The sequence below is a fragment of the Acidihalobacter yilgarnensis genome (assembly GCF_001753245.1).
Taxonomy (GTDB): domain Bacteria; phylum Pseudomonadota; class Gammaproteobacteria; order DSM-5130; family Acidihalobacteraceae; genus Acidihalobacter; species Acidihalobacter yilgarnensis.
Window position 1 is genome coordinate 3,010,648 of record NZ_CP017415.1, and the last position, 57,058, is coordinate 3,067,705.

At 61.6% G+C, this 57,058-nt stretch carries 62 protein-coding genes, 1 other RNA gene and 2 pseudogenes (1 of these 65 cut by a window edge); 30 read left to right on the forward strand and 35 right to left on the reverse strand.

Annotation, left to right across the window (positions count from 1 at the left end; all coding sequences use genetic code 11):
- From murC to rsmI, 13 genes are all read right to left on the reverse strand, one after another.
- Positions 1-297, reverse strand: partial view of a UDP-N-acetylmuramate--L-alanine ligase gene (gene murC / locus BI364_RS14535; protein ID WP_070079360.1) — the beginning only. It extends 1,146 nt beyond the left edge of the window; the window shows 297 of its 1,443 coding nt (coding positions 1-297); its start codon is at positions 295-297; the stop codon falls past the left edge of the window.
- Positions 294-1,409 carry an undecaprenyldiphospho-muramoylpentapeptide beta-N-acetylglucosaminyltransferase gene (murG, locus tag BI364_RS14540; RefSeq protein ID WP_070079361.1) on the reverse strand — a complete coding sequence of 372 codons (1,116 nt, stop codon included), beginning with the start codon at positions 1,407-1,409 and terminating at the stop codon, positions 294-296. Before murG ends, murC begins: the two co-directional genes overlap by 4 nt.
- Complete coding sequence (gene ftsW, locus BI364_RS14545; protein WP_083251436.1) at positions 1,406-2,623, reverse strand: putative lipid II flippase FtsW; 1,218 nt, start codon at positions 2,621-2,623, stop codon at positions 1,406-1,408. The genes murG and ftsW overlap by 4 nt, the downstream gene beginning before the upstream one ends.
- A complete protein-coding gene (murD, locus tag BI364_RS14550) occupies positions 2,616-3,950 on the reverse strand; it encodes a UDP-N-acetylmuramoyl-L-alanine--D-glutamate ligase (RefSeq protein ID WP_070080105.1) in 1,335 nt (444 codons plus the stop codon). Before murD ends, ftsW begins: the two co-directional genes overlap by 8 nt.
- Positions 3,951-3,981: 31 nt before the next feature.
- Positions 3,982-5,064, reverse strand: a complete 1,083-nt coding sequence (gene mraY / locus BI364_RS14555; protein ID WP_070079362.1) for a phospho-N-acetylmuramoyl-pentapeptide-transferase — start codon at positions 5,062-5,064, stop codon at positions 3,982-3,984.
- A complete protein-coding gene (locus BI364_RS14560; RefSeq protein ID WP_156782782.1) occupies positions 5,054-6,421 on the reverse strand; it encodes a UDP-N-acetylmuramoyl-tripeptide--D-alanyl-D-alanine ligase in 1,368 nt (455 codons plus the stop codon). The genes mraY and BI364_RS14560 overlap by 11 nt, the downstream gene beginning before the upstream one ends.
- Positions 6,418-7,929 carry a UDP-N-acetylmuramoyl-L-alanyl-D-glutamate--2,6-diaminopimelate ligase gene (locus tag BI364_RS14565; RefSeq protein ID WP_070079364.1) on the reverse strand — a complete coding sequence of 504 codons (1,512 nt, stop codon included), beginning with the start codon at positions 7,927-7,929 and terminating at the stop codon, positions 6,418-6,420. Before BI364_RS14565 ends, BI364_RS14560 begins: the two co-directional genes overlap by 4 nt.
- A gap of 40 nt (positions 7,930-7,969) precedes the next feature.
- Complete coding sequence (locus BI364_RS14570; protein WP_070079365.1) at positions 7,970-9,640, reverse strand: peptidoglycan D,D-transpeptidase FtsI family protein; 1,671 nt, start codon at positions 9,638-9,640, stop codon at positions 7,970-7,972.
- Positions 9,637-9,906: a cell division protein FtsL gene (ftsL, locus tag BI364_RS14575; RefSeq protein ID WP_070079366.1), complete on the reverse strand. Its 270-nt coding sequence runs from the start codon at positions 9,904-9,906 to the stop codon at positions 9,637-9,639. Before ftsL ends, BI364_RS14570 begins: the two co-directional genes overlap by 4 nt.
- Positions 9,903-10,844 carry a 16S rRNA (cytosine(1402)-N(4))-methyltransferase RsmH gene (gene rsmH / locus BI364_RS14580; RefSeq protein ID WP_070079367.1) on the reverse strand — a complete coding sequence of 314 codons (942 nt, stop codon included), beginning with the start codon at positions 10,842-10,844 and terminating at the stop codon, positions 9,903-9,905. The genes ftsL and rsmH overlap by 4 nt, the downstream gene beginning before the upstream one ends.
- 1 nt (position 10,845) lies before the next feature.
- The gene (gene mraZ, locus BI364_RS14585; protein ID WP_070079368.1) at positions 10,846-11,298 is read right to left on the reverse strand and encodes a division/cell wall cluster transcriptional repressor MraZ; all 453 of its coding nucleotides are present in this window, start codon (positions 11,296-11,298) and stop codon (positions 10,846-10,848) included.
- A gap of 304 nt (positions 11,299-11,602) precedes the next feature.
- An RNA gene (rnpB, locus tag BI364_RS14590) (RNase P RNA component class A) lies at positions 11,603-11,955 on the reverse strand.
- A 56-nt stretch (positions 11,956-12,011) separates the two neighbouring features.
- Positions 12,012-12,875 carry a 16S rRNA (cytidine(1402)-2'-O)-methyltransferase gene (gene rsmI / locus BI364_RS14595; RefSeq protein WP_233279529.1) on the reverse strand — a complete coding sequence of 288 codons (864 nt, stop codon included), beginning with the start codon at positions 12,873-12,875 and terminating at the stop codon, positions 12,012-12,014.
- Positions 12,876-12,949: 74 nt separating this feature from the next.
- Between rsmI and BI364_RS14600 the strand changes: the two genes are divergently transcribed.
- The 5 genes and pseudogenes from BI364_RS14600 (at position 12,950) to BI364_RS14615 (ending at position 17,227) form a co-directional block, all read left to right on the forward strand.
- Positions 12,950-14,377 (forward strand): penicillin-binding protein activator, encoded by a 1,428-nt coding sequence (locus BI364_RS14600; protein WP_207644992.1) that lies wholly within the window; start codon positions 12,950-12,952, stop codon positions 14,375-14,377.
- Positions 14,284-14,727 (forward strand): annotated as a pseudogene (locus BI364_RS19265) (penicillin-binding protein activator); the annotation flags it as partial. The gene BI364_RS14600 and the pseudogene BI364_RS19265, both read left to right, overlap by 94 nt.
- A gap of 66 nt (positions 14,728-14,793) precedes the next feature.
- Entirely contained in the window at positions 14,794-15,213 is a 420-nt protein-coding gene (locus BI364_RS14605) for a YraN family protein (protein ID WP_407639361.1), read from the forward strand.
- Positions 15,214-15,242: 29 nt separating this feature from the next.
- Positions 15,243-15,827, forward strand: a complete 585-nt coding sequence (locus BI364_RS14610; RefSeq protein WP_083251437.1) for a phosphoheptose isomerase — start codon at positions 15,243-15,245, stop codon at positions 15,825-15,827.
- 5 nt (positions 15,828-15,832) lie between these two features.
- Positions 15,833-17,227 (forward strand): FAD-binding oxidoreductase, encoded by a 1,395-nt coding sequence (locus tag BI364_RS14615; RefSeq protein ID WP_070080109.1) that lies wholly within the window; start codon positions 15,833-15,835, stop codon positions 17,225-17,227.
- On the opposite strand, the gene BI364_RS14620 is transcribed toward BI364_RS14615, so the two are convergent.
- From BI364_RS14620 to BI364_RS14695, 16 genes are all read right to left on the reverse strand, one after another.
- Positions 17,220-17,621: a ClpXP protease specificity-enhancing factor gene (locus BI364_RS14620; RefSeq protein WP_070080111.1), complete on the reverse strand. Its 402-nt coding sequence runs from the start codon at positions 17,619-17,621 to the stop codon at positions 17,220-17,222. The genes BI364_RS14615 and BI364_RS14620 overlap by 8 nt on opposite strands.
- A gap of 28 nt (positions 17,622-17,649) precedes the next feature.
- Positions 17,650-18,279 carry a glutathione S-transferase N-terminal domain-containing protein gene (locus tag BI364_RS14625; protein ID WP_070080110.1) on the reverse strand — a complete coding sequence of 210 codons (630 nt, stop codon included), beginning with the start codon at positions 18,277-18,279 and terminating at the stop codon, positions 17,650-17,652.
- A gap of 108 nt (positions 18,280-18,387) precedes the next feature.
- The gene (locus BI364_RS14630; RefSeq protein WP_070079370.1) at positions 18,388-19,131 is read right to left on the reverse strand and encodes a cytochrome c1; all 744 of its coding nucleotides are present in this window, start codon (positions 19,129-19,131) and stop codon (positions 18,388-18,390) included.
- On the reverse strand, positions 19,131-20,531 hold the full coding sequence (locus BI364_RS14635) for a cytochrome b (RefSeq protein WP_070079371.1): 1,401 nt from the start codon (positions 20,529-20,531) through the stop codon (positions 19,131-19,133). Before BI364_RS14635 ends, BI364_RS14630 begins: the two co-directional genes overlap by 1 nt.
- Positions 20,531-21,127, reverse strand: coding sequence for a ubiquinol-cytochrome c reductase iron-sulfur subunit (petA, locus tag BI364_RS14640; protein WP_070079372.1), 597 nt, complete (start codon positions 21,125-21,127; stop codon positions 20,531-20,533). Before petA ends, BI364_RS14635 begins: the two co-directional genes overlap by 1 nt.
- 244 nt (positions 21,128-21,371) lie before the next feature.
- Positions 21,372-22,121, reverse strand: coding sequence for a Nif3-like dinuclear metal center hexameric protein (locus BI364_RS14645; protein ID WP_070079373.1), 750 nt, complete (start codon positions 22,119-22,121; stop codon positions 21,372-21,374).
- A gap of 44 nt (positions 22,122-22,165) precedes the next feature.
- On the reverse strand, positions 22,166-23,476 hold the full coding sequence (gene hisD, locus BI364_RS14650; protein ID WP_070079374.1) for a histidinol dehydrogenase: 1,311 nt from the start codon (positions 23,474-23,476) through the stop codon (positions 22,166-22,168).
- 66 nt (positions 23,477-23,542) lie between these two features.
- Positions 23,543-24,625 carry a 3-deoxy-7-phosphoheptulonate synthase gene (locus BI364_RS14655; protein WP_070080112.1) on the reverse strand — a complete coding sequence of 361 codons (1,083 nt, stop codon included), beginning with the start codon at positions 24,623-24,625 and terminating at the stop codon, positions 23,543-23,545.
- A 120-nt stretch (positions 24,626-24,745) separates the two neighbouring features.
- Positions 24,746-25,381, reverse strand: a complete 636-nt coding sequence (gene hisG / locus BI364_RS14660; protein WP_070080113.1) for an ATP phosphoribosyltransferase — start codon at positions 25,379-25,381, stop codon at positions 24,746-24,748.
- A gap of 5 nt (positions 25,382-25,386) precedes the next feature.
- Positions 25,387-26,646, reverse strand: coding sequence for a UDP-N-acetylglucosamine 1-carboxyvinyltransferase (gene murA, locus BI364_RS14665; RefSeq protein WP_070079375.1), 1,260 nt, complete (start codon positions 26,644-26,646; stop codon positions 25,387-25,389).
- Between the two features lie 84 nt (positions 26,647-26,730).
- Positions 26,731-27,036 carry an STAS domain-containing protein gene (locus BI364_RS14670; protein WP_070079376.1) on the reverse strand — a complete coding sequence of 102 codons (306 nt, stop codon included), beginning with the start codon at positions 27,034-27,036 and terminating at the stop codon, positions 26,731-26,733.
- Positions 27,033-27,674 carry an MlaC/ttg2D family ABC transporter substrate-binding protein gene (locus tag BI364_RS14675; RefSeq protein WP_070079377.1) on the reverse strand — a complete coding sequence of 214 codons (642 nt, stop codon included), beginning with the start codon at positions 27,672-27,674 and terminating at the stop codon, positions 27,033-27,035. The genes BI364_RS14670 and BI364_RS14675 overlap by 4 nt, the downstream gene beginning before the upstream one ends.
- A 30-nt stretch (positions 27,675-27,704) precedes the next feature.
- Positions 27,705-28,163: an outer membrane lipid asymmetry maintenance protein MlaD gene (gene mlaD, locus BI364_RS14680; protein WP_070079378.1), complete on the reverse strand. Its 459-nt coding sequence runs from the start codon at positions 28,161-28,163 to the stop codon at positions 27,705-27,707.
- A gap of 16 nt (positions 28,164-28,179) precedes the next feature.
- The gene (gene mlaE / locus BI364_RS14685) at positions 28,180-28,941 is read right to left on the reverse strand and encodes a lipid asymmetry maintenance ABC transporter permease subunit MlaE (RefSeq protein ID WP_156782856.1); all 762 of its coding nucleotides are present in this window, start codon (positions 28,939-28,941) and stop codon (positions 28,180-28,182) included.
- Between the two features lie 22 nt (positions 28,942-28,963).
- Complete coding sequence (locus tag BI364_RS14690) at positions 28,964-29,776, reverse strand: ABC transporter ATP-binding protein (protein WP_070080114.1); 813 nt, start codon at positions 29,774-29,776, stop codon at positions 28,964-28,966.
- Between the two features lie 97 nt (positions 29,777-29,873).
- Complete coding sequence (locus BI364_RS14695; RefSeq protein ID WP_156782783.1) at positions 29,874-30,452, reverse strand: hypothetical protein; 579 nt, start codon at positions 30,450-30,452, stop codon at positions 29,874-29,876.
- A gap of 101 nt (positions 30,453-30,553) precedes the next feature.
- Here BI364_RS14695 and BI364_RS14700 point away from each other — a divergent pair, with 101 nt between their 5' ends.
- The 18 genes from BI364_RS14700 to BI364_RS14785 all read left to right on the forward strand — a co-directional run bounded on the left by BI364_RS14700 (position 30,554) and on the right by BI364_RS14785 (position 46,046).
- Positions 30,554-31,633: an LLM class flavin-dependent oxidoreductase gene (locus BI364_RS14700; RefSeq protein ID WP_070080115.1), complete on the forward strand. Its 1,080-nt coding sequence runs from the start codon at positions 30,554-30,556 to the stop codon at positions 31,631-31,633.
- Positions 31,633-32,580 (forward strand): NAD-dependent epimerase/dehydratase family protein, encoded by a 948-nt coding sequence (locus tag BI364_RS14705; protein ID WP_070079381.1) that lies wholly within the window; start codon positions 31,633-31,635, stop codon positions 32,578-32,580. Before BI364_RS14700 ends, BI364_RS14705 begins: the two co-directional genes overlap by 1 nt.
- 132 nt (positions 32,581-32,712) lie before the next feature.
- On the forward strand, positions 32,713-33,672 hold the full coding sequence (locus BI364_RS14710) for a calcium/sodium antiporter (protein ID WP_070079382.1): 960 nt from the start codon (positions 32,713-32,715) through the stop codon (positions 33,670-33,672).
- A gap of 5 nt (positions 33,673-33,677) precedes the next feature.
- Positions 33,678-34,652, forward strand: a complete 975-nt coding sequence (locus tag BI364_RS14715) for a KpsF/GutQ family sugar-phosphate isomerase (RefSeq protein WP_070080116.1) — start codon at positions 33,678-33,680, stop codon at positions 34,650-34,652.
- Positions 34,652-35,209, forward strand: coding sequence for a 3-deoxy-manno-octulosonate-8-phosphatase KdsC (kdsC, locus tag BI364_RS14720; protein ID WP_070079383.1), 558 nt, complete (start codon positions 34,652-34,654; stop codon positions 35,207-35,209). Before BI364_RS14715 ends, kdsC begins: the two co-directional genes overlap by 1 nt.
- Positions 35,206-35,775: an LPS export ABC transporter periplasmic protein LptC gene (gene lptC, locus BI364_RS14725; RefSeq protein ID WP_070079384.1), complete on the forward strand. Its 570-nt coding sequence runs from the start codon at positions 35,206-35,208 to the stop codon at positions 35,773-35,775. Before kdsC ends, lptC begins: the two co-directional genes overlap by 4 nt.
- Positions 35,744-36,316: a lipopolysaccharide transport periplasmic protein LptA gene (gene lptA / locus BI364_RS14730; protein ID WP_083251438.1), complete on the forward strand. Its 573-nt coding sequence runs from the start codon at positions 35,744-35,746 to the stop codon at positions 36,314-36,316. The genes lptC and lptA overlap by 32 nt, the downstream gene beginning before the upstream one ends.
- Positions 36,313-37,038, forward strand: a complete 726-nt coding sequence (gene lptB, locus BI364_RS14735; RefSeq protein ID WP_070079386.1) for an LPS export ABC transporter ATP-binding protein — start codon at positions 36,313-36,315, stop codon at positions 37,036-37,038. The genes lptA and lptB overlap by 4 nt, the downstream gene beginning before the upstream one ends.
- Before the next feature lie 73 nt (positions 37,039-37,111).
- Positions 37,112-38,572 carry an RNA polymerase factor sigma-54 gene (locus BI364_RS14740; RefSeq protein WP_156782784.1) on the forward strand — a complete coding sequence of 487 codons (1,461 nt, stop codon included), beginning with the start codon at positions 37,112-37,114 and terminating at the stop codon, positions 38,570-38,572.
- 236 nt (positions 38,573-38,808) lie between these two features.
- On the forward strand, positions 38,809-39,129 hold the full coding sequence (hpf, locus tag BI364_RS14745; RefSeq protein ID WP_070079387.1) for a ribosome hibernation-promoting factor, HPF/YfiA family: 321 nt from the start codon (positions 38,809-38,811) through the stop codon (positions 39,127-39,129).
- A gap of 23 nt (positions 39,130-39,152) precedes the next feature.
- Positions 39,153-39,617, forward strand: coding sequence for a PTS sugar transporter subunit IIA (locus BI364_RS14750; RefSeq protein ID WP_070079388.1), 465 nt, complete (start codon positions 39,153-39,155; stop codon positions 39,615-39,617).
- Positions 39,618-39,625: 8 nt separating this feature from the next.
- Entirely contained in the window at positions 39,626-40,570 is a 945-nt protein-coding gene (hprK, locus tag BI364_RS14755) for an HPr(Ser) kinase/phosphatase (protein ID WP_070079389.1), read from the forward strand.
- A complete protein-coding gene (rapZ, locus tag BI364_RS14760) occupies positions 40,567-41,427 on the forward strand; it encodes an RNase adapter RapZ (RefSeq protein ID WP_070079390.1) in 861 nt (286 codons plus the stop codon). Before hprK ends, rapZ begins: the two co-directional genes overlap by 4 nt.
- Before the next feature lie 50 nt (positions 41,428-41,477).
- Positions 41,478-41,891, forward strand: coding sequence for a PTS sugar transporter subunit IIA (locus BI364_RS14765; RefSeq protein WP_070079391.1), 414 nt, complete (start codon positions 41,478-41,480; stop codon positions 41,889-41,891).
- Positions 41,878-42,147: an HPr family phosphocarrier protein gene (locus BI364_RS14770; RefSeq protein ID WP_070079392.1), complete on the forward strand. Its 270-nt coding sequence runs from the start codon at positions 41,878-41,880 to the stop codon at positions 42,145-42,147. Before BI364_RS14765 ends, BI364_RS14770 begins: the two co-directional genes overlap by 14 nt.
- Positions 42,148-42,264: 117 nt before the next feature.
- Complete coding sequence (gene ptsP / locus BI364_RS14775) at positions 42,265-44,007, forward strand: phosphoenolpyruvate--protein phosphotransferase (protein ID WP_070079393.1); 1,743 nt, start codon at positions 42,265-42,267, stop codon at positions 44,005-44,007.
- A 72-nt stretch (positions 44,008-44,079) separates the two neighbouring features.
- A complete protein-coding gene (gene mgtE / locus BI364_RS14780) occupies positions 44,080-45,444 on the forward strand; it encodes a magnesium transporter (protein WP_070079394.1) in 1,365 nt (454 codons plus the stop codon).
- An 83-nt stretch (positions 45,445-45,527) separates the two neighbouring features.
- The gene (locus BI364_RS14785) at positions 45,528-46,046 is read left to right on the forward strand and encodes a TlpA disulfide reductase family protein (RefSeq protein WP_233279530.1); all 519 of its coding nucleotides are present in this window, start codon (positions 45,528-45,530) and stop codon (positions 46,044-46,046) included.
- 15 nt (positions 46,047-46,061) lie between these two features.
- On the opposite strand, the gene ptsP (BI364_RS14790) is transcribed toward BI364_RS14785, so the two are convergent.
- Entirely contained in the window at positions 46,062-48,329 is a 2,268-nt protein-coding gene (ptsP, locus tag BI364_RS14790; protein WP_070080119.1) for a phosphoenolpyruvate--protein phosphotransferase, read from the reverse strand.
- Positions 48,330-48,378: 49 nt separating this feature from the next.
- Positions 48,379-48,909 (reverse strand): RNA pyrophosphohydrolase, encoded by a 531-nt coding sequence (locus BI364_RS14795; protein WP_197496062.1) that lies wholly within the window; start codon positions 48,907-48,909, stop codon positions 48,379-48,381.
- Between the two features lie 124 nt (positions 48,910-49,033).
- Here BI364_RS14795 and BI364_RS14800 point away from each other — a divergent pair, with 124 nt between their 5' ends.
- Positions 49,034-49,723, forward strand: a complete 690-nt coding sequence (locus BI364_RS14800; protein WP_070079395.1) for a histidinol-phosphatase — start codon at positions 49,034-49,036, stop codon at positions 49,721-49,723.
- Here BI364_RS14800 and BI364_RS14805 read toward each other — a convergent pair.
- The gene (locus BI364_RS14805; RefSeq protein ID WP_156782785.1) at positions 49,696-50,130 is read right to left on the reverse strand and encodes a hypothetical protein; all 435 of its coding nucleotides are present in this window, start codon (positions 50,128-50,130) and stop codon (positions 49,696-49,698) included. The two genes, BI364_RS14800 and BI364_RS14805, sit on opposite strands and share 28 nt — an antisense overlap.
- Positions 50,131-50,183: 53 nt before the next feature.
- Positions 50,184-50,348 (reverse strand): rubredoxin, encoded by a 165-nt coding sequence (locus tag BI364_RS14810; RefSeq protein ID WP_267887961.1) that lies wholly within the window; start codon positions 50,346-50,348, stop codon positions 50,184-50,186.
- Between the two features lie 95 nt (positions 50,349-50,443).
- Between BI364_RS14810 and thiD the strand changes: the two genes are divergently transcribed.
- The 3 genes and pseudogenes from thiD (at position 50,444) to hemL (ending at position 53,239) form a co-directional block, all read left to right on the forward strand.
- Complete coding sequence (gene thiD / locus BI364_RS14815) at positions 50,444-51,253, forward strand: bifunctional hydroxymethylpyrimidine kinase/phosphomethylpyrimidine kinase (protein WP_070079397.1); 810 nt, start codon at positions 50,444-50,446, stop codon at positions 51,251-51,253.
- Positions 51,231-51,890 (forward strand): thiamine phosphate synthase, encoded by a 660-nt coding sequence (gene thiE, locus BI364_RS14820; RefSeq protein ID WP_070079398.1) that lies wholly within the window; start codon positions 51,231-51,233, stop codon positions 51,888-51,890. The genes thiD and thiE overlap by 23 nt, the downstream gene beginning before the upstream one ends.
- A gap of 66 nt (positions 51,891-51,956) precedes the next feature.
- Positions 51,957-53,239: pseudogene (hemL, locus tag BI364_RS14825) on the forward strand (glutamate-1-semialdehyde 2,1-aminomutase).
- Positions 53,240-53,260: 21 nt separating this feature from the next.
- Here hemL and BI364_RS14830 read toward each other — a convergent pair.
- Entirely contained in the window at positions 53,261-54,106 is an 846-nt protein-coding gene (locus BI364_RS14830) for a formylglycine-generating enzyme family protein (protein ID WP_070080121.1), read from the reverse strand.
- Between the two features lie 199 nt (positions 54,107-54,305).
- On the opposite strand from BI364_RS14830, the gene BI364_RS14835 reads away from it, so the two are divergent.
- The 3 genes from BI364_RS14835 to BI364_RS14845 are packed head-to-tail and all read left to right on the forward strand — an operon-like array spanning position 54,306 to position 55,122.
- Complete coding sequence (locus BI364_RS14835; protein WP_070079399.1) at positions 54,306-54,533, forward strand: hypothetical protein; 228 nt, start codon at positions 54,306-54,308, stop codon at positions 54,531-54,533.
- A gap of 4 nt (positions 54,534-54,537) precedes the next feature.
- On the forward strand, positions 54,538-54,744 hold the full coding sequence (locus BI364_RS14840) for a hypothetical protein (RefSeq protein WP_070079400.1): 207 nt from the start codon (positions 54,538-54,540) through the stop codon (positions 54,742-54,744).
- A 30-nt stretch (positions 54,745-54,774) separates the two neighbouring features.
- On the forward strand, positions 54,775-55,122 hold the full coding sequence (locus BI364_RS14845; protein WP_070079401.1) for a hypothetical protein: 348 nt from the start codon (positions 54,775-54,777) through the stop codon (positions 55,120-55,122).
- 33 nt (positions 55,123-55,155) lie between these two features.
- Here the strand turns inward: BI364_RS14845 and BI364_RS14850 are convergent, their stop codons facing one another.
- Entirely contained in the window at positions 55,156-56,898 is a 1,743-nt protein-coding gene (locus BI364_RS14850) for a SulP family inorganic anion transporter (protein WP_070079402.1), read from the reverse strand.
- Positions 56,899-57,058 lie beyond the last annotated feature (160 nt).

Consider the following 57,058-nt stretch of genomic DNA (forward strand, 5'->3'; position numbering starts at 1 on the left):
CACGGGAATGCGTGCAGCGCGAGCCGCGGCGAGTTCGACGTTGTCGCCCTTCACTGCCGTCGACACGACCACCACATCCACGCCGGAGACGTGTTCCGCGTTGTGGCCGCGATCAACGCGCACGCCCAAGTCGGCAAGGTGACGCGTCATCGCGTTGTCGGTCTGATCGGAGCCACTGACCTCGTAACCCAGATTGGCCAACACCTCGGCGATGCCACCCATGCCTGCACCGCCGACACCCACGAAGTGGATTCTGCGAATGCGCCGCATCGCCATGTGTTCTCGGACCTGACTCATGCCCGATCCTCCCCAGTCGGTCCGTTCACCGCGCCCATTGCAGCGAGACAGGTTTCAGCAACATCTTCGGCGGCGCGCGGACGCGCCAGCGCGCGCGCCGCCACTGCCATGGTGCGCAGGCGAGTGCGATCGGCGATCCCCGCGAACGCACCGAGCAGCTTCGCATCGTCCAATTCGGATTCCGGGATCAGCACAGCGGCGCCCGTATCGGCCAGATAGGCGCCGTTCGCGCGCTGATGGTCATCGACCGCATACGGGAACGGGACCAGAATCGAAGCCACACCTGCCGCCGCGAGCTCGGCAACGGTAAGGGCGCCGGCGCGACAAAGTACAAGGTCAGCCCAGGCGTAGGCCTCGGCCATATCGGCGACGAACGGGACGATCTCTGCATCGACACCTGCCTGCGCGTAGGCCTGGCGCGCATCGTCATAATGCCGTTCCCCAGCCTGGTGACGAATTTGTGGCCGCCGTGCCGGATCGAGCTGCGCCAGTGCGCCGGGCACGCGCCGATTGAGCGCGCGCGCCCCCTGACTGCCACCGAGCACTAGCAACTTCAGGGGACCCGTTCGCGCGTCGTAGCGCACTTCCGGCGTCGGCAGTGCGGCGATCTCGGCACGTACTGGATTGCCGACATAGGCCGTCTTGCCGGCGGCACCCGGCAGCGCCACTGGGAAACCGGTGAAGGCCGTGCGGCTGAAACGCGCCAGCCAGCGGTTGGTCATGCCCGGCACGGCATTTTGTTCGTGTACGAACAGGGGTATTTGCATCAAGACCGCCATCACCCCGCCGGGGCCCGACACAAAGCCGCCGAAACCGATCACGGCTCGCGGCCGCAGGCGCCTAAGTACGCCACCCGCCTGCCATAACGCGCGCACCAGTCGCATTGGTGCCAGTAGCCAAGTACGCCAGCCCTTGCCACGCAATCCACCCACGCCGATCCAGACCATTTCGATACCGGCGGCCGGCACCAACTTGGCCTCCAGACCACGCCGGGTGCCCAGCCACATCACAGATTGTCCCCGTTGTGCGAGTGCCTGTGCGACGGCCAGCCCGGGGAATACGTGTCCCCCGGTACCACCCGCCATGATCAGGATCGGGCGCGAAGCGCTCATGTCGCCCGCCTCCGTCGCTGCCGTGAACGCGGACGAGCCGGCGCTGTATCGCCCTCGACCGTCTCGCGGTGGATGCGTTGCAGAAAGCCCAAAGCCATGCAATTGACCAACATGCTGCTCCCGCCGTAACTCATCAACGGCAAGGTCAGTCCCTTGGTCGGCAATATGCCCATGTTCACGGCCATATTGATGAATGCCTGCATGCCGATCCAGATGGTCAGGCCGTAAGCCAGATTGGCCGCAAAGGGGTTGCCAGCTGAGGCGGCACGCGCACCGATGCGAAATCCCCTGAACACGAGGAAAGAAAACATCCCCACCACCAGTGCAATACCGGCGAGACCCAGTTCCTCCGCGAGTACTGCGAACAGGAAATCGTTGTGCGCCTCCGGCAGGTAGAACAGTTTTTGCACGCTCTCGCCGAGGCCGACGCCCCACCAGGAACCACCACCGATCGCGATCAGCGACTGCGTTAGCTGATAGCCAGAGCTGTAGGGGTGCGCCCACGGATTGAGGAACCCGGTCAGGCGCTCCACACGATAAGGCGAGCTGACCGCGAGCACAGCCACCGCGATCAATGTCAGCACCAGAAACAGCGCGAATTGACTCAATCGCGCGCCCCCCAGGAACAACATACCGAGCCCCATTGCGAGCAGCGTCACTGCACTACCGTAGTCCGGCTCGATCAGCAGCAAGGCCGCCGCGATGACCATCACCAACATCGGCTTGGCAAAACCGCGCAAGGTGTTGCAGACCTCACCCTGCCGGCGCACGAGGAAACCCGCCAGATAAATGGCCATGAACAGCTTGGTAGGCTCCGATACCTGCACATTGAATGGGCCGAAGCCGATCCAGCGAATACTGCCGTTGACCTGATGCCCGATCCCAGGCACCAGTACCACCAGCAATAAAAAGTAGGTAAACATGAGCAGCGCCATGCCCGAGCGCTCCCAGATCGCCAGTCGAGTACTGAACGCAACCAATGCACCGCCGATGCCCAAGACCGCATACAGCGCCTGGCGATCAAAGAAGTAGAAGGCATTGCCCGTATCCCTAGCCGCGACGCTGACCGATGACGAGGCAACCATCACTAGGCCCAAACCCAGAATGGCGAATGTCACGATCAACAGCGGCAAATCAACCGCACCACCGAACAGCGCATTGAAGCGTCCTGTAATGCTGCGCGCGCGTTCGAGATTGGGCGTTGCACTAGTCATGGGATAGCGCCTCGAATGCACGCACGAAGCTATCGCCCCGAGCCGCATAATTCGCGTACATATCCAGGCTCGCGCAGGCAGGCGACAGCAGCACGCGGTCGCCGGCCTGCGCGAAGTCCGCCGCCGCCCGGACTGCTGCCTCCATATCCGCTGCTTCGACCAGAGGGACGGCGTCCGACAAGGCTTCACGCAGCCGTGCCGCATCGATTCCGATCAACACCACGCCGCGAGCCCGTTCGCTCAGCGCCGCGCGCAGTGATGTGAAATCCTGCCCCTTGGCTTGTCCGCCCGCGATCAGTACCAGCGGCCCGTCGAGGCCCTCAATGGCCGCCAGCGTGGCGCCCACGTTCGTACCCTTGGAATCGTTGTACCAGTCGGCACCGCCATATTGCCCAACCCATTGGCATCGGTGCGGCAATCCAGGGAAATCTCGCAACGCCGCCAGCATTGCTGTCAACGGCAAACCCGCCTCGTCGCCCAGCGCCAAGGCGGCCAGTGCGTTGGCCAGATTGTGCCGCCCCGCCATGCGCAGCGTATTCGCCGCAAGCAGCGGGCGCTGTCCGCGCATCAGCCAATGAATCCCATCCACGCAGCTCAGGCCATAGTCACCGGGTAGCAGCGGCTCTCCCAAACCAAATCCCGTGGTAGCGCATTCACCCACCAGCGAAGCCGCCAGCGGGTCGTCGCGGTTGACCACGCAGTGTCCGGCACCCGCGTACACCCGAGCTTTGGCTTGCGCATAGGCGGCAATCGACTCATAACGATCCAGATGATCCGGGCTCACGTTGAGCACGACCGCCGCGCGCGGGCGCAGACTATGGGTGGTTTCAAGCTGGAAGCTCGACAGCTCCAGCACGTAAAGATCGGGTTCCGGTTCGGCTAACAGATCCAGCGCTGGCGTACCAAGATTGCCGCCCATGACGACGTTCAAACCGGCCCTGCGGGCCATTTCGCCAACCAGGGTAGTCACCGTACTCTTACCGTTGGAGCCGGTAATCGCGATCACCGGTGCATGGGCGCAACGAGCGAACAACTCGATATCGCCCAACACCTCCGCACCGGCAGCCTGCGCCTCCAGGATGGCGGGGCTGGAAACGGCCACGCCAGGACTGACGATCAGGCGACGTGCGCGGTGGAATAGCGAGCGATCGAAGGCACCCAGGTGAATTTCCAATGGCACGCACTCGGCCTTGAGACGCTCCAGCCCAGGCGGATCGGCTCGACTGTCGGCCACCGCGAACGACTCCCCGCGCGCAGCGAGATGGCGCGCAACCGACAAGCCAGTCGCACCCAGACCGACCACCAGGTTGTCGAGCGGTACCGCCATGTCATCGCACCTGTGCGCCATCATGCTCATCTCAACGGATCTTCAAACTCGCCAGACCGATCAGAACCAGAATCACGGTGATGATCCAGAAACGGACGATCACGCGTGGCTCCGGCCACCCCTTGAGCTCGAAATGGTGATGCAACGGCGCCATCTGGAATATCCGCCGTCGCGTCAGCTTGTAAGAACCCACCTGCAGGATCACCGACAGGGTCTCAATCACGAACACGCCGCCCATAATCAGCAGCACCAGCTCTTGGCGCACCATGACTGCGACCACACCCAGCGCCGCGCCGAGTGCCAGCGCGCCGACATCGCCCATGAAGACCTGCGCGGGGTAGGTGTTGAACCACAGAAAAGCGAGCCCGGCGCCGACCAGAGCACCGCAGAACACCACCAGTTCGCCCACGCCGTGGACATACGGGATACCCAGATACAACGCGAATTTGTAATTGCCGCTCAGATAAACGAATACGGCGAGTGCGCCGGCCACCATGACCGTGGGCATAATCGCCAGCCCGTCCAAACCATCGGTCAGATTGACCGCATTGCTCGAACCGACGATGACCAACCAGGTAAAGGGAATGAACACCCATCCCATGGGAATCATCCAGTTCTTCACGAAGGGCATCAGCAGGGCGGTCTGGGCCGGTTCTGTTGCCGCAAAGAACAGATAGAACGCAGCGGCGAAACCGATGACCGACTGCCACAGGAACTTGGCGCGCGCCGGCAAACCCTTGGAATTGCCATAGCGCAGCTTGCGATAATCGTCGACGCCACCAACCAGACCGAACATCAGGGTAACGCCGAGCGCAACCCACACGAAGTGATTGTCCAGATTGCTCCACAGGATCGTCGCGACAGCCACGCCCACGAGGATCAGTGCGCCCCCCATGGTCGGCGTGCCGGCCTTGGAGAGATGCGATTGCGGGCCGTCATTGCGCACCTGCTGGCCGATCTTGAGCGCCAGCAGGCGGCGGATCATGCTCGGGCCGATCACCAGCCCGATCAACAGCGCCGTGAGCACGCCCAGGATGGCACGCATCGTCAGATATGAAAAAACGTGAAAACCGCTGTAGTAATGGGCCAGAAACTCGAAGAGGCTATACAGCATGATGCCCCCCTACGTGCGCCGCATCGCCATCCGGCAACAGACGCGCCAACAAGCGCTCCAAACCCATCGAGCGCGAGCCCTTGATCAGAATGGTCAGCGGGCGCGCGGCGGTATCCGCCGACCGCCCTACCGCGTTCGCCAAGGCATCAAGATTCGGGCAATGGATCGCGCCTGCACCGAAGGCCTCTGCTGCCTCATGGCTCAGGCGCCCTAGGGTAAACAAGCGCTCGACGCCCCCCGCTCGCGCCCGTTCACCGGCCGCACGGTGCAAGGCGAGGGCCGTCTCACCTAACTCCGCCATGTCGCCTAGCACCAGCCAATGTGTCCCAGGCTGTTCGCCCAAGACGTCAAGACCCGCCGAGAGCGAACCGGGGTTCGCATTATAGGTGTCGTCCAGAATCATGATGCCTTCGCTTCCCTGCAATTGCCGCAGCCGCCCGGCAACCGGTCTGACATTGGCCAGACCCGCCCGTACGGCACCTAGATCGGCACCAGCACCCAGAGCCGCCGCAGTGGCTGCGAGCGCGTTCATCGCGTTGTGATAACCAGGCAACGGCAGATCCAACTCGAATTCACCGAGCGGTGTGACGGCCTGCAGATGTCCGCCGTGGTAGTGACCGCGCACCTCTGCTGGCTGCTCAATCCCAAAGCGCAACACGCGACGCGTGCAATTAAGTGCCAACCAATCTTCCGCAAAGGCATCATCCGCGTTGATCACGGCCACGCCGTCGGGCGCTAGTCCACCGTAAATTTCGCCCTTGGCGCGCGCCACGCCTGCTAGATCACCAAAACCCTCCAGGTGCGCAGGTCCCGCGTTGTTGACCAAGGCGACATGCGGACGCGCCATCGCTGTCAGCGCGGCAATCTCGCCGGCATGGTTGGCGCCCATTTCGATCACTGCGTAATGATGCGACGGCTCGACGGTCAGCAAGCTCAAGGGCACACCGATGTGATTATTGAAATTGCCCCGGGTCGATTGTGTCGGCCCTGCCTGCGTCAGTATCGAGGCCAGCATCTCCTTGACGGTGGTCTTGCCATTACTGCCGGTGAGGCCGACCACACGGGTAGGCAAATGCTCGCGCCAGGTGCTCGCAAATCGCCCTAGGCCAGCCAGAGTGTCGTCGACGATCACCTGAGGACGATCGTCCCGAACCGGATGAGAAACCATGACTGCCGCCGCGGACAAATCTGGGCCGATGTAGTCGTGACCGTCGAAGCGCTCGCCGCGGAGCGCCACAAATAGGGCACCCGCCGGCAGTGCACGGCTGTCCGTACCCACGCCGACAACGTTCGCATCTTCCCCATCTAGCCGCCCCTGCGACCATGCTGCGATTTGACTGAGGCGCCACTGATTCACGAGGCGACCTCCAGGGCGGCAAACCATGCCGCAACCGTATCGCGGTCGCTGCAGGGCTGCGCGCCGGCTGCAGTGATCTGCATCGATTCGTGCCCCTTGCCTGCGATCAGTACGACCTCGCCCGGGCGAGCGGAATCCAGTGCATGACGCACCGCGGCGACACGGTCGTGGATCACCACCACGCCTTGACGGTGCGGCAACCCGGAGAGAATATCCTCGACGATTGCTGCCGGATCTTCGCTGCGCGGGTTATCGTCGGTCACGATGACACGATCGGCCAGCTGCGTGGCAACGGCACCCATCAACGAACGCTTGCCGCGATCACGGTCGCCACCGGCACCGAACACACAGCACAAGCGCTCCGCGCCATGCCGGCGCAGGCTGGTGAGCACTGCCTCCAGCGCGCCCGGTGTATGCGCATAATCCACTACCGCGACCGGAGTCCCTGGTTGGCCAAAGCGCTCCATGCGTCCGGGCACCGGGCGGACGACGCGCATACGGTCGACGGCATCGGGCAATGGAACACCCAACGCCAGCAAACTGGCCAGCACGGCCATCAAGTTGGCCGCATTAAATCGCCCGAGCAAGGTGCTTTCGATCTGGCTCTCACCCCAAGGCGTGACCACATCCAATACGAAACCATCGCTGAGCATTTGCAAACGACGGGCCCAGACCACGTCGTCGCTCTTCGGCTTCTGAGGCGACAGTGAATAACCGATACGACGCCCAGCCGAGATCTGGCCCGCGGCCAGCTCCCGTCCGAACGCATCGTCCAGATTGAGAATCGCGTACTCCAGCCCCGGCACCTCGAATAGACGCCGCTTGGCGGCCGCATAAGCCTCCTGGCTGCCGTGATAGTCGAGGTGGTCTCGCGTCAGCTGGGTCAAGATCGCCTGGTTGAATCCCACCGCATTCAGACGCCCCTGCACTAGACCGTGGGATGAAGCCTCCATGACCGCCCAGCGCACACCGGCATCGGCCATATCGGCCAAGGCCGCCTGTACGCCGACGGCATCCGGCGTGGTGTACCCGCTGGGTTCAAGCGCATCGACCAGGCCATTGCCCAGTGTGCCGATGATGCCCGCGCGAGCGCGGTCCTGGTCCAACGCTTGGGCCAGAAAATGCGTGACCGAACTTTTACCATCGGTGCCAGTGACGCCGATCACCGTCATGCGGCGCGCTGGTTGTCCGTAAAACCGCGCGGCAATGGCGCCCAGCTCTCCAGCGAGTCCATCAATCCAGCAGACTGCTACGCCAAGCCCGCGAACATCGCATTCACGGTTACGTGCCGCGCCATCGGCCAATACGGCCACTGCACCGCGAGCCACCGCGTCCGCCGCGTGTGTCAGGCCATGCTCGCGCAGACCCGGCAACGCGACAAAGACATCGCCCGGCCTGACACGCCGGCTGTCCTGGGTCAGCCCGGATATAGTGGCGCTCTGCGGCAATGCCTGTTCGCACCATCCGGCAAGCAGCTCACCCAAGACCCATTCGCGCGCTGCGATCATGCCACCGCTCCCTGGGCTTCCGGAACAGGCCCTGCCTGCATTACATCGATGTCATCGGGGGGATATCGAGCAGGCGCAACGCACCGGACATCACCTCGCGGAAGACGGGCGCCGCCACCTGACCACCGTAATATTTGCCGCCCTGCGGGTCATCGATCATCACCACCGCAACCAGCCGCGGTCGGGTTGCCGGAACGATACCCGCAAACACCGCCGTGTACTTATCCTCCGCATAATCGCCCTGGCTGGTCAGACGATGCGCCGTACCGGTCTTACCGGCGACGGTATAACCCGGAATATGCGCCGCATAGCCGGTCCCCATGGGGGTGACCACCGAACGCAGCATCGTGCGCATCTGATCGGCTATGTGCTGCGGCAGCACACGCTTGCCGCCGACGGGTGCCGTCGGTTGTACGAAGGTAGCCGGGGCCAGGATGCCGCCGTTGGCCAATGCGCAGTAGGCATGCGCCAACTGCAGCGAAGTGACCGCGATGCCGTAGCCGTAAGCCATGGTGGCCTGATCGATCGGGCGCCAAGTGGTGTAGTTGTGCAAGGTGCCTGTCGATTCGCCTGGAAAACCGCTGTGGGTAATCTGTCCGAAACCGAAATCTCGATACATGGACCAGACGTAATACGGCGGCAGGCTCAGAGAAATCTTGCTCGCCGCCACATTGCTCGATACCTGCAGCACTTGCGTCAGATTGATCCGCCCGAAATCCGAATCGTCCTTGATCGTATGCCCCGCCAGCATGTACCAACCAGGGCCCGTATTGATCTCGGTATTCGGGGTATATTTCCCGCTCAACAATGCTGCCGACAAGGTAAAAGGCTTCATGGTCGAACCGGGCTCGTAGGCATCGGTTACCGCCCGGTTGCGGTACAGGCGCGGCACATAATCCGAGCGCACGTTCGGATTGAAGGTAGGCTGATCGGCCATCGCAACGATGGCGCCGTTGCTCGGATCCATGATCACGATGGAGCCGGACCGCGCCCCATGCGCCACCACGGCGGCCTTGAGGCTGCGGTAGGCGAGATACTGGATCCGCTGGTCGATGCTGGTCACCAGATTGCGTCCCGGTCGCGGCGAATGGATCAAATCCACGTTCTGAACGATCTGACCGAAACCGTTCTTGATGACCCGTTTGGCGCCCGGTTTACCGGTCAACCAGGTGTTGAATTCAAGTTCCAGTCCGTCCTGACCTTGATCGTCGATATTCGTGAACCCGAGCACATGGGAACCCACCTCGCCCATCGGATAGAAGCGCTTGTACTCGCGCATCAACCCCACGCCAGGAACCTTGAGGGCAGCGATACGGCGCCCCATGGCCGGATCGATCAGGCGTTCGACCCAAATGAATTCGCGTCCGGCCTGGCGCGCGCGCTCAACCTGCCCGATCAAGGTGGCGGCATCAAGCCCGAGTAAATCCGCCATGCGAGCCAGCCCTTTGGCATCACTGTCTTGCTGGGGATCGATCCAGACAGAATCCATCGGCGTGCTGATGGCCAAAGGGCGTCCGTTGCGGTCCAGGATCATGCCTCGATGTGCCGGCATATTCACCACGCGCAAAGCGCGCGCGTCTCCCTGCTTACGCAGGAAGGCTCCACGCATAACCTCCAGATCGAAGCCGCGTCCCAAAAGCCCCACGGCACCGACGCCGAATAGCCCCAGCACCAGTTGCCTGCGTCGCTTGAAGTCTGGGCGCGCATTCATGGGCTGATGTACACCGTGTCCGAACTGTCGGGCATGACCATATCCAGCTTGCCTCGCGCGATTCGCTCGACGCGGGAATGGGCTGACCAGACGCTCTGCTCAAGCTCCAGTCTTCCCCATTCCACATTCAAGGCATCGCGCTGAGCGTCGATACGCTCCAGGCGGATAAACAATTGACGCGTCTCGTAAGTGCTGTACACCACACCTAACGCGGTGCCCATCAACGACAATGCAAGCCCCGCCACGACGACCGCCGTCCAGTTCATGCCAGCCGCTCCGCCACGCGCAACACCGCACTGCGCGCACGCGGGTTGTGCGCGACCTCGGCCACAGAGGCGTGAATTGCCTTGCCGACAAGACTGAGCGTCCGGCCCGGTGTCGGTAAATCACGCACGGGCAAATTGCGCGGCGCCTGTTCGCCACGCGCCTGCTCACGCATGAATCGTTTGACGATTCGGTCCTCCAGGGAATGAAAACTGATCACCGCCAGCCGCCCGCCGGGCGACAATATCGAGACGGCCTGTGTCAACGCCTCGCTCAGCTCGTCCAATTCACGATTCACATGAATACGAATGGCCTGGAAACATCGCGTGGCCGGATGCTTGCCTGGTTCGCGGCGGCCAACCACCCCGGCGATCAGATCGGCCAGTTGTGTGGTACGCGTCAATGGGGCCAGCGCGCGTTCGCGCACGATACGACTCGCGATCCTGCGCGCATGGCGCTCTTCGCCAAATGTCCAGAACACGCGGGAAAGCTCGGCCTCCGAGGCCGTATTGATCCAGTCGCCAGCAGGTTCCCCGGATGTCGTATCCATACGCATATCCAGCGGGCCGTCACGCATGAAGCCGAAGCCACGTTCCGCCTGATCCAGTTGTGGCGATGAAACACCCAGATCCATCAGGACCCCTTGTGCCTGTGCATTGCCTGCATGCGCCCGCCAACACGATTCCAAATGTGAAAAGGGGGCGTGCTCAATAGAGAATCGACGATCAACGGCTGCAAGTTCACGCGCTGCCTCCACTGCACTTGGGTCACGATCCAGTCCCAGCAAATGGCCTTCCGGTCCCAGCCGGGCAAGCATCGCGCGACTGTGGCCGCCACGACCGAAGGTCGCGTCGACGTACCCGCCCTCTGCCTTAATCGCCAGTCCCGCCACCGCCTCCTCCAGGAGAACAGCCAGGTGCCCCGAGGATGATTCCGTCACGTTAGAGCGACAACGAGGCCAGCGCCTCGCTCAATCCGCCCTCGAAGGCATCAGATTGCAGCCACTCGTCACGCTGAGCAGCCCAGATTGCCTCGTCCCAAAGCTCGAACTTGTTACCTTGCCCCACCAACACCACATGCTTATCCAGTTTTGCCTGTTCGCGTAGGGTGGGCGCGATCAGAATGCGTGCCTGCCCATCCATTTCGACGTCCGTCGCATATCCCAGGAAGAGGCGCTGCAGCTGCCGGACTTGTGGATTCAGATTCGGGCGCGCCATCACGGAAGCCTCGATACGCTCCCATTCTGGCAATGGGTAAACCAGCAAGCAGCCATCACGATCCACCGTAACCACCAGCTGCCCCCCGCACGAGTCGCGCAGACGATCGCGATACCGTGCCGGCATCGCCACGCGTCCCTTCGAATCGATATTGAGATTGGTGACACCGCGAAACACGCGAACCCCCGCCAGATGGATCGTGCCAGGATCAAATACCCACTTTTCACCACTTCACCCCACACCGCGACACTATAGGTGCGGCATCAGGTGGCGTCAAGCAAGCCGACAGGCCGTCTATCTGGAAGATTGTCTTTTATACACAATGGCTTACACGTCACGCCTAGAGCTGGACGCACACCAACCCACGACTACCAAACGCCGTGCAATCAGGATGTTGCATACGAAAGATGATGTACAACATGAGAAAAATGCGGCCGCCACCCCGCCCGAGTGGTGACTCGCGGCGGTCGGGTGGAGAAAGGTGGGGAGTCGGCCGATAAGCCGGGTTCTGTCGGGGACAGTCATTCATCTGGGACGTACGTCACCGCACGCCTCAAGCGACCTACCCGGACGCGATGCGGGCCACATCATAGCGTCCCTATTTGGTCTTGCTCCGGATGGGGTTTACCGTGCCGCGGTATGTTGCCACCCGCGCGGTGCGCTCTTACCGCACCTTTTCACCCTTACCTGTATCCCCGAAGGGCTCATCGGCGGTTTATTTTCTGTGGCACTTTCCGTCGGCTCGCGCCGCCCAGGCGTTACCTGGCATCCTGCCCTACGGAGCCCGGACTTTCCTCCCCGCCGTAAAGACGGAGCGACTGCCTGGCCAACTCCCCGCGGGAGAATACCACAGCCGGCATCGCCTCAAGTGCGCGATTGCCGCCGGGACATTATTCGCCTTCTCTCTCCTGCTTGGCCTGTTGAGCAGCGCGGTACAACGCCTGTCGCGAACCACCCGTGATGCGGGCGGCCAGATCCGCCGCCTGACGCGTCGGCAGCGCCGCCGCCAACACCGCAATCACATGCGCCGCAGATATGCCGGATGTATCGTCGGGCACGGCATCCGTCGCACCCTCCACCATCACCACGAACTCGCCGCGCCGATGATCCTCGTTCACCGCAATCCAGGCGACCAAATCTCCCAAAGGCGCGGAAACGACTTGCTCAAAATGCTTGGTCAGCTCTCGTGCCACCACGGCACGGCGCGCCGTGCCGAAGGCCTGTGCCATATCCTCAAGGCAATCCGCGATGCGGTGACTCGATTCATAAAAGACAAGCGTACCGGTCTCGCGCACCAGCGCCTGCAGATAGGTTCGCCTTTTGGCACCCCGTGCGGGTAGAAACCCCTCGAATACGAAGCGATCCGTTGGCAATCCTGAAACCGATAGTGCCGCGATCACCGCGCTAGGCCCAGGAATAGGGCTAACCCGCCAGCCAGCCTCGCGCACCGCGCGTACCAGACGGAACCCCGGATCACTGATCAGCGGCGTGCCCGCGTCGGAAACCAGAGCCACTGACTGCCCCTCAGCCAGCGCCTGCAATATCACAGGGACGCGCGCGGTCTCATTATGCTCATGCAAGCTCAAATATCGCGCCTTCAAACCCAAATGGGAAAGCAGGCGCTGGGTCACACGCGTGTCCTCCGCAGCAATCAATCCCACTGCGCCCAACACCGCGCGGGCTCGGTCGCTGATATCCCCGAGGTTCCCCAGGGGCGTGGCCACGATGTAAAGCACACTCTCTTCAATTGACACGTTGCCTTCCAGTCCAGATACTGAGCCACCCGTTCAAGCGCATAGGGCCCATGATACACGGGCGTACCCATACGATGACCCGACGCGTCATCACCCGACTCAGTCTGACCTCGTGTGTCGTCCTGCTCCTGGGCGCCTGCGCGCAGACACCCACGCATCAGGTCGCCTCGTGGGAGCAACAGGCGCAGACCCAGCTGCAGGCCGGCCACCCGACCATGGCCGCGGACACCTACCTCAAGGCGGCAGCCAGCCTCCTCCCGCCACAACGCCAGCAACTCATGCTCAAGGCCGCTTCGCTATTGCTGCAGGCCCGACTACCGACTCGCGCGCGCGCCGTTATCGAGGCCATCAGCCCGACCGGCATGAGCCCAGACGATCTTGCAAGTAAGGCAACACTCGCCGCGCGCGTGGCGTTGTTTGAGCATCAGCCCAGTGAGGCCCTTGCTGCCTTACCCACCGACACCACAGGCCTATCCGCCCCCGTGGCCGCCGAACTGCTTGACGTTCGCGCCCAGGCCGAGCAACTCAACGGCAATCTGCTGGGCGCCATCCAGGCCAGAATCGCGCGCGCGCCAATGCTGGTGCAAGCTCAAGCCATCGACGACAATCGACACGCGCTCTGGGAAACCCTCAGCCAGGCCAGCCCCACACAGACGCGACTGTGGCTGCAGCAGGCCAGCACACCGACACTCAAGTCCTGGCTTGCGCTAGCCCTGATCGCCAAAACCACGCCAGCCGCACCCACTGCACTGACCCAGGCCATCGCGCGCTGGCGCCAGCAATATCCACAAATATCGGATGCCGACCCTATTATCGATGCTTTGAAGGCTCAGTGGCAGGCAATGCAGGTCTACCCGGCCCATATCGCCGTATTGCTACCGCTTTCCGGCCACTTCGAACCGGTCGCCCAAGCGATTCTCGACGGCGTATTGACCGCGTACTATCGTCACAGCCAGCAGACGGATGCCCCCGACGTCAATCTGCGTGTATATGACACCGCGGCGGTCCAACCCAGCCAGATCATGACCCTCTATGCTCGCGCGGTGCGGAATGGCGCCCAATACGTCATCGGACCACTGGATCGCGACGCCGTCACCCAGCTGGCGCAATCGGGTCAGCTCTCCGTGCCGACCCTTGCGCTGAATCGAGTGGCCAACGGCACCCCGCTCCCCGGACAGCTCTATCAATTCGGGCTCATACCCGAAAGCGAGGCCAGTCAGGTGGCCGAGCGAGCCAGCCTCGACGGACACAGCCGCGCCATCGTGCTCGTGCCGGACAGCAACTGGGGCAGCCGGGTGGCCACGGCCTTTACCGATCGTTTTCAACAGCTCGGGGGCAGGTTCTGGCCACGGGACGCTACGACCCTACCGCCTCCGACTTCACGCCCGCCATCGTCAACACCCTCAACATCGATAACAGCAACGCAAGGCGCCGGGCGGTATCTGCCACTATCGGACGATCAGTCGACTTCGAGGCGCGGCGTCGCCAGGATGTCGACATGATTTTCATCGCAGGCGACCCCCGCCAGGCACGCCTGCTGATGCCGCAAATCCGCTTTCATCACGGAATCGGCCTGCCCATTTATTCCATCTCCACAGCTTACAGCGGCACGCACGACCCCAGGGCCGACCATGATCTCAACGGCCTGATTTTCGACGATGCGCCACTACTGCTCGATACCCATGGCGCAGCGGCCGACGCGCGAACCGCCATGCACACGAATTTCCCCGACGCCAGCCGTCGCTACCCGCGGCTGATCGCGCTAGGCGAAGATGCCTTCAACGTCCTGCCATATCTCAAGCGACTCGCCTCCGAAGACTGGGCGCGCTTCACAGGCTTGTCCGGCAACCTAAAAATAAGCGCAGACCAGACACTGATCCGACAGCTCGAATGGGCACAATTCGACAACGGCCTACCCGTGCTGCTCGGCCAACCGAAACCCGTCGCCGGGAACCTCGCGGCCGATACGGCAACACCCGCCGATGCCGCCCCCCCTAAGCGCGGCGAAGACTTCGAGCAACGTGCCTGCGACTATCTGACCGGGCGAGGCTTGCACTTGCGTGAACGCAACTATCGTTGTCGCGCTGGCGAAATAGACCTCATCATGACCGATGTTCGAACCCTGGTATTCGTTGAGGTACGCTACCGCAATACCGCACGTTTTGGCGGTGCCGCCGCCAGCGTGAATACCGCAAAGCAGCGGCGACTGACCGCAACCGCCCTACATTATTTGCAGCGGCACGGACTCGACACACCGGCACGCTTCGACGTCGTGGCCATGGGCCCCGACAACCAGATCGACTGGATTCCAGATGCATTCTCGGCCCAGGACTTCTGATTCATACTGACAATCTGCAGGACTCGCGAGTGAACGAACGCATACAACAACATTTCATGGCCAGCATCGACACCAAGACGCGGGCCGCGCAGATATTGGCGGAGCCGATAGAAGCCGCCGCTAGGCGAATGACCTACGCCCTCGTCGGCGGACACAAAATACTCAGCTGCGGCAACGGCGGATCTGCCGGAGACGCCCAACACTTTTCATCGGAAATGCTCAATCGCTTCGAGCGCGAGCGGCGCGGTTTGCCCGCGATCGCCTTAACCACCGACACATCCACGCTGACCTCGATCGCCAATGACTACAGCTACGATCAGGTCTTTGCGCGTCAGCTGCGCGCTCTGGGCGCACCCGGCGATTTACTACTCGCGATCTCCACCTCGGGCAATTCGGCCAATGTGGTAGAAGCCGCGCGTGCCGCGCAGGAACTCGGCATGCACGTGATTGCGCTGAGTGGCCGCGGAGGCGGCGCGCTTCACGAAGTACTGACGGGTGAAGACATCGAGATATGTGTCCCTTCGGAAAGCACCGCGCGCATTCAGGAGGTACATTTGCTCGTGATCCACTGCCTATGCGATCTCATTGACCGCCAGCTCTTCGGCGATATTTGAAACCCGTGCCGCTGCCCCCCGATTTCCTCGCGGCACTGGCCAACTTACTGCCCCCAGCCGACCTCCTGACCGAGGCCAGCGATTGCTGGACGTACGGCTATGACAATTCCAAGCGACACGCACCTCCGGAAGCCGTAGCCTTCCCTCGCGAACACGACCAGATCGTCTCTCTGGTGTGTCTGTGCAACGAATTTCACATTCCGATTACACCCCGGGGACGCGGCACCGGCACGACCGGCGCCACCGTACCCACTCATGGCGGACTCGTCCTCAGCCTCGAACGCATGGACAAAATCCTGCGGGTCGACCCTGACAATCGCTTGCTCGTTGCTCAACCCGGCGCGACCAATCTTGCGGTTCAACAAGCCGCCGCCGCGCATGGCTTTTTCTGGCCACCCGACCCAACCAGCGCGGCCGTTTGCACCATCGGCGGCAACCTCGCCTACAACTCGGCGGGACCGCGTGCCGTTAAATATGGTACGCCACGGGAAAATACGCTCGGGCTACGTGCCGTCACCGGCGATGGCCGGAGCATCCGCACCGGCGTCATGACCACCAAGGGCGTGGTCGGCTATGACCTGACCCGGTTGATCATCGGATCCGAGGGTACGTTAGCAATCATCACCGAGGCCGTCCTCAAACTCACGCCCAAACCCGCGGCGAAACGCACGCTTCAGGCGGTCTACGCCGACCTGGATTCAGCCGCGCGTGCCATCGCCGCGATCATGGCCCAACCAGTCGTGCCTTGTGCCCTGGAGTTCATCGACGGCAGCGCCATTGAAATGATCCGCAGCCACTCGCGAGCCGAGTTGCCACAAGGCGCTGGTGCGTTGCTCATGATCGAGGTGGATGGCCCACCCACAAGCCTGGAGGAAGCCGTCGGTGAGATCATGCGAGCCGCCAAAGTCAGCGGCTGTCTGTCCGTGAAAATAGCGACCACGCAAGCCGAAGTCGAGGCACTGTGGGCCACACGCAAGGCCCTCTCACCCGCGCTGCGCACCATTGCACCCAAGAAAATCAACGAAGACGTTGTCGTGCCCGTATCGCGCATTCCCGCCTTGATCGAGGGTCTACAGGCACTCGGGCGCCGCCACGAAATCACCATCGTCAATTTCGGGCATGCCGGCAATGGCAACATCCACGTCAACTTGTTAATCGACCCAGACGATCCCAGACAGGCCGCCGCGGCAGAACATTGCCTGCAGGAGGTTTTCGAATTGGTGCTACGACTGGAAGGCACCCTCTCGGGCGAACACGGGGTGGGCCTTGTCAAACGTGACTATGTTGCGCTTGAGATCGATGCGGCAACGCTGACTTTGATGCGGGGCATCAAGCACCAATTCGATCCATTGGGTCTGCTCAATGCCGACAAGGCATTGCCGCCAGCCGCGATTACTTGACGACGCGCAAGCCTGGGCGACCACTGCTCGGCCCATTCGGCCGTGGCTCAGTAGTGCCCCCCGGCCCCCCGGATGGCGGAGACGTATCGTCATCGCCGAACATCATGCCTTGCCCATTTTCACGTGAATAAACCGCCATCACGCGCTGAACAGGCACGAAAACCTCCTGCGCCCGACCTGCAAAACGCGCACTGAAACTGACATATTCGTCACCCAAGTTAAGCGCTTGTACGGCTTGCGGCGCGACATTCAGCACAATGCGGCCATCTTGGACAAATTGCGTCGGGACCTGAACATCCTCGCCACTCGCATCAACCAGCATATGGGGCGTGTGGTTGTTGTCCACAACCCACTGGTATATCGCACGCAATAGATACGGACGACTCGAAGTCATTTGATTGGAAGCGGAATTCATTACTGACTCAGGCAATCATGTCGCGTTCAACATCACTCAGACTGGCGCGTACGGAAGCACGAGCAAAGGTCCGTTGGGTATAGTCGGCCATAGCCTTGGCCGCAGGTGGCAACTGGATACCATGGACCGAGAGCCGCCAGAGCACTGGGATGACGGAGCAATCCACCAAGCTGAATTCCTCGCCTAGAAGATAGGGCCTCGCCTCCATGAACAATGGCGTGGCGGACAATACACTCTCGCGCAGGATCTTGCGCAATCGAGGTTGGCTCTTCTTGTCTGCTGCCGCAAGCTCGGCCATCGGGATGTACCAGTCGCGCTCGATTCGGTACATCAACAACCGCGCCTTCGCGCGCGCGACGGGATCAACCGGCATCAAGGGTGGATGTGGAAAGCGTTCGTCAAGATACTCAATGATCACGCGCGCGTCGTAAAGAACCAAGTCCCGGTCGACGAGCGTGGGCACGGAGTTGTATGGGTTGAGGTCGACCAGATCCTCAGGCTTGCGGCTAGGATCGATATGGATCACATCGGCCGTAACATCCTTTTCCGCAAGGACGATCCGGGTGCGATGACTGTCAGGGCAATCGGGTGCCGAAAACAAAGTCATCACTGAACGGCGGTTGGCGACCAGGCTCATCTCTATCACTCCGTCGTCAGGCGGTATATCGACAGAACGCTCGCCATTCTCGCGGAAATCCCACCGTTGCATCGGCACCATGGCCGAAGCGACGACGGGCGGCCACCATCAATGCCGTACGTCCTTCCAGTATTCCTTTTTCAGGAAGTATGACACCACAAAGAGCAATGCGAGGAACGCCAGCACCCATAAACCCAATCGCTGACGTTCTAGCTTGCTCGGTTCGCCAACATAAACCAGGAAAGCGACGAGGTCCTGCGCAGCGTGTTCATACTCCACTGGAGTCATTGTACCCGGCTGGACCAGATTCAGGTGATCGATCGACACATCGCTCGAATTCTGATGTGGGCCACCCGATAGGGGGATCGCCGCCTGTAAACCTTGGAGCTGCCAAATGACGTCCGGCATACCCACCTTGGGAAAGGCCAGATTGTTGACGCCGGTAGGCCGCGTATCATCCAAATAGAAGGTCGTCAGGTAGGTATACAACCAATCAGCACCCCGCGCGCGCGCAATCACCGACAAATCCGGCGGTGGCGCGCCGAACCATCGTTTCGCATCCTCCGGGCGCATCGCCACCGCCATCGTCTCACCAATCTTGCGGTCAGTGAAAATCAGGTTCCCGCGAATCTGCTCCGGGGTCAAGCCCAAGCGCTCGAACAGGTTGTACCGCACCGCCGACAACGAATGACAACTGAGACAGTAATTGACGAAATATTTCGCCCCACGCTGCAAGGCAGCGTTGTCGGTCATATCCACATCGACAGATCGCAGATGCAAACCTTCTTCGGCCCCTGCTGGCTGAGCGATCAAGGGCAGCGCACACAACAGGATGAGCAGTATTTTTCTCATTATCGCACCCTCTCCGGCACCGCCTTGTCAGTCGCTAGCCAAGGGAAAAATAGTGCGAGCAACAGTAATCCGGAGACGTACCCACCAGGAATCAGCAGGCTGGTGAACACCAGGTGGCTGGTTTCGGCCGAGACGCGCACCAAGTCGTACAGCATGATCGCGCTCATCCAGACGACGTACACCGCCAATATCGTACGCGCGGGTCGCATGCGGCTGAAAAACACCAGCATCAGGAAGAAGCTGAAATAAACTTCCGACAGACGCAATCCCATTTCGGTCAAAAAAGGTGTCGGGTGCCTTGTACCCAATATACCCAAAATCACGAAAACCACCACGAAAACCATGATGTTGGCCTTGTGCAACACACTACGGTAGCGAATCGACTTGACCGGATTGCGATCCAACCAAGGTAGGACGAATAGCACGAAGATCGATAGACCCATGGCGACCACGCCGAGAAATTTATCCGGTATCGAGCGCAGCACCATATAAAAGGGTGTGAAGTACCAAACTGGAGCAATGTGCGGGGGAGTCTTGAGCGAATCGGCAGGAATAAAGTTGTCGAATTCGATGAAGCGCCCCCAAAACGTAGGCTGGAAAAACACCACTGCGAAATACAATCCCAGGAAAACGACCACCCCCATGATGTCCTTGACGGTGTAATACGGGTGGAAAGGAATGCCATCGAGAGGTACGCCGCGGACATCCTTATGCGCCTTGATTTCGACGCCATCGGGATTGTTCGAACCTACCTCATGCAGCGCCAATACATGGACGACCACAAGCCCTAGCAATACCAATGGCATGGCGATGACATGCAGGGCAAAAAAACGGTTCAGTGTGGGATCGGATACGACAAAATCACCACGAATCCACAGCGCCAATTCGTTGCCCACATAAGGAATCGCACCGAAGAGCGAGATGATGACCTGCGCCCCCCAGTAGGACATCTGCCCCCAGGGGAGCAAATAACCCATGAAGGCCTCCGCCATCAATGCGACATAGATCAACATGCCGAATATCCACAGCAATTCTCGCGGCTTCTTGAAGGAGCCGTACATGAGCCCGCGAAACATATGCAGGTAAATCACGATAAAAAAGGCGGAGGCGCCGGTCGAATGCATGTATCGGATCAACCAGCCCCACTCCACATCACGCATAATGAATTCGACCGACGCAAAGGCAAGCTTGGCATCGGGCTTGTAGTGCATGGTTAGGAATATCCCGGTCAATATCTGTATGACGAGAATCAGTAGCGCGAGCGAACCGAAGAAATACCAGAAGTTGAAATTTTTAGGTGCGTAGTACTTGGAGAGATGATTTTGCCAGCCCACGGAGAGTGGGAAACGCCTGTCGATCCAACCGAGCAAGCCTGTCGTCGTTATCTCTTTTTCAGCCATCAGACCACCCCCTTGGGACCCACACCGATCACGATCCTCGCCTTGCCCTCATAGTGATGGGGCGGAATAACCATATTCAGCGGCGCCGGCACGTCCTTGTAGACCCGCGCGGCTAAATCGTAACGTGAGCCATGACAGGGGCAGAACCAGCCTCCGCGCCAGTCCGGGCCGAGGTCCGGCGGTGCCAACTCTGGCCTGTAGGTCGGTGAGCAACCAAGGTGAGTACAAATGCCGACAACGACTAGGTATTCCGGCTTGATCGCGCGGGATTCGTTCTTGCAGTAAGGCGGTTGAATCGATTCCAGAGACTTGGGGTCTCGCAACTTGGGATCGTTTTTGGGCAAATCGGCCAGCATCTCAGGGGTGCGCAGCACCACCCACACCGGTTTGCCTCGCCAAGCGACCCTGAGCATCTGCCCCGGCTCTATCTTGCTGATGTCGACATCGACCGGTGCCCCCGCGGCCCTCGCGCGGGCACTGGGACTCATCGACGCGATAAACGGCACCGCCGCGGCAACCGAGCCCACCGCGCCAAGCGCGGCTGTAGCGGCCACCAGAAATCGACGGCGCGGGACATTGATGTCCTCTGCTCCCATCCCTGCTCCCCTTCTTCGTTCTTTGTGATTGTAGTTCTCACGACCGCGCCTCTACGGGCGTTTTATGGTAATCGGCCTGTCCAAAGCTTCCATCAACTACTCGGCGAGGTCAAGCCTGCCTCTACGAAGACGGCGAAAAACCAATGGCGCAGGGGGACATATGGGAGCTAACGGAAGGCGCTCGATGAACACTTTCACCACGAACAGGTGTACGGGAACGCCATCGACGATGCCACAGACATCATCAAACGGGATTATCGATGTCGACGAACTGATGATCCAAACCCCAGCGTGCGGCTAAATACTCGCCCAAGGCCTGAACACCGTAACGCTCGGTCGCATGATGCCCCGCCGCCAGGTAATGCACACCGGCTTCACGAGCCGCATGCACGGTCTGTTCCGAGATTTCACCGCTCAAATAAGCCTGAGCGCCTTGTGTTGCCGCCTGCTCTAGATAGCCCTGAGCGGCACCCGTGCACCAAGCGATACGTTCGATACTCGCCGGCCCTGCTGGGATGACGAGCGGTTCACGCCCCAGCACACGCGTGATATGCGCAACCAGGTCGTGGAGCGTCAACGGCATTTCTGGATGCCCGATTGAACCGACACCCTCGGCGGTCAGCGGCGCCAGCGTCGTGAAGCCCAGGCGTTTGGCCAGTTGCGCGTTGTTACCCAGCTCTGGATGTGCATCCAACGGCAGATGGTAGGCCATCAGGCTGAGATCGTTGGCCAGCAGAGCCTTGAGACGTCGACGTCGAGAACCGGTGATTTCGGCAGGTTCACCGCGCCAGAAATAACCATGATGAACGAGTATCGCATCAGCATCGAAGTCGAGTGCGGCCTCGATCAGCGCCAATGACGCGGTTACGCCACTCACCAGCTTGCGAACCTCTTCGCGGCCCTCGACCTGTAGACCATTGGGCGCATAATCGCGAAAACGCGTTACACCAAGCAGCTCATCCGCATAACGGCAAATTTCGCTCAGCTGCGCCATCGAGATTTTCGACTCCTACATGCGAGCATGACGATTCACGCGATTCAGTCCGACGCGTCTGACACCCGGTATTCGGCCGAGCGTGCGTGTGCGATCAGCCCTTCGCCACGCGCAAGCACCGATGCGGTTCGCCCGAGTGAGCGAGACCCTTCCGCGGAACAATGGATGATGCTGGCGCGCTTCTGAAAGTCGTAGACACCCAGCGGCGAGGAAAACCGGGCCGTACGCGAGGTTGGCAGCACGTGATTCGGGCCGGCACAATAATCACCCAGGGCTTCGGCGGTATGCCGCCCGAGAAACATGGCGCCGGCATGGTGAATGCGGGCCGCTAACACCCCCGGATCGGCGACTGACAGCTCCAGGTGTTCAGGCGCAATGTGGTTGGCAAGACTGACTGCCTCGTCCAGATCACGCACAAGGATCAATGCACCGCGTGCGCGCAGCGAGGTTCGAATGATGTCTGCACGCGGCATATCCGTGAGCAGCGCATCCATCGCCTCAGCGACCTGATCAATATAAGCCAGATCCGGGCACAACAGTATGGCTTGCGCGTCCTCGTCGTGCTCCGCCTGCGAAAAGAGATCGGCCGCAATCCAGCGCGGATCGGTCAACCCGTCGCAGACTACCAGTATCTCGGATGGGCCGGCGATCATATCGATACCGACGGTGCCATAGACCTGCCGCTTGGCGGCGGCCACATAGATATTGCCGGGACCAACGATCTTGTCGACTGCGGGCACGGTTTCAGTGCCATAGGCCAATGCAGCCACCGCTTGCGCACCACCGATGGTAAAGACCCGATCCACGCCGGCCACCGCCGCGGCGGCGAGCACCAGTTCGTTGAATTCACCGCCGGGCGTGGGCACCACCATGATCAGCTCACCAACCTCCGCGACTTTTGCCGGGATCGCGTTCATGAGCACAGACGAGGGATACGCCGCCTTGCCGCCGGGGACATAGAGGCCCACACGATCCAATGGGCTCACCTGCTGACCCAGTACGGTCCCGTCCGCTTCGGTGTACACCCACGACTCCACGCGCTGGCGCTCGGCGTACGCACGAATGCGCTCAGCCGCTGTGCGCAAGGCCTCTCGCTGCGGCGCTGGAATACGCTCCAAGGCGAGTGACAAACGCTCGGCAGGAATTTCAAGGTCGGCGCCATGCTCACGACTCAGCCGGTCAAAACGCGCCGTGTATTCGAGCAACGCTGCGTCCTTACGTGTGCGGACACCTTCCAGAATTTCATTGACCGTAGCGATGACAGCCCCATCCGCCACACTCTCCCACGCCAGCAAGGCATCCAGGCGTGCAGCAAAATCACGGTCACGGGTATCGAGTCTATGGATATCGGGCATATTCGAGGCCTCGAGCTAGATGAACGGGATGGAGATAGGGCTACACCGTCGATCGGCTTATCTAGATCAGCCCAATTGCTGTTGTCGGCGATGGTTTTCCCGGCGCGCGCTCACGGCTTCCGCGAGCCTGCGCAATAGCTGCTCGGTTTCGTCCCACCCCAGACAGGCATCGGTGATACTTTGCCCATAGATCAAAGGCTGGCCCGGTACCACGTCCTGCCTGCCCGCCACCAAATGGCTTTCTATCATCACCCCGATGATAGATTCACTGCCCGCCGCAAGCTGCTCGCCAAGCACCCGCGCGACCTCAACCTGACGATCAGCCTGCTTACGGCTGTTGGCGTGACTGCAATCGATCATCAGACGCGGCGGCAAGCCCACCTGGAGCAAACGCTCTGCAACCGTCTGCACGCTTTCGGCATCGTAGTTCGGGCCGCGCGAACCACCACGCAGGATGAGGTGACAATCCTCATTCCCGTTAGTCGTGTAGATCGCGGAGCGTCCAGCCTTGGTCAGCGACAGAAAGTGATGTGGTTGCGAAGCTGAGCGGATGGCATCGATCGCGATCTGCACCCCACCATCAGTTCCATTCTTGAAACCAACTGGACAGGAAAGGCCCGAGGCCAGTTCGCGGTGCACCTGGCTCTCGGTCGTACGCGCCCCGATGGCCCCCCAACTCACCAGGTCGGAAATGTATTGCGGGCTGATGATGTCGAGATACTCGGTCGCTGCTGGAATACCCATCTCGGCCAGTTCCAGCAACAACCGACGCGCCACGCGCAGGCCACGGTCGATCTGGAAGCTATTGTCGAGGTTTGGGTCGTTGATCAGCCCCTTCCAACCAACCGTCGTCCGCGGCTTTTCAAAGTACACGCGCATGACCACGAGCAAATCGTCGCTGAGCGATTCTCGGACGCGCAGCAAACGCTCAGCATAATCCTTGGCTGCGACAGGGTCGTGAATCGAGCAGGGGCCGACGACCACCAGCACACGATCGTCGCTGCCGGTCAGCAAGTCGTGGATCTGTCGGCGAGTATCGTGAACGAGGCGAGCACTCTCGTCGGTCAACGGCAGTTCTTCACGAACCGTCGCCGGGGTGCTCACCTCATGGATCGCCTTTATCCGTAGATCTTCAGTCTGGTAACGCATGTCTTTCCAGATGCCCGTACCCGGCAGGGCAGGCGGCTCGCCGGTCCGCACCTTTCGAGTGCCATTTTCGATCAGAGAGTAACATGAATATGCGCCTCAAGGCTCCACGCCGCGGCGCCATCAGCCCCCATCGACCGCACGCCGCAACTGCTCGATAATGCGCTGTACGCGTCGATGCTTCATTTTCATCGAGGCCTTATTCACAATCAGCCTGGAGCTGATATCCGCGATATCTTCCCACGGCACCAAACCGTTGGCACGCAACGTGTTACCCGTATCCACGAGGTCAACGATGCAATCCGCCAGACCAACCAACGGGGCAAGCTCCATCGAGCCGTAAAGCTTGATGACCTCGACTTGGCGTCCCTGAGCGGCAAAATGCGCACGCGCCGCGTTCACGAACTTGGTCGCCACTCGCAACCGACGGGCGCCCTCGTAGCCACCGGGTAGACCCGCGACCATCAGGCGGCAACGCGCAATACGCAGGTCCAATGGCTCGTATATTCCTTCGCCACCATTTTCCATCAGCACATCCTTACCGGCGACGCCCAGGTCCGCGGCGCCGTAGCGCACATAGGTCGGGACATCGGTTGCACGGATGATGACCAGCTTGATCGTCGGGTCGTTGGTATCGAGAATGAGCTTGCGACTGGTTTCGGGATCATCGACCGGCACGATATCGGCGGCGGCCAACAGGGGCAGCGTATCTTTGAATATCCGCCCCTTGGACAACGCAATGGTCAACGTCTCGCTCATGCCGATCACCCCACCACCCGACGTATGCGCCCACCGATCTGAGCCAATTTTTCCTCGATGCACTCGTACCCTCGGTCAATATGGTAGATGCGATCCACAATCGTCTCGCCCTTCGCCACCAGTCCAGCGAGGATCAAACTCGCCGAGGCCCTCAGATCCGTTGCCATCACCGGTGCGCCAGTAAGGTGGGGTACGCCGTGAATGACCGCGGTATTACCGTTCACACGGATATCCGCGCCCATCCGCTGCAGCTCCTGAACGTGCATGAATCGATTTTCGAACACGGTCTCGGTGATCGAACCGGTGCCGCTCGCAATGGCATTGAGCGCCGTAAATTGCGCCTGCATATCGGTGGGAAATGCCGGATAAGGTGCGGTTCGTAAGTCAACTGCGCGAGGGCGTTCACCATGCATATCAAGCTCGATCCAGTCCTCGCCCACCGTGATTTCGGCACCACCGGCGCGCAACTTCTGCAATATAGAATCCACCAGTGAAGCCCGGGTTTTCTTGACCCTGACCCGACCACCCGTGATCGCTCCAGCCACCAGAAACGTACCCGTCTCGATGCGATCGGGCAGTACCTCGTATTCGCAACCGACGAGCCGATCGACACCTTCGATCACGATGGTATCGGTGCCGGCGCCCTCGATCCGCGCGCCCATGCAGGTCAGACACCCAGCCAAGTCGACGACTTCCGGCTCCCTCGCGGCGTTCTCGATGATGGTCCGGCCCTCTGCCAGGGCGGCGGCCATCATCAGATTCTCCGTGCCAGTGACGGTCACCACATCGAGCACTAAGCGCGCGCCGCGCAAGCGCTTGGCCCGAGCTTTGATATAACCGCCTTCGACCTCGATGTCTGCACCCATCGCGCGAAGACCCTCCACATGGATGTTCACCGGCCGCGAACCGATCGCGCAGCCGCCCGGAAGCGACACCTCCGCCTCACCGAAGCGCGCCAGCAAGGGACCGAGCACGAGGATCGACGCACGCATCGTCTTGACCAATTCGTAGGCCGCCCGCAGGGTATGGATACCTCGGGTATCGGTCTCGATGCCGAGGCGCTCGTCGACGGTCAACGACACGCCCATTCGGCCCAACAGCTCCATGGTAGTTGTCACATCGTGTAGATGCGGGACGTTAGACACGCGCATCGGCCCATCCGCCAGCAATGTGGCGGCCAGGATGGGCAAGACGGCGTTCTTGGCGCCCGAGATGCGGATTTCCCCGTCGAGGGGACCACCACCGTAGATCAGCAACTTATCCATGAACGACCGCGTATCCGGCCGGTTTTCGCAACCGGCTCAACAAAAAAGGGGCTGATCTTACCGCATCGTCGCCTCGGGGGGCAGTCAGGCGGACCCAGCACGGGATTCAAACAGATCCCCGAGATCACTGACTTCGACGATGACCCGCATCGATTCGGGCATATCAGTGAAGCGAACTCGCCCGCGAGCGGCGCGCGAGCAGGCCACCAGGCAGGCGACTGCGGCGCTATCTGCTTGAGTCACGCCACCCAAGGACAGGTCGAAATCGGCGGTATCGCGCACGGCGCGCTCCAAAACCGGCCACAACGCGGGTACGGTAGCGACCGTCATCGGACCGTTCACGCGATAACGGCCTTCGCCATCGCGATCCAGGCTGGCGGGCACACTCATGAGGATGCGGAGCCTTGGTTGTTGGCTTCGTTCTGCTTGGCCAGCCGCTTGATTAGAGCCTCAAGGCTGGTCTGCGCAATCTCCTGACTGAAAGTGGTGCGATAGTTTGTCACCAGACTCAGGCCGGAAATAGTGATGTCATAGACCTTCCAGCCTGCCTCTGTCTTGATCAGGCTGTAATCGACCGCCAACGGCTGCTGGCTGCTGCGCTGCACCTGGGTATATATGGTCGCGAAGGGTGCGTTCACCGTATCCCGATTCGTCAGGAAGCGAACTTTGCTATCGGTATACTCGGTCAGCGACTTCGCGTAGGTATGGATCAAGAGTAGCTTGAACTGCTCGACGAACGCGCTGCGCTGGGCAGGGGTCGCGGTGCGCCAATAACGCCCAAGTACCAACCTTGCGGACGCCTCGACATCCACCGCCGGCAAGATGATGCTGGACACCATCTGATTGACATATTTCGGTGATGACAGCTGCGCCTTGGTATGCGTGTGTAACGCCTGCAAGGTCTGGTCCACCGCCGTCTGCACCACCTTCAACGGAGCCTGGGCACCGGTGTCTGCCGAGGCCGCCTGCCCCGTAGCAAACAACATCAGGCAAGTCATGGCGAACAGTTTGAGGATTCGTTCGATCATGCGCGTATCTCCGCTTCGATTCGATTCGACTTACTTTGAGGTCAACTTGACCATCAGTTGCCCGATGATCTTCTCCAGCACGACGGCAGACTGCGTGTACTGGATTCGACTCCCGCTCTTGAGCGATTGTTCCGAAGCCCCCGGCGACAAGGCGATGTACTGCGCGCCCAGCAAACCCGCGGTATAGATGCTCGCTGAACTATCGACCGGGAAATCGTGGTACTGATCCTTGATGCTCATCACCACCTTGGCCTCAAAGTTCTTGGAGTCGTATTGAATCGAATCGACCCGCCCGACCTGGACACCCGCGGCAGTTACCGGGGCATTGATCTTCAACCCGCCGATGTCGTTGAAATAGGCATAGACCTGATAGCCGTTGCCACCGCTGAAATCGGTCAGGTTGCTCACCTTCATGGCCAGCACCAGTAGTGCCGCGCAACCGGCCGCAATGAACAGACCGACAAGGATTTCGATGGAGCGCGTAGTCATCGTGGGACTCCGAGGCTTAATGACCGCTGAACATAAGGGCGGTCAGGATAAAATCCAGACCGAGTACGGCCAGCGAGGTATTGACGACGGTACGAGTGGTCGCACGGCTGACACCGGCTGAGGTCGGGACGGCATCGTAACCCTCGAATACCGCAATCCAACTGGCGACGATCCCGAAGACAAAGGTCTTGATCACGCCGTTGAGAATATCATGGGTAAAACTCACGTTGCCCTGCATCTGTGACCAGAAGGCGCCGTCGTTGACCCCCAGCAGGCTGACCCCCACCAGATAACCACCAAACACACCGATCGCGCTAAACAATGCGGCCAGTAACGGCATCGCAATGATGCCCGCGATAAACCGGGGGGCGATCACCCGCCGAAAGGGGTCGACCGCCATCATTTCCATCGCGGAGAGCTGCTCGGTGGCCTTCATCAACCCGATCTCCGCCGTCAACGCCGAACCCGCACGGCCAGCGAACAGCAACGCCGTCACCACCGGGCCCAACTCACGCACCAGCGACAGCGCCACGACCACGCCCAGCGATTCCGTCGCATTGAACTTGACCAGGGTCGTATAACCTTGCAAACCCAGAACCATGCCGACGAACAGCCCGGAAACCGTGATGATCAGAAACGACAGCACCCCGACCGAATAAATCTCGCGCACAATCAGGATCGGGCGACTCAAGGGCGTCGGCAACGCCGAGAGCACGCGTAACAGAAACAGCCCGGAACGTCCGAGACGCCCCAGCACACCCAATGCCCAACGCCCCATGCCTCCAATCGCGTCCAACACGTCAGCGCACTCCCAGCAGGTCGTCGGCGTAGTCGGGCGCCGGGTAATGGAACGGTACCGGTCCGTCCGGCAGCCCCTGCAGAAATTGCGTGGCCCAGGCCGATTCGGTCTCGCGCAGGGCCACCGGCGCGCCCGACTCGACCACCTTGCCATCGGCGATAAGATAAATCAGGTCGGCAATACTCGACGTCTCTGGCACGTCGTGCGACACCACGATGCTAGTCAACCCAAGGCCGTCGTTAATGCGTTTGATCAGCGTTACGATGGTGCCTAGGGTAATCGGATCGAGCCCGGTAAAGGGTTCGTCGTACATGATCATCATGGGGTCGAGTATGATCGCGCGCGCCAGCGCCACCCGCCTCGCCATGCCACCCGACAGCTCACTGGGCATCAGCTCACGAGCGCCACGTAGCCCGACCGCCTGCAGCTTCATCAGCACCAGCGGGCGAATGATCGCCTCGGGCAGACGGGTATTTTCGCGTAGCGGGAAGGCCACGTTCTCGAAGGCATTGAGGTCGGTCAGCAATGCGCCGCTTTGAAACAGCATGCCCATACGCTGCCGCAGACGATACAGATCGCTGCGAGCGAGACGGTGCACATCCTGTCCGTCTATCAGCACGCGGCCTCGGGACGGCCTGAGCTGCCCGCCGATGATCTTGAGCAAGGTGGTCTTGCCGGTGCCGCTCGGCCCCATGATGGCGGTCACACGGCCTCGCGGCACCACGATATTCAACCCATCAAAGATGACACGACCGCCGCGGCGAAAGGCCAGATCCTGAACCTCAATCAGCGGCTTAGCGTTTTGGTCCAGCATGGCACCCCAAACCGCATCCATTGCGGAAAACGTAGCAGTCTCAAAGAGTCCGCCCGAACTGTCAACCTTCCACCGGGCAAGGCCTACAAACCCAGCATCACACACAGCGCCCGGCATTCATCCACGATGGTGGGCGGGCCATCGACCAACAGGCAGCGCTCCACCGGGCCTGGCACGGTAGCAAAAGATTCGAGAAGTGCGCGACGCTTACGCACGTCGTCGCCCGGCATCGGTCGGTAAATACCCAGTGCGGCAGGCCGGTCGGCGCGCTCTGCGCGCCAGGGCGCCCCGACGCCGGGGAGGGGGGGTCGGCCGCGTAGCCAGCCGACGGCACGGTTCGCCGCAGCACATTCATCAATTCACGAGCCGCTGCGGGCTCGACCGCCTCGAAACAGATGCCGGCAAGCTGCCGACCAAGCGCCTTCAAAACGCCAGCCAGGTCCTGGCTGGCCAGCTGACCCGGTCCGCAGCCAAGCCAATAGACCAATGTCTCACCCGTCTCTTCCGACCACCGCGACAGATCGGCTGGCGTCCAGCTGCTAGCCGGCAAGCCAACACAAGCATAGTCGTTGGCATAATAGGCCGGACGCCAGTCAACCGGCAGATCCGAGGGGTAATAAGCCATCAGCCAATCCGGCCGCAGCCAGTCCCACACGCCGATTTCCACACGGGTCACACGACACCTCATCCGATGCTTGATTGTTCGGCGCCATTCTATATCCCAGCACACAAGCCGTGACCGGACAGAATGACGGCCCAAGCGATAGAATGCAGGTCATGCATTTCGATCTATTCAACGAACTATCCGTGCCGACCCTAGGCAATCGCGACGAGCGCGAGGTATTCGAGGACACTCTGGCGCAATGGGTTCTGGCCGAGGATCTCGGATTCACCACCGGCTGGCTCGTCGAGCATCATTTTATGCCGGAATATTCACACAGCACGGCCCCAGAGCTATTTCTGGCTGCCGCCTCGCAGCGCACGCAGCGCCTGCGTCTCGGCCACGCCATCGTCCCGCTGCCCTACCACCACCCGATACGGGTCGCCGAACGTCTGGCCACACTCGATATCCTCTCTGGAGGCCGTGTCGAATTCGGTTTCGGGCGGGGATTTTCGCCACAGGAATACCAGGCCTTTGGCCGCGAGATGCGCGACAGTCGCAGCTATACCGAAGAGTCCCTCGCCGTAATCCGGCAGGCCTTTGCCAAAGGCCAAGTCGACTTCCACGGCCAACATTTCGACTTCACTGAACTTGCCGTACTACCGCACCCCCTCCAGAAACCGCACCCGCCGATTTGGACCGCCGCAGTCAGCCCGGAGAGCTTCGAACTCGCCGCACGACAAGGCGTCGGCGTGCTGGTCGGCCCATTCAAACCCTGGTTCATGGTCCGCGAAGACATCCGCCATTACCGTGAAGCCTGGCAGCGAGAGCACGGCACAGCACCAGGGGGCGCCCACCTCAACCCGCGCGTTGCCATGACCATCGGCATCCACTGTCATCCCGACCACCACACCGCGCGCAATCAAGCACGCGAGGGCCTCGTCTGGTTCTACCGTCAACTACTGGGGCAGACCCGCGGCGTACTAGAACATCTCTACGAGGGCTACGAGTATTACCGCCGCTTCGGCGCCTTCCGCGGACTCATGGGCAAGGCGCTCACCCTCGGTGCGCTGGAAACCCTGGGCATGACCGTGGTCGGCAACCCGGCGCATTGCATCGAGAGACTGACTGCCCTCAAGAACGCAGGCGTGGATCACGTACTCCTGGCCTTCGGAGCAGGCGTGCTGCCACAAGCACAGACCACCGACGCGATGCGACTGTTTGCCGAGCATGTGATGCCGGCGCTCAGCGACTGATGCACGTCGTCGTCACCGGTAGCGCCGGGCGACTCGGACGCGTACTCGTGCCTTACCTTCTGGCCTCGGGAGTGGCCGATGCGGTCACCGGGATAGACACTCATCCAGCACCCTTCGCCGACCCTCGCTATCGACACCACCTAGCCGATGTGCGCGCCCTAGGGACAGGCGCCGTGTTCGAAGGCGCCGACGCGCTGGTGCACTTGGCCTTCGTGCTCATGGGCGGCGGCCTCGGTCGGCAACGGCACGACCGCGCAACGATACGCAGCGTCAACATCGACGGCACTCACCGGGCCTTCGAGGCTGCGGCGCACGCCGGACTACGTCAGGCGATTTTCGTGTCCAGCGCCGCCGTCTACGGGGCCTGGCCGGACAACCCGCCCCGCCTGACGGAGTCCGCGCCGCTACGCGCCATGCCCGGCTTCGCCTATGCCGAGGACAAAATCGCGGTCGAGCACTGGCTGGCTGCGTTTGCAGCGATGCACCCACACCTGTCTATGACTCGCCTACGGCCACACGCCATCGTGGGTGCGCACGCACACCCGCTACTCAACAGCGTCCTGCGCCAACCCATCTATCCCTTCGCCCACCCTGCGCCGCTGACCCAATGTATCTGGGAACAAGATGTGGCCCATGCCATCGCGCAAGCGCTGGTGCGACGTGCAGCAGGCATCTTCAACCTCGCCGCCGATCCACCGATGAGCCTACGCGACATGCTCGGCCTAGTGCGCCGTATACGGCTGCCGGTACCGCCTGCGATCTTGGGCGGACTGCATCGACTGGCTTGGCGGCTGACGCCCGCGGCCGGCGAGCCCGGCTGGGTGCAGGGACTCCGCTATTCGCTCGTGCTCGACACCCGGCAGGCGCAACGGGCGTTAGACTTCACGCCGAGCTGCGACATAGCCGAGTGCGTACGACGTGCCGCAAACGGTTGGCATGCAAGCTAAGGCAGGAATGGCCAACACGCTTCATGCCATACAGGCACCCCACCGGATGCTGGCGACGGCTTTTCATGGCCCCCCATGTATAATTTCGCGTTCCTGCCCATTTAACCGGGCCTCGCAAGGAAGTCATCGAGCGTGCTGCTAGCCGTCCTCGCCATCATCGCCGGCTTCGCCCTCCTGATCTGGAGCGCGGATCGCTTCGTGCTCGGAGCCGCGGCCCTAGCCCGCAACTTCGGTGTACCACCGCTGGTCATCGGCCTGACCATCGTTGGCATGGGCACCTCTGCGCCAGAATTACTCGTCTCCGCAATGGCTGCCTGGGACGGCAATGCCGGTCTTGGTATCGGCAACGCCATCGGCTCGAACATCACCAACATCGGTCTGGTGCTGGGCGCGACCGCGCTAATCGCCCCGCTCACCGTCAATTCGAAACTACTCAAACGCGAATTGCCGCTGCTGCTGGTGGTCATGTTGCTCGGCTATGCCCTGCTCGCCGACGGGCGCCTCGCGCGACCGGAGGGCAGCGCGCTGCTGCTGGGACTGGTCATGCTACTGGTCTGGATGGTCTGGTCGGCACGCCGGGCGCGCGCCGACGACGCGCTCGCCGAGGAAATACTCGACGAGCAACCGCCACCAATGTCCACGTCTGCCGCACTGGGCTGGTTCGCGCTGGGCATTGCCGTATTGCTCGGCGGCGCCAAACTGCTGGTCTGGGGCGCCGTAGCCATCGCCCACACTCTGGGTGTGAGCGATCTCGTGATCGGCCTGACCGTGGTCGCCATCGGCACCAGCCTGCCTGAACTGGCCACCACCATACTCAGCGCGCGCCGCGGCGAACCCGACATCGCACTGGGCAATGTCATCGGTTCCAATTTATTCAACATCCTAGGAGTACTCGGCCTCCCCGGACTAATCGCACCAGGCCCGGTGCCACATGAGGTGCTGACACGCGACTACCCTCTGATGCTGGGCTTCACCGCCTTGCTCTTCCTATTCGCCTACGGCCGCCAGCCCAGACGCATCAATCGCGTCGAAGGCGGCGTCCTGCTCGGCGCCTTCATCGGCTACGAATGCTGGCTCTACTGGACCGCGTAACCCCCATGCCCCTCGACGACCAACAACTCATCACTCTCGGCCTCGCCGTGATCCGCACCGAAAGCGAGGCGGTCGCCGCCCTGTCCGAACGGATAGACGGCGCCTTCGTCCGCGCCTGCCATCACCTACACGCCTGCGAGGGACGCATCGTCGTCCTCGGCATGGGCAAATCGGGACACATCGGCGGCAAAATCGCCGCGACGCTGGCCAGCACCGGCACGCCGGCCTTTTTCGTCCACCCCGGTGAGGCCAGCCACGGCGACCTAGGCATGGTCACCGCGCACGACGTCGTACTGGCCCTGTCAAACTCAGGCGAAACCGATGAAATCCTCACTATCCTGCCGATCATCCGCCGCTTGGGCATCCCGCTGATTGCGCTTACCGGACGTCCTGAATCCAGCCTCGCGCGGGAGGCGACCGTGCACATCGACGTCAGCGTGGCCCGTGAGGCCTGCCCACTGGGTCTGGCGCCGACATCGAGCACCACGGCCACGTTGGCGATGGGTGATGCGTTGGCCATCGCCCTACTCGAAGCCCGCGGCTTCACCGCCGAGGATTTCGCACGCTCACACCCCGGCGGCCGCCTCGGCCGCCGCCTACTGCTGCATGTGGCCGACGTCATGCGCCAGGGCGACGACATCCCCATGGTTCGCCCCGACACCATCCTCAGCCAGGCACTGTTGGAAATCACGCGCAAAGGCCTCGGCATGACCGCTGTCGTAATGGCGGGGCGCGTGGTCGGCGTGTACACCGATGGCGACCTGCGGCGCACCCTGGATGCGGCGCTCGACATTCACCGCACACCGATCAGCGAAGTAATGACAGCGGATTGCAAGACTGCGCGGCCCGAAATGCTCGCCGCCGAGATCGTCAAGCTGATGGAGGATCACCGCATTCAGGCGCTGCCCGTCGTCGACGAGGATGGCAGCCTCGTCGGTGCACTGAATATGCACGACCTGATGCGCGCGGGGGTCGTTTAATGAACACACCAACGAACAGGGCAGCGGCCGTATCCGACGATGTACTCGAACGCGCACGCGCCGTGCGCCTTATGGTTTTCGACGTCGACGGCGTGCTCACCGACGGCCGCCTGTTTCTCGGCGACGACGGACAGGAATACAAGTCCTTCAACTCGCGTGACGGACACGGTATGCGCATGCTCAAGGACAGCGGCGTAACCCTGGCAATACTCACCGGGCGCCGCTCGCAGGTGGTCAGTCGCCGCGCCGCCGACCTGGACATCGAACACGTCATCCAGGGTCGCCGCGACAAACTGCCGGCCTTCGAGGATCTGCTATCGACGCTGGCGCTGCCACCCTCGGCTGCGGCCTTCGTCGGCGACGACCTCGTCGACTTGCCGGTCATGCGACGCGCGGGACTCGGCATCGCGGTCGCCGACGCCGCACCGGAGGTCCTGGCACATGCGCACTGGGTCACCACACGCGCCGGCGGGCAGGGCGCCGCGCGCGAAGCCTGCGAGCTGATCATGCGGGCCCAGGGGCAATACGAACGCCTGATCGCGGCTTATCTCACATGAGCCTACAGCGCCTGCTCACAGGCGCCGCGCTGGCCCTTACCCTCATGCTCGGTTACTGGCTCGCGCGACATTCGCTGCCGCCGCCGCTCAAAATGGAGCCTCTGACACACGGCACGGACTACGCCGCAGAGGGCGTGACACTGACCCAGTGGCGCAGCAACGGGCACCGCCGCTATCGCCTGCAGGCAGTACACCTTACACATACCCTACCGGACCGACTCACCCGGCTGACCGATCCGGTGTTGGTGGTATATCCTGAGCGCGGTCCGCCGGTAACGCTACGCTCGCCCAGCGCCATCCTGCTGCCCGGCGACACCATCGTGCAGATGCCAGAGCGTGTGCTCATCACAAGACAGAACACGCAGGGACAGACGATTCACGTGATTTCCAGTAACGTGACGGTCGATACCCGTCAACAGACCGCGACGAGCCCGGCCCCCACCCGCATCGAGGGTCCTGGGTATGTCACGCAAGGCATTGGCCTGAGTGCAAATTTCAAGCAGCAGTTCATCGACCTCCTAAAGGACGTGCACAGTGTTTACACACGCCCAACGACATCCCACTGATTCACGGGCCGCCAGCGGTCGACGTACACGGGCACGCCGATTCTGGCTGATAGCGGCATTCGCCCTATCGTTGCCCCTGAACGCCTGGTGTGCGCCCCCCGTTTCGCGTAACGCCCCTGTTCACATCAGCGCAGACCGATTCCATTTCGATCAGAAAACCGGCATAGGCATCTACACCGGGCACGTCCACGTGACGCAGAACGCGCTGACGATTGATGGTGAACGCCTGACCGTAATTGCACCACCCAAGGGCCCGGTCGAACGGCTGACGATGGATGGGGCTCCCGCCAGCTTCAGCGATGTCACGCCCAAGGGCAAACCGGTGAAGGGACACGCCACGCACATGCTGTATCTGCCCGGCAACCAGGAAATCCACCTCGACGGACAGGCCAAACTGATCCAGGAACGCAACACCTTCAGCAGCGCGCGCATCGTCTACGATACGAAGAGCGGTGTCGTCACCGCTGGCGCGCCCGGCAATCGCGTTAAGGCAACTTTGGTCCCCGGCGGCCAAGGCGGCGCGGAGAAATCCACGCCATGAGCGTACTCAGCGTCACGGATCTCACCAAACGCTATCGCGGCCGCGACGTCCTTGGCGGGGTGTCGCTTGACGTGGGCAGCGGTGAGATCGTCGGCTTGCTCGGCCCCAACGGCGCGGGTAAAACCACCTGCTTTTACATCATCGTGGGCCTGATCCAGCCAGATTCTGGCCATATTCGCCTCAATGATCAGGACATCACCCGATTCCCCATGCATGCGCGCGCGCGCATGGGCGTCGGCTATCTGCCTCAGGAAGCCTCGGTATTCCGCCGCCTCAGCGTCGAAGACAATATCCGCGCGGTACTCGAACTGCGTGACAATTTCGACCCCAAGGCACAGAATGAAACCCTGGAAAGTCTGCTGGATGAACTGCAGATCGGGCATATTCGCAGCAGTCGCGGATTCAGCCTCTCCGGTGGTGAACGACGGCGTGTGGAGATTGCCCGTGCCTTGGCAGCCGAGCCCGCATTCATCCTGCTAGACGAACCCTTTGCCGGTGTCGATCCCATCTCGGTGCTCGATATTCAGCGCATCGTGCGACATTTGAGCGACCGGGATATTGGCGTCTTGATTACCGACCATAACGTACGTGAGACCCTCGGCATCTGTCAGCGCGCCTATATATTGAGCGACGGGCATGTGCTTGCCGAAGGCACCCCGGAAGATATCCTGGACAACCAGAAGGCCCGCGAGGTCTATCTGGGTCAGGACTTCCGCCTGTAAGCAACCCGAGATACCCAAGAGTCCGACGATGACCATTGCGTTAAACGCGAATTCAAGATAAACATCAAACGCGATGATCAAGCCTTCACTTCAACTCCGGCTGGGGCAATCCCTGGCGATGACGCCTCAACTGCAGCAGGCCATACGCCTATTGCAGTACTCGACACTCGAGCTACAGACACATATTCAGGAAGTCCTGGAAACCAACCCGATGCTCGAGGTCGACGAGGATTCCGGGCGAGTTGAGGGCGCGGATGGCGAGCAAATCAACGGCGAATCTCGCGAAGGCGCCGCCGAAGACAACCCATCCCAAGACACCATCCCAGACGAATTGCCGGTCGACAGTGCCTGGGACGATATTTACGAGCCGCCAACCGCAGCGGGCTCCGGCTCGTCCGAAGCCGATGACCGCGACCCCTACGAATCACAAAGCGGCGATGGCGAGTCGCTGATCGATCATCTGCTCTGGCAAGTGCACTTGGCACCCATGAACGAGCAGGATCGCCTGATCGCCATGACCCTGATCGACTCGATCGGCGGTGACGGTTATCTTCAGGAGGATATCGAGAACATCCGTGGATCACTCGCCGCGCAATTGCAGGCCGATCTCGAAATCGAGGACATCGAGGCCGTCCTCCATCTCGTGCAACGGCTAGATCCTCCAGGTTGCGGCGCCCGCAATCTGGCGGAATGCCTCGACATACAACTTTCTGAGATGCCACAAGATATACCGTGGTTGATACAGGCGCGGCGCTTGGTGCAATCCCATATCGACCTGCTCGGGAATCACGATCTCAAGGCACTGATGCGCCACCTGGAACTGGACGAGGCTGGCCTGCAGGAAACCATCGCACTGATCCAGTCGCTCAATCCGCGGCCTGGTGCACAGATCAGCAATAGCCGACCCGAATATATCGTCCCCGACGTGACGGTCCGCAAACAGGGTCAGCGCTGGCGCGTGGAGCTCAACTCTGAAGTTGCGCCGCGCCTACGCTTGAATTCCACCTACGCATCAATGGTACGGCGCGCAGACAGCAGCGTTGACAACACCTACATGAAAAATCAGCTGCAGGAAGCGCGCTGGTTCATCAAAAGCCTGCAAAGCCGTAACGAAACCTTGCTACGTGTCGCCACTGCCATCGTCGAGCAGCAGAGGGGGTTTCTCGAATATGGCGAGGAGGCGATGAAGCCCCTGGTCCTGCGCGACATTGCGGAACAGGTCGAAATGCACGAATCGACCATCTCTCGCGTCACTACCCAGAAATACATGTACACGCCCCGCGGCATCTTCGAATTCAAGTACTTCTTCTCCAGCCACGTCGGTACCGCCGATGGCGGTGAATGCTCCGCAGTCGCGATTCGCGCCATGATCCGCAAACTGGTCGAATCCGAACCCGGCGACAAACCTTTGTCGGACAGCAAGATCGCAGATCTGCTCAGCGAGAAGGGGATACAGGTTGCGCGCCGCACGGTCGCCAAATACCGAGAGGGCATGAACATTCCGTCCTCCAGCGATCGCAAACGACTCAACTAGACTCAAATCATGGAGATCTCACAAAATTCTTCGACTTGGCGCAATACGGACCGACACCCGCATTCCGGCCGTGACCAGGGAGCACAGTCGGGCGCCAGCGTCGAAACCCGGCGGTGGGAGATGTTACCCGCCGTCCACGCCCCGCACAGGGAACCGCGGACGGCGAGCAACGTCGGCCATGATGGCACCGCCCCCAAATGGGCAGTTAAGACACAGCCCTCAACGAGGAGTATCGTATGCAAATCAACCTGTCTGGGCACCACGTAGAGTTGACCGATGCACTACGCGACTACGTAAGCGACAAATTCCAGCGTCTCGAACGACACTTCGACAATATGATCGATGTCCACGTAATTCTTTCCGTAGAGAAATTGCGTCAGAAGGCCGAAGCCAGTCTGAACCTCAGCGGCAACCAACTCTTCGCAGATGCCGTCGACGAAGACATGTATGCCGCTATCGACTCGCTCGTCGACAAGCTCGACCGGCAGGTGATCAAGCACAAGGAAAAGACCAAAGACCATCACAAGGCCGAAGCGACCAAACGCACGGCCATCTGAAACACACAGGCGACACCTGAACCATGCAGATAGGCGAATTACTCACGACCGAACGCATCCTCAACGATGCGGACATCCACAGTAAAAAGCGGGCACTGGAGGCACTAAGCGAACTCCTGGCCAAGGGTGGACAGGTTTCCTCCAATGAGGTCTTCGATACCCTGCTCGCACGCGAGCGCCTGGGCAGTACCGGCTTGGGACATGGCGTAGCGATACCGCACGGCCGCATGGCTGGCCTCAAGGAAACCCAGGCCGCCTTCATCAAATTGAACGGGGGCATCGATTTCGATGCCCCCGACCAGGCGCCGGTTGATCTTCTGTTCGCCCTGGTGGTCCCCGAGGAGTGCACCAGCGAACACCTGGACACGCTCTCAAGACTGGCTCAGTTGTTCAGCGACCCGATCACCGTGCAACAACTACGGGGTGCCCACGACAGCGAGTCCGCCCTGGGACTGCTCAATGACTGGGATGCCAGGCACGCCGCCTAGGCGACGTCATGGACGCCACGCTCTCCGCTGAAACCCTCTATCAAGCCCTCGGCAAACGCCTCGAACTTTCCTGGGTGGCGGGACGTTCGAGCGGAGGGCAGCGTCTGTCTGCGGCCGATACTCACTGGGGCGGCGCCACCCTGGTAGGCCATCTCAACCTGATACACCCGCACTGCGTACAGGTACTGGGTAGCCGCGAATTCGCCTATCTGCAGCAACTCGACACCACCACCCGCGAGCACGCCCTGTCACAACTGCTCAACGGCGAGAGCGTCGTGATCGTCGTCGGTGGCGGAGAATCTCCGGACACCCGGATGATCGAACTTGCCGAGCATGCGGGTATCGCGCTGCTCGTTTCCCCCCTGGCCACGCACGAACTCATCAGCACATTACGCTATTTCCTCAGCGAGGCACTCGCCGAGACTACCACCACACATGGCGTGTTCATGGAAGTGCTCGGCACTGGCCTGCTGCTCACCGGTGACAGCAATGTGGGCAAAAGCGAATTGGCACTGGAATTGATCACCCGAGGTCATCGCCTGGTCGCGGACGACGCACCCGAGTTCGCCCGCATCACGCCGGATATCCTGCAGGGACGCTGCCCACACGTCCTGCAGGATATGCTGGAGGTACGCGGGCTCGGCATACTCAATGTGCGCGCCATGTACGGTGACAATGCAATCAAACTGAACAAATATCTCAGGCTAATCATAGACCTGCGCCACAGCCACAGCACCCGTCACGAGGACGAGCATCGACTGTACGGGATCACGCGCATCCGACGCCTGCTCGGGGTTGAGATACCCGTCATCGAAATCCCCGTCGCGCCCAGCCGTAACCTGGCGGTCCTGGTCGAAGCCTCTGTACGCAAACACCTGTTGCTGCAATCCGGTTATGATGCAGCGGACGACCTGATTCAGCGACAGCAACAACGCCTCGAGAGCGAATCGTGAGACTGATCATCATCAGCGGCCTTTCGGGCTCCGGCAAGACCGTTGCCTTGCATGCCCTCGAGGACGAGGGTCTGTATTGCATAGACAATTTGCACCTCGGCCTGCTCCCGGCCTTCGTCGACAACCTGCTCAGCCCCAAAGTGAAACTCTACGACGAGGCGGCCGTCGGCATCGATGCGCGTAGCGGCATCGAAGAACTGCGCGGCTTCAAGGAAGTGCTTCAAGACATCCGTTCGCGGGGCGTTCAACTTGAAATCATCTACCTGCAGGCCGAGATTGACACGCTGATCAAGCGCTTCAGCGAAACCCGCCGCAAGCATCCCTTATCACGTAAAGGGCTCCCCCTGATCGAGGCGATACACCTGGAGCGCTCGCTGCTCGCGGTCATTGCCGAACACGCCGATCTGACCATCGACACGACGCGCAGCAACGTTCATCAGCTAAGCGCCCAGATCCGCGAGCGCATCGGACGCAGCCATGTCGGTTCGCTATCGCTGCAGTTCCAGTCCTTTGGTTTCAAGCACGGCGTGCCAGGAGACTCCGATTTCATTTTCGACGTCCGCTGCCTGCCCAATCCCCACTGGGAACCGCGCCTGCGTAACCAGACTGGGCTTGACCCTTCTGTACAGCAGTATCTTTCTTCCCACCCGATGGTCGAAGACATGTACCACGACATCCAGCGCTTTCTGCAAACATGGATCCCGCGCTTCGAGGCCGAAAATCGCAGCTACCTGACGGTTTCCATCGGCTGCACCGGCGGACAGCACCGCTCGGTCTATCTCGTACAAAGGCTCGGCGACGCCTTCCGAGACGAACGCGGTACCGAAATCACGATCCGTCACCGGGAGCTTGGCTGATGCCCGATCCCCATCCATTGCCACCCGTTACCGCATAGGCACGTCGCACCATGTCCGTGGGAATTTTACTCATCACGCATAACCGCCTCGGCGCGGACCTCATGGAAACGGCACGCAGCATGCTACGTGCGACACCGCTTACCGTTGCCAACCTCGCGGTTTCCCCCGCCTCAGACCCTGATGAGATTCTCAAACGCGCCCGTGAGCTGTGCGACCGGCTCGACGCCGGTAGCGGCATCCTGGTGCTCACCGACATGTTTGGTTCCACGCCCAGCAACATCGCCTGCCGTCTTTGCGACGACAACCACCAGGTTCGTATCCTTGCAGGGCTCAACCTGCCGATGTTGATCCGGATTTTCAACTATCCGACGCTGAGCCTCGACGCCCTCAAAGACAAGGCATTGAGCGGCGGACACGATGGCGTTCTCAATTGTCAGGAGGTGAGTACGCATGGCGCAGACTGAAGTCAGCATCGTCAACCGCCTCGGGCTACATGCCCGTGCCGCTGCCCGCCTGGTCAGCCTCGCCAGCCGCTTCAACGCGCACATCGAACTCGAACGTAATGGCCGGCGGGTGAACGGCAAGAGCATCATGGGAGTCATGATGCTCGCCGCCGCTCAGGGCAGCACGCTGACTCTCCATGCAGAAGGTATCGACGCAGAACAGGCCCTCGTGGAGATATCCGCGTTGATCGCCGACCGCTTCGGTGAGGGAAGCTGACGAGCGGCCCCACCCGGCTTGGTGCTATAAACGAGATTCAAGAGCGCCGTATAAGCGGGTTCCATCCGGTTTGATGCCCGCCTCCACCTCCGCTCGCAAGCCAAGGAAAGCTCCACAATGAGCCTGTTGCTCAACGGCATCGGTGTCTCCCGCGGCATCGCCATCGGTCGCGCATATCGCTATGCGCAGGAAGCGCCAGAGGTTACCGAACGACGACTACCGGCAGATGCCCTGCCCAATGAAGTCAAGCGCTTTCGTCATGCGCTACGGCGTGCCAAGGCCGAGCTCAAGGCCGTTCGTGCCCGCATCCCGGCGCACGCGCCTGCCGATGTCGGCACCTTTATCGACACCCATCTGCTGATGCTGGAAGACAACCTGCTCGCGCGCGAACCGATTCAGCATATCCGCCGGTTGCGTTGCAATGCGGAATGGGCGCTCAAGCTCCAGCACGATGAACTGGTGGCGGCCTTCGATGCTATGGAGGACCCGTATCTACGCACGCGTCGGGATGACGTTGCCCACGTCATCGGCCGCATCCAACGTCTGCTCGCTGGCAAGGAAACGGCCGTCATGCCGGTAACTCGCGGCGATATCGTGGTTGCCGATGACCTCTCTCCCGCCGACATCGCCAGTCTTCACCAAGCGCGTGTCGCGGGTGTGATCACCGAATTTGGCGGCCCCCTCTCACACACCGCAATCCTGTTGCGCAGTCTTGAACTACCTGCCGTGGTCGGCACACATGCTGCACTTCGCCTACTAAGCAATGGCGAAATGCTGATCATCGACGGTGATGCCGGGCTCGTGCTGGCAGACGGTGCCATCTCGCTAAAACGCCACTTTCGCGAGCGCCTGCGTAACGAACGCGCGCGCCGGGCAACACTGGCCAAGGCGATACGCCTGCCAAGCATCACGCGAGATGGGGCAGCAGTCACCCTGCAGGCCAACATCGAACTCGACACAGACCTCCCCGCACTGCGACGACTCGGACCAACCGGCGTCGGCCTGTACCGGACCGAGTTCCTCTACATCAACCGCAAAACCCCGCCAGACGAAGAGGAGCAATTACGGGCCTATCGCCGAGCACTGCGCGCCCTGGGTGGCGAGACGCTGACGATCCGCACCTACGACCTCGGCGGCGATAAGCTTTTCGACGCCGATCAACGAGACGGGCCGATATCGCCCAACCCGGCCCTGGGGCTACGTGCCGTTCGCCTGAGCCTGCGCGAGCCGACGCTGTTCGCCCCCCAGATCCGCGCAATCCTGCGCGCCTCTGCCCATGGCCCGGTGCGCCTGATGCTACCGATGCTGACCGATCTGTCCGAACTCGATCAATGTCTGAACCTGATCGAGGAGCAGCGCGCACTATTACGCCGGAGCGGGCGCCCCTTCGATCCCACTCTGGGTATCGGCGCCATGATCGAGGTCCCCGCCGCGGCACTGACCGCCGAAAGTTTCGCGCGACGCCTCGACTTTCTATCGATCGGCACCAACGACCTGATTCAATACACGTTAGCCATCGACCGCACCGACGAGACGGTCAATCATCTTTATGACCCACTGCATCCAGCGGTCCTCCAACTGATCCGCCTGACCCTGGAAGGCGGCGCGCGCGCCGGCATTCCGGTCGCCATGTGCGGCGAGATGGCTGGCGACGTGCGCTACACCCGGCTACTCCTCGGCATGGGATTGCGCGAATTCAGTGTGCCGGTCAATCGACTCGCCGAAATCCGTCACGTCATCCGTCACTCCGACGCGTACACCCTGAGTGCAGCGGCCGATGCACTGATTGCGACGGCGGGGCGCTCCGCGCGCGCTGAACTGCTCGACGGCATCAATCAAGACCTCGCTGTGGCCCCATAAGCCCGCCGCACCCCCGATTCCGGCGACTGTTACACTGCAAACGTCCGCCTACATCAAACACGAGCACGCGCCATGGCCGACCCGGAACCGACTAGACGCATCGCCAGCAATCTCGAACTCATTTCCGCGACCCTGCAAACAGGCACCATGCAGCAGGCCAGACGCATGCTCAATGCGCTGCATCCGGCGGAAATTGCCCACCTCCTCGAATCCATGCCACCGGCGCAACGCGAGCTCGTCTGGGAGCTAGTCGATCCCGAATACGACGGCGAAGTGCTGTTGCATCTGGGCGATGAAGTCCGGCAAAGCCTGATCCAAGGCATGGATGCCGAGGAGCTCATCCAGGCCGCCCACAGCCTGGATGTCGACGACCTCGCCGACCTAATTCAGGACCTGCCCCATGCGGTACTCCAGGAAACCCTGGAGGGTATGGACAAGCAACGCCGGCAACGCCTGGAGGCGATCCTCTCCTATCCGGAGGACAGCGCCGGCGGCCTGATGGACACCGACACCGTCACCGTGCGCGCGGACGTGACCTTGGACGTAGTGCTGCGTTATCTGCGCTTGCGCGGCGCGCTACCGGACCTGACCGACAAGCTGATCGTGGTCAATCGTTATGACAAATTTCTCGGTCTGCTCGCGCTGTCCGCTCTGCTCACACAGGACCCGGAACACACCGTCGCCGAGGTCATGGACGGGGCCAGTGCCGGCATCCCCGCGGAAACCCCGGCACACGAAGTCGCCAAGATGTTCGAGGATCACGATCTGATCTCCGCGCCGGTCGTCAACGACGCCGGCGTGCTGCTCGGGCGCATCACCATCGATGACGTCGTCGACGTCATCCGCGAGCAGGCGGACCACTCGGTCATGGGCCGCGCCGGTCTGAGCGAGGATGAGGACATCTTCGCGCCAGTGATACGCAGCTCACGTCGACGGGCGGTCTGGTTGGGCATCAACCTCGCCACCGCCTTTCTCGCCTCCTGGGTGATCGGTCTGTTCGAGTACACCATCCAACGCTCGGTAGCCCTCGCCGTACTCATGCCCATCGTCGCCAGCATGGGCGGCATCGCCGGCAGCCAGACGCTGACCCTGGTCGTGCGCGGACTCGCCCTTGATCAAGTCAATCGCGGCAACCTGCGCTGGATCTTCAGCAAGGAAATCGCCGTCGGCGCGATCAACGGCCTGCTCTGGGCGCTCGTGGTCGCACTGATCGCGCTGATCTGGTTCGACAGCCTGCGTATCGGTGTCATCATCGCCGTGGCCATGATCATCAACCTGTTCGCGGCTGCCGTCGTTGGCGTCACGTTGCCGCCGCTGCTGCGCCGCTTCGGTGTCGATCCCGCAATCGCCGGCAGCGTGATACTGACCACCTTCACCGACGTGATCGGTTACGCCTCGTTCCTGGGCTTGGCCACCGTGGTCTTGTTCGGCCTGTGACCCTGTAGGCACCTTCCCTCGCATGCGACAGGGGGCTAAGCTAATGCGGCTTCGAGCCGCTATCGACCGACAGGATTGCCACCATGAAGATGAAGACCCGGGACTTTGCCATCGGACTCGCCGCCCTCGTGCTGATCGCGCTCGCCGGCTGGCTCTGGCTGGCGCCGGCCGGCAATACCGCACCCAATGTGCGCATGACCCTGCTGGACGGCAAGACCATCGACCTGCACGCCCTGCGCGGCCATCCCGTGCTGATCAATTTCTGGGCGACCAGTTGTCCCGGTTGCGTAGCAGAAATCCCACATTTGGCCCAACTGTATAACAAGCTTTCCCCGCAGGGTTTTGAAATTATTGGCGTGGCGATGTCCTACGACGTCCCCTCGCAGGTCCGCACCATGCAACGCGACCGGCACATCCCCTATCCAATCACCATCGACCGCACCGACGCGATCTCCAAGGCCTTCGGCACCATCCGACTAACGCCTACCTCCTTCCTGATCGACCCGCAGGGCCGTGTGGTCTACCAGAAGATCGGCAACGTGAACATCGACAAGCTGGCTGCGCGCGTCAAGCGCATGCTGCCAAAGCAAGGCAACAGTTAAACCCTGTGTCCGCGATCAACGCTTACCGGGTCGGACCAGCCCGCCGAGACCAGCATCCACGAGCGCGCCGTTGAGTAGCTCGCGCACATGATCCGGGTCTTCCAGGGTCAGTGCTTCATCCGTCAGGGCACGGGCAGCATCCATCGTGAAGCTACGTACCACCCACTTCACCCGCGTTAGGCCCGCCACGCTGACGCTGAGGCCGTCGTAGTCCATACCCATGAGCAGAATCACAGCCGCCGGATCGCTGGCCATTTCGCCACATACGTATATCGGCTTGCCCGCCCGACGCGCACCTTCCCTCGCCTGACGTAAGGCCTGGAGTACCGCCGGGTGTAGAGGCCGGTAGAGATCCGCCACGCGGCTATTGTTCCGATCCACTGCAAGCAAATACTGGACCAGATCGTTGGTACCCACGCTCAGATAATCCACCCGCCGCGCGAGTGACTCGGCCAGATAGACCGCCGAAGGCACTTCGATCATCACCCCCACCTGCAGAGACGACATCACCAAACCCTCTTCGCGCAGCTCATCGGCCGCACGACCAAGCAGCCGACAAGCCTCATCCAACTCGCTGACGGCACTGATCATGGGGAACATCACGCGGAGGTTGCCGAGCCCGACGTTGGCTCGCAGCATCGCTCTGATCTGGGTCAGGAAAATTTCCGGGTGATCAAGGGTAACGCGTATCCCGCGCCACCCGAGGAACGGATTGTCCTCGCTCACCGGGAAGTAGGGCAAAGGCTTGTCGCCCCCGATATCCAGGGTACGCAGGGTAACCGGGCGCGGGTAAAAGGCGGCTAACATTTGTCGGTAAGTCGGCACTTGCGCTTCTTCCGAGGGGAAGCGATCGCGCACCATGAAGGGGAATTCCGTGCGATAGAGTCCCACGCCCTCGGCGCCGCACTTGAGCGCCGGTTCAACGTCTGCAAGCAAGCCGGTATTCACGTAGATCGGCATCAATCGCCCGTCGGGCGTCAACGCCGGTTCCTGGGCCAGCGCATTCAGCCCCTCGGACAGCTCGCGCTCCTCACGCGCCAGCCGCTCGAATTCGCGGCGTACCTGAGGACCCGGCTGGATGAACAGCCGGCCCTGGTAGCCATCGACCACCAATTCCCGTCCCTCCAGGCGACCGACCGGCAGATTCTCAGCCCCCATAACGGCAGGAATACCCAACGCGCGCGCGAGAATCGCCACGTGCGAAGAGCTAGACCCACGCGCCGACACGACCCCGACGAGACAACCCGGTGGAATCTCGGCCAGCTGCGCGGCGGACACATCCTCACCGATCAGCACCGTACGCTCGGGCATCGGCGATTCGCTGCGAACCTGACTGAGCAGCTGCGCCAAGATACGCCGGCCAAGATCACGGATGTCGCTGGCCCGTTCGCGCAAGTAGGCGTCGTCCATCTCCTCGAAGGCGCGCGCGTATTGCCGTACGGTGTCACGCAGCGCCGCCGGCGCCCAGCTACCGCTTTCGATACGTCCCACCGTGCCCTCGATGAGATGCTCACTCGCCAACATCATCGTGTAGGCATCGAACAGCGCCTGCTCCTCGGCGGGCAGCACGTCCACCATGCGCGCGCGGATATTCGCCATCTCCCCCCGCACCGCTTCCACCGCTTGCCGGAAGGCCAAGACCTCCGCCGCGATATCGCTCGCCGGGCGGTCCGGAATGCGCTCAAGATCGGATTGGGAATAGGCCACGCGGCCCACGCCGATGCCGACGCCGGGCGAACCACCCAACCCGGTAATGATCAAGTCGGTAGGCAACTCACCACGCAGTAGCCGCAGGATTTCACCCGACAGCTCGGCTTGCCGGATAGCCACCGCAATCTGTACCGCGAGGGTCGATAGCAGGGCAACCGCACCGTCGTCGAAGCTGCGACTCACACGCTGCTGCACCACCAAGACACCGAGGACACGGCGGCGATGAATGATGGGTACGCCGAGAAAGGCGTGATAACGCTGTTCACCCGTTTCTGGGAAGAATTTGTAGCGGGGGTGATCCGGCGCCTCGTCCAGATTGACCGGCTCGGCCCTTTGCGCCACCAGTCCGACCAAACCCTCGTCAAAATCCAGCTGCACCTGCCCGACCGCGGCCTGATTCAGACCTTCGGTGGCCATCAATACCAGGCGCTCACGTCCAGGCATCACCAGGTACATTGAGCTGACATCAACCTCGAGCGCGGCTCGTACGCGCGCAACCAGTACACGCAGGGCTTCGCCCGTCGATTCCGCCGCACCGACGGCCTCGACGATCCGCTGCAAGGTCTTCAGCAACGGTTGTTGCAAGGACTCGTCTCCCGGCGTCACCGTGGCATGATCGTCATCAGGACACACGACGTGCCGGCCCTTGCACCAAAAGCGGTAGCGGCTCGTCCGTCTCGGTGCCGAACAGAAGTGGCGACAGCTCGTTCAGGGCACGTCGATAGACTTTGCGCTTGAAGAACACGACTTCCTCCATCGGCTGCCAGTAATCCACCCAACGCCAACCATCGAATTCAGGTTTGGTCGAGGCCGCCAGATCGAAACAGCTTTCGTCACAGTCGAGACTGAGCAGAAACCATACCTGTTTCTGACCGATACAACGTGGCGACGCATGACGTCTCACCAAATTTTTGGGTAGGCGGTAGCGTAACCAACCACGTGTACGGCCGACGAGGCTGACATGCCTAGCCTCAAGCCCAGTCTCCTCCCAAAGCTCGCGATACATCGCCTGCTCGGGGGACTCGTCCGCGCGAATACCGCCCTGCGGAAACTGCCAGGCACACTGACCGATACGTTTACCCCAGAAGACGCGCCCCTCGGCGTTGCTCAGGATGATCCCAACGTTATGCCTAAATCCGTCCGAATCAATCACTTGCAAACCCCAGTAGCGACCTGAACCCACGGGCCATTTTTCCATAAGCGCGGACATTCGGCAAATGACGGCATAAGCGGCAACCGCTACAATGAAAATGCCTTCATCCACGCTTGGGAAAATCATGGGACTTGCCCTTTTCGACCTCGACCACACCCTGCTCAACGGCGACAGCGACCACGAATGGGCGCGCTTCCTGATGGACGAAGGTATCGTCGATCGCGAGGCCAGCAACCGGATCAATGAGCAATTCTATGCCGACTATGCCGCCGGCACACTGGACATCCACGCCTTCGCGCGCTTTGCCTTCGCGCCCCTGGCAGCGCATCCGATCGAAATGCTGAAATCCTGGCGGGCACGCTATCTGCGCGAACGCATCGAACCCATGATCACTGATGCGGCCCGCGCGCTGGTGAAGCGCCATCGAGATAGCGGCGATACGCTGGTCCTGATCACGGCCACCAACAGCTTCGTCACCCGACCGATTGCGGAGTTGTTTGCCATCGAACACCTAATCGCCACCGAGCCGCGCAGGGTCGATGACCGGTATGTCGCCGAGATCGAAGGCATCCCCGCCTTTCGCGAGGGCAAGGTCGCTCGCCTGGACGAATGGCTGTCGTCAAGACCGGCTTTGGCGGAGGCCGAGTCGTGGTTCTACAGCGATTCGCACAACGACCTACCACTGCTCGAACGCGTCGACCACCCTGTGGCCGTCAACCCTGACGACAAGCTGATTGCCGCCGCCAATGCCCGTGGCTGGCCGATACTCGATCTACGTGCCACCGCTCAGCCGAAACTTTCAGCCAACGCCTGAAGCTCAAGTCCCGCGGAACTCTGCGCCTTGCCGGCGGCGACAACGGCCGCCATATAGCCTTGAAAGAACGCGGGCAGCGTCTTGACCAGCTGTTGTTTGCGCAGGCGGCCCACACCGTAAATCGGCCACATCGGGCGCAAGCCGCCGTTGGGCAGGGCATCGCAGACCTTCAAACCCCAGCCAGAATGGGCAACATCCCACACATGGTGACGTACCACGAGCCTGAAGACGTGCTCCGCATCCATGTCCTGCATACCGATGCCTGGCCCCAGATATTCCACCTCCAGCGCCGCGCTCAAGGCCTCGATACGCCGATCCAGGCCGCGCAAAGCGGCTTCCAGCGCCTCGTTCACGACCACCTTCGGCGTAGCGGCCTGTGCGGCAAGCAATACGATCATCTCATCCATTGCCATCCTTCCCTCTCCGCACGCGCCGCATGCGGATATCTGCATCAATGGCCTTAAACCTCGACCATCTCGAAGTCTTCCTTGCTCGCGCCGCATTCCGGGCAGGTCCAGGTCAATGGGACATCATCCCAGCGCGTCCCAGGCGCGATGCCCTCCTCGGGCAGCCCCTTCGCCTCATCATAGATAAAGCCGCAGATCACACACATGTACGTCTTCACACGCAGCCTCCTAGGCTTGCAAGACAAAAGCGCGATATTCTCCACTCTTACATGCTTGGACGTAACCCCCTCTGAGGATACGTAGCGGACCTGATATGAACGGTAATCAACTCCCTCCCATCGTCCTGTGCATCGCGGGGATCGACCCGACCGGCGGTGCTGGCCTTGCGGCCGATATCGCAACGGTACTGAGCCTCGGCGGGCACCCCGCGCCGGTGGTCACGGCCGTCACCGTACAAGACACCCGCCGCGTCCACGATTACCACGCTCTGCCCGCCACGCTAATCGTCGAGCAAGCCCGCGCGATACTCGACGACATGCCTGTCGGCGCCATCAAGCTCGGCATGCTCGGCGAAGTCGACATCATTGAAGCCGTACATACTCTGCTACGAGACCACCCCCGTATACCGGTTGTACTCGACCCCGTGCTGCAGGCCGGCGGCGGCGGCGAACTCGCCGGGCACGGCGCCCTTGACGCCCTGCGCGAACTGCTGCTGCCACTGTGCACTCTGGTCACTCCGAACGTGCCGGAGGCTTATCGGCTCGCGCCCGGCGCGGACTCCATCGACGCCGGAGGCATGGCGTTGCTTGAGGCTGGCGTCGAGTATGCCTTGATCACCGGCACCCACGCGCGAAGCGAGGCCGTGATCAATCGGCTCTATGGCAACCACGGCCTGATCGAACGTTATGAATGGCCGCGCCTGCCGGGCGAATACCACGGCTCGGGCTGCACCCTCGCCTCCGCCTGCGCCGCACTGATCGCGCAGGGCGAATCACCCGCCGCCGCCGTCAGGCGAGCACAGTCCTACACCTGGCGCAGCCTGCAGGGTGCGCATGCGCTGGGCAGCGGACAGGCAATTCCTGACCGACTGTTCTGGGCACGTGACGGAGGCGGCGGTCATTAGCGCCAGCAGACATCGGCCACCTCTCGGCGGCCTCTACGTCATCACCGACGCCCACCTGACTCCGGGTAACCGGCTCATTGAGGCTGCGGGCGAAGCCCTGGCAGGTGGCGCGCGCTGGCTGCAATACCGCGACAAAGGCGACGACGAGACGCGCCGCCTCGCTGAGGCACGCGCCCTGCAGCGTCTTTGCCACGAACAAGGGGCCGGCTTTATCGTCAACGACGACCTCGACCTCGCCGTCGCCTGCGGCGCAGACGGGCTGCACATCGGCGCGGACGATGCGCCTTTGGCCGAGGCACGCGCGCGGCTCGGCCCCGAGGCCGTGATCGGCATATCCTGCTACAACCGCCTCGACCTCGCCCGCGAAGCCGCGGCGGCGGGCGCCGATTACCTCGCCTTCGGCAGCCTTTACCCATCGCAGACCAAGCCCGAGGCCGTAGCCGCCGGGCTGGCGCTGATCCACGACGCCCGCACGTTCGGCCGCCCGGTTTGCGCCATCGGCGGGATCGACGCCGGCAACGCCGCGGCCGTGATCGCCGCCGGCGCCAACCTGATCGCAGTCGTCAGTGCAGTGTTCGGGGTTGCGGACATTCGCACCGCCGCACGGCGCCTGTCCATGCTGTTCAAAACCGGCTGATCCGCCACCATCTTACGGCCATCGGGTACACTGCCGCCTTTGGCGACATGCACGAGGACCGAACCCATGAGCGACACCCACGCACGCTTTGACCGCGCCCAGCGCCACATTCCCGGTGGCGTCAATTCGCCGGTACGCGCCTTCAAGGGTGTCGGCGGCGAACCTCTGTTCATCGAGCGTGCCGAGGGTGCCTATCTGCACGCCACCGACGGTCGCCGTTACATCGACTACGTGGGCTCGTGGGGCCCATGATCCTCGGTCATGCACACCCAGAGGTCGTCGCTGTCGTGCAGGAAGCGGCCGCCCACGGTCTGTCCTTTGGTGCGCCGACCGAACTAGAAACCGAGATGGCCGAGCGCGTCTGCGAACTCGTGCCGTCGATGGATATGGTGCGCATGGTCAACTCGGGTACCGAGGCGACCATGAGCGCGATCCGGCTCGCACGGGGCTTCACCGGCCGCGACAAGATCGTCAAATTTCAAGGCTGCTACCACGGCCATGCTGACAGCTTGCTGGTCAAGGCTGGCTCCGGTGCGCTCACGCTCGGTGTGCCGGATTCACCCGGCGTACCCGCTGCGCTCGCCGAACATACCCTGACGCTGCCCTATAACGATCTTGACGCCACCGCCGAGGCCTTCTCCCATGTCGGCGGGCAAATTGCCTGCATCATCGTCGAGCCGGTTGCCGGCAACATGGGCTGCATCCCTCCCGTGCCTGGCTTCCTGGAGGGGCTGCGCACCCTATGCGACCGCTACGGCGCCCTGCTGATCTTCGATGAGGTAATGACCGGCTTCCGCGTCGCCCTCGGCGGCGCACAGGCGCTCTACGGTATCCAACCGGACCTGACCACACTCGGCAAGATCATCGGCGGCGGTATGCCCGTAGGTGCCTTCGGCGGTCGCCGCAAGATCATGGAACAGCTCGCGCCCCTCGGCCCCGTGTATCAGGCCGGCACACTATCGGGCAATCCACTGGCGATGGCCGCGGGTCTCAAGACCCTGGAGTTGATCTCGGTACCCGGCTTCCACGAACATTTGACACACACCACCCGGCATCTGATTGAAGGACTCGAGGTCGCCGCGACCGAGGCCGGCGTAGCGCTGCGGATCAACCAAGTCGGCGCCATGTTCGGACTGTTCTTCACCGATGCGCCGGCGGTCACCCGCTTTTCGGACGTCATGGCCTGCGACGCCGACCGCTTCCGCCTGTTCTTCCACGGCATGCTCGACGAAGGCATCTACCTCGCACCTTCGGCTTACGAGTCCGGCTTCGTTTCCAGCGCCCACGGCAAGGACGAAATCCAAGCCACGCTGGCCTCGGCGCAGCAGGCCTTCGCCGCAATGAGCTGAATGCAGAGACAACCCGGGTTCTCAAGCCAACTCGCGCAGCACCCTGAAACCAAGATTGGTGTCGAGTTCGTCGGCCAGCCGCGGTCGCCGGGCGGCGCTGCGTGCGAGCACCGCCGGGTCAAACCAGGATCCGCCGCGTGTAACCCATCGCGTTGACGAACCCGGCGGCGGGTGAGCGTGCCCGTCGGGTTCCGCACCAGTATGGTCCTCACTCCATGGACTGGCGGTCAGCTCCCATATGTTGCCGTGCATTTCGTGCAAACCCCACAGATTCGCTGGCAGACTGCCGGTCTCGCGCAAGCGAGCGGCCGACGCACAGCCCGCCACGTGCCAACGCCGCGTGCCGGGGGGGTAGGGAAAGGCCGGATTGAAGCAGACCTGCCGGCAATCGACCTGCTCGCCGAAGGCGAACGGTGTACGGCTACCGGCACGCGCGGCGTACTCCCACTCACCCTCTGTTGGTAGTCGATAATATTCCCCAGTCTCTGTCGACAGCCAGGCCAGATAAGCCGTAACCTCTCGCGGGCGGAGGTTGATCATCGGCTGCCGCCCCTGTGTGCGAATCAGTTCAGCCCGTGGTCGCCAGCCACTGGCTCGCGCGTAACGCGCGAAATCGTCCGCAGTCACCGCACAACGGCCCAACGCATAGGCCCGACGCAACCTTAGATAGCGCACCGGTCCTTCCTCCGGTCCTCGACCTGGTTCGGTTTGGGGCGAGCCCATCTCGAAGCTGCCCGGTGGGATCACGATCAATTCGGGTCCCGCACCACCGTCCGCAAGTTCATCTGCGAAGCAAACCGGCCGACCGACCGTCGCCGCGGCGACGACTTGCCAGTCTCTTCGCGACTGGGGCTCCAGATCGTGCATGAAGGGCTCATGCTCCTGTGCCGGGCTGTCAGAATCCGCCATCTCCATCCTCACCGGCCGTCGCCCAGGCAAGATGCCCGGCGACGGCTGCGCTATGGTATACGCGACAGGCATCGACGGTACGGGGGAACCCTCGCCGCCAGCGCATGGTCCTAATCAATAGAAGGATGGCACACACACGTAAGCACGGAGGTCCAAGATGAACGTGACCCGGCTGGACGATGGCCACTTTTCCATCGAAATCGACATCCTTTCCGCTGAAAAACTCTATCAGGCCATTAACAAGCACGCAGTGGACCTGACCAATGGCGCGCTCGAATTCGCCAGCCTGCTACAGGAGGCCTATTACGATGCCTCCCATACCTTCCGGCAGCCGCCGCATGCCTTCGACGAGCATCACCCGCGGCACCCGGTTTCGGAGGACTAAGATTATGCGCATTGTAAAACAGGACAAGAAATCCGTTACCGTTACGCTCAATGCATCCAAGGCACAAGACCTGCTTGACGGCCTGTTGGCGCACCCAGAGCTGGGAGATTTGGCAACCGACTTGAGTGCCAAATTGCAGGCAGCCGGCGTGGAGCCACAACCTTCGGACGCCCCTATCCGCTACGAGCACGCCCCACCGCTACAGCACTAAAAACGGCATAACGGCAAGGAGCGCCAGTATATGGAAGTACGCCATTTACTTGATCGCTGGTCGCAGGAAAGCCGCCAGCGTGATCGGCTACGTACGATTCAATTGCGTCTAGACGCCGTCACAGTAGCGCAGTTACACGCGCTGGAGGACATGTACCCAGGACACTCGCTTGGGCATATTGCAAACGATCTGTTGCGGGCGGCACTCGCAGATCTGGAAGCCACGCTCCCCTACGAACCCGGTCCACGCATCCTGCGCGAGGACGAATTTGGCGACCCGGTGTACGAGGATATCGGGCCCACGCCGCGTTTTCTCGCGCTGACTCAGCAGTACCTGAAGACGCTAGACCAACAGAAAGAAGCCGATCCACCCGCGTAAAGCGGCGCGGTGAAACGGCGCCGGCCGCCCAATTCAATCGATCAACGGTGCTTCAGGACCCGGCATGGCCTTGCATTCGTTGAATATGCGGCGATTGCAGTGTCGGCAAATGTCGTGATCAAGTTTGCGGCGCACGATATCGGCGATGGCCTCGCCCTTGTTCAGATAGACGTTGTCCCAGCCAATTTTGTCGAGATAGTCGCCTCGTCTGAGCGTATTCCAAGGCTCCTCCTTGAGCCGGTAAAGCGACAGACTGCCACCCGCGGCGCGGCGGCTGGTAGCCTCGCGGGTGATGAACTCGGCACCGGCGACATCCACAAAATTGACGCCGGAAGCGATGAGCAACAGGTGTTTCTGTCGCGGCTCATGCTCGGTGAATTCGCGCAGCCGCTCGGCGACGTAATTCACCGCACCGAAAAACAGCGAGCCGTCGACGCGTACGATCTTGAGCTGCGGGCATTCGGGCAGCGCCGAGTCGCTGTTGAATTTGCGGTTGGGCAGTCTCGGATCGGGTACGCGCACGCGCACGCTGGGCCGCGAGGTACGATTCAGATACACCAGCAACGAGGCAATGATGCCGACCATGATCGCAAACTCCAGTTCCATCAGGAGCGTGGAGAAAAAGGTCACGGCGAGTACGGCAGCCTCGGTTCGGCTGGTCTTGAAGATCAGCGAAATGTGGTGGAAATCGATCAAGCCCCAGGCCACCAGCATCAGAATGCCAGCCATCGCCGCATTGGGCAGGTACGTCGCGAGCGGCGCCACCAGCAGCACGACGATCATCAACAACAGACCAGCAAAGACCGCCGCCAGCGGCGTACGCGCGCCAGCGGCATAATTCACGCCGCTGCGGTTGAAGGAACCCGTGGCAACATAGGCCGAGAAAAAGCTGCCGATCATGTTGGACAGCCCTTGCCCGATGAACTCCTGGTTACCGTCCACGTGCTGACCGGAGCGGACCGCAAGCGAACGCGAGATCGATACGGCCTCAGTGAGTGCAAACAAAGTCACGGCAATGGCACCCGGCAGCAGGTGCTTGATCGTCTCCGGCGAAAAATCCGGCATGGAAAGTGGGGGCAGTGCCGCTGGCAAAGCACCCACGGTCTTGATACCCGTGACGGCCTGTCCCAGCGACGAATTCAGCAGGTAGGCAACCACGCTACCGAGAATCATCGCGGCGATCATGTACGGGAACTTGGGCAGGAAACGTTTGAACAGCAGACCCGAGACCAGCGTCGCGACGCTCACCGCCACAACGTAAGGATTCACCTCGATGATGTGCGCTCCGATATGCAGCAGCACCTCGTGGGGATGCAGGCCGCGCGGAATATCCATGCCCAGGAAGTGTTTGAGCTGGCTGGCCGCGATCAGAATCGCCGCGCCGGCGGTGAAGCCGATCACTACCGAGTGCGAGATGAAGTTCACCAGGGTGCCGAGGCGCGCGAAACCCAGGCCCAACTCGATTACGCCCACCATGAACGTCAGCGTAAGCGCCAGGGCGACATAGTGGGCCGTACCCGGCTCTGCATAGGCGGAGAGTACCGAGAACAACACGATGGAGCCGGCCGTGGTCGGCCCCGATACCAGATGCCAGGAGGAACCGAACAGCGCTGCGATGATAGCCGGTACCATGGCAGCATAGAGACCGTATTCCAGTGGCATGCCCGCGATCGCCGCGAAGGCCACGCCCTGCGGCAGCACCACCACGGCGCCGGTCAGTCCGGCCATCAGGTCGGTGCGGAAACTGCGGCGATCCACGTTCGGCAGCCAAGCCATGAACGGAAACAGCGTTTTTACCCAAACGGGGACACTACGGCGGGCACCGGCTTCCAAGTCTGACCTCCTGCGAGAACGGGCTTGAAAGCCCATACAAAAAACGAACATTATACGCCTTCATCGGATTCGATCCGAGCAGGCAGTAATATACTGATATAGA

Coding starts and splice junctions, on each gene's coding strand:
- hisG (WP_070080113.1), bottom strand. CDS start 25,381: ATGAGCGAGACGTTGACCATTGCGTTGTCCAAGGGGCGGATATTCAAA.
- BI364_RS14565 (WP_070079364.1), bottom strand. CDS start 7,929: ATGATCGCAGCGCGCGAATGGGTCTTGGGTGAGCTGCTTGCCGGATGG.
- mlaD (WP_070079378.1), bottom strand. CDS start 28,163: ATGACTACGCGCTCCATCGAAATCCTTGTCGGTCTGTTCATTGCGGCC.
- murD (WP_070080105.1), bottom strand. CDS start 3,950: ATGGCGGTACCGCTCGACAACCTGGTGGTCGGTCTGGGTGCGACTGGC.
- thiD (WP_070079397.1), top strand. CDS start 50,444: ATGAACGGTAATCAACTCCCTCCCATCGTCCTGTGCATCGCGGGGATC.
- hisD (WP_070079374.1), bottom strand. CDS start 23,476: ATGCCCGATATCCATAGACTCGATACCCGTGACCGTGATTTTGCTGCA.
- BI364_RS14690 (WP_070080114.1), bottom strand. CDS start 29,776: ATGCTGGACCAAAACGCTAAGCCGCTGATTGAGGTTCAGGATCTGGCC.
- BI364_RS14805 (WP_156782785.1), bottom strand. CDS start 50,130: ATGGATGAGATGATCGTATTGCTTGCCGCACAGGCCGCTACGCCGAAG.
- BI364_RS14600 (WP_207644992.1), top strand. CDS start 12,950: ATGACCCGACGCGTCATCACCCGACTCAGTCTGACCTCGTGTGTCGTC.
- BI364_RS14700 (WP_070080115.1), top strand. CDS start 30,554: ATGCATTTCGATCTATTCAACGAACTATCCGTGCCGACCCTAGGCAAT.
- BI364_RS14800 (WP_070079395.1), top strand. CDS start 49,034: ATGGGACTTGCCCTTTTCGACCTCGACCACACCCTGCTCAACGGCGAC.
- murA (WP_070079375.1), bottom strand. CDS start 26,646: ATGGATAAGTTGCTGATCTACGGTGGTGGTCCCCTCGACGGGGAAATC.
- BI364_RS14645 (WP_070079373.1), bottom strand. CDS start 22,121: ATGGCGCAGCTGAGCGAAATTTGCCGTTATGCGGATGAGCTGCTTGGT.
- BI364_RS14670 (WP_070079376.1), bottom strand. CDS start 27,036: ATGAGTGTGCCCGCCAGCCTGGATCGCGATGGCGAAGGCCGTTATCGC.
- BI364_RS14850 (WP_070079402.1), bottom strand. CDS start 56,898: ATGGCTTGGCTGCCGAACGTGGATCGCCGCAGTTTCCGCACCGACCTG.
- BI364_RS14830 (WP_070080121.1), bottom strand. CDS start 54,106: ATGCACGATCTGGAGCCCCAGTCGCGAAGAGACTGGCAAGTCGTCGCC.
- BI364_RS14785 (WP_233279530.1), top strand. CDS start 45,528: ATGAAGATGAAGACCCGGGACTTTGCCATCGGACTCGCCGCCCTCGTG.
- mgtE (WP_070079394.1), top strand. CDS start 44,080: ATGGCCGACCCGGAACCGACTAGACGCATCGCCAGCAATCTCGAACTC.
- ftsL (WP_070079366.1), bottom strand. CDS start 9,906: ATGAACTGGACGGCGGTCGTCGTGGCGGGGCTTGCATTGTCGTTGATG.
- BI364_RS14620 (WP_070080111.1), bottom strand. CDS start 17,621: ATGACTTCGAGTCGTCCGTATCTATTGCGTGCGATATACCAGTGGGTT.
- BI364_RS14845 (WP_070079401.1), top strand. CDS start 54,775: ATGGAAGTACGCCATTTACTTGATCGCTGGTCGCAGGAAAGCCGCCAG.
- BI364_RS14625 (WP_070080110.1), bottom strand. CDS start 18,279: ATGAGCCTGGTCGCCAACCGCCGTTCAGTGATGACTTTGTTTTCGGCA.
- mraY (WP_070079362.1), bottom strand. CDS start 5,064: ATGCTGTATAGCCTCTTCGAGTTTCTGGCCCATTACTACAGCGGTTTT.
- lptB (WP_070079386.1), top strand. CDS start 36,313: ATGAGCGTACTCAGCGTCACGGATCTCACCAAACGCTATCGCGGCCGC.
- murG (WP_070079361.1), bottom strand. CDS start 1,409: ATGAGCGCTTCGCGCCCGATCCTGATCATGGCGGGTGGTACCGGGGGA.
- BI364_RS14630 (WP_070079370.1), bottom strand. CDS start 19,131: ATGAGAAAAATACTGCTCATCCTGTTGTGTGCGCTGCCCTTGATCGCT.
- kdsC (WP_070079383.1), top strand. CDS start 34,652: ATGAACACACCAACGAACAGGGCAGCGGCCGTATCCGACGATGTACTC.
- ptsP (WP_070079393.1), top strand. CDS start 42,265: ATGAGCCTGTTGCTCAACGGCATCGGTGTCTCCCGCGGCATCGCCATC.
- BI364_RS14715 (WP_070080116.1), top strand. CDS start 33,678: ATGCCCCTCGACGACCAACAACTCATCACTCTCGGCCTCGCCGTGATC.
- BI364_RS14835 (WP_070079399.1), top strand. CDS start 54,306: ATGAACGTGACCCGGCTGGACGATGGCCACTTTTCCATCGAAATCGAC.
- BI364_RS14635 (WP_070079371.1), bottom strand. CDS start 20,531: ATGGCTGAAAAAGAGATAACGACGACAGGCTTGCTCGGTTGGATCGAC.
- BI364_RS14750 (WP_070079388.1), top strand. CDS start 39,153: ATGCAGATAGGCGAATTACTCACGACCGAACGCATCCTCAACGATGCG.
- petA (WP_070079372.1), bottom strand. CDS start 21,127: ATGGGAGCAGAGGACATCAATGTCCCGCGCCGTCGATTTCTGGTGGCC.
- BI364_RS14740 (WP_156782784.1), top strand. CDS start 37,112: ATGATCAAGCCTTCACTTCAACTCCGGCTGGGGCAATCCCTGGCGATG.
- ftsW (WP_083251436.1), bottom strand. CDS start 2,623: ATGACTAGTGCAACGCCCAATCTCGAACGCGCGCGCAGCATTACAGGA.
- hprK (WP_070079389.1), top strand. CDS start 39,626: ATGGACGCCACGCTCTCCGCTGAAACCCTCTATCAAGCCCTCGGCAAA.
- BI364_RS14655 (WP_070080112.1), bottom strand. CDS start 24,625: ATGCGTTACCAGACTGAAGATCTACGGATAAAGGCGATCCATGAGGTG.
- BI364_RS14840 (WP_070079400.1), top strand. CDS start 54,538: ATGCGCATTGTAAAACAGGACAAGAAATCCGTTACCGTTACGCTCAAT.
- BI364_RS14570 (WP_070079365.1), bottom strand. CDS start 9,640: ATGAATGCGCGCCCAGACTTCAAGCGACGCAGGCAACTGGTGCTGGGG.
- BI364_RS14770 (WP_070079392.1), top strand. CDS start 41,878: ATGGCGCAGACTGAAGTCAGCATCGTCAACCGCCTCGGGCTACATGCC.
- hpf (WP_070079387.1), top strand. CDS start 38,809: ATGCAAATCAACCTGTCTGGGCACCACGTAGAGTTGACCGATGCACTA.
- BI364_RS14675 (WP_070079377.1), bottom strand. CDS start 27,674: ATGATCGAACGAATCCTCAAACTGTTCGCCATGACTTGCCTGATGTTG.
- BI364_RS14765 (WP_070079391.1), top strand. CDS start 41,478: ATGTCCGTGGGAATTTTACTCATCACGCATAACCGCCTCGGCGCGGAC.
- lptC (WP_070079384.1), top strand. CDS start 35,206: ATGAGCCTACAGCGCCTGCTCACAGGCGCCGCGCTGGCCCTTACCCTC.
- BI364_RS14705 (WP_070079381.1), top strand. CDS start 31,633: ATGCACGTCGTCGTCACCGGTAGCGCCGGGCGACTCGGACGCGTACTC.
- mlaE (WP_156782856.1), bottom strand. CDS start 28,941: ATGGGGCGTTGGGCATTGGGTGTGCTGGGGCGTCTCGGACGTTCCGGG.